Origin of the sequence: Streptococcus pseudopneumoniae ATCC BAA-960 = CCUG 49455, from assembly GCF_002087075.1 — a bacterium.
Taxonomy (GTDB): domain Bacteria; phylum Bacillota; class Bacilli; order Lactobacillales; family Streptococcaceae; genus Streptococcus; species Streptococcus pseudopneumoniae.
The window spans coordinates 1-46,706 of record NZ_MWSM01000002.1; the positions used below are offsets into that span (position 1 = coordinate 1).

The following is a 46,706-nucleotide window of genomic DNA, read 5'->3' on the forward strand; positions in this document are numbered from 1 at the left end:
GGCTTGATTACGACTAAATAATTTAAAAAAATAAAAGGAAAGGAAAACTTTTCTAAAATGTTTATCTACCCCACAGGACTCGTCCTTGTGGGGATTTTTTTGTTAAAAAGAGTAAGAAACATTGACTTTTTTAAAGAAAGATGTCATAATCAAGTTAATTCAAAAAAATATTATGGAGCGAGTAGGAGGAATTTGGGATGTTAAAAAATACAAAACAACCTCAATACTTTAAGTCTTTTTTACTTGGTATGACAGCAATTGTATTGCCTGTTTTTAGCTTTAACCAGAACATTTCGAAAGTAAAAGCTGATACAGTCCCAGACTGGAAGAAAGTCAAAAGTGATTACAAGAAATCAACGATGGGCATTCAGAAAGAGGTAATGAAATTTGGATACCGAGAATAAAGATTTGATTGAAGTCAATAATATTGTTGATGAAGTCGAGCGCTTACCACATGAACAGCGTCAAGTAGTTTTACAGAAGTTGGAAATCTATCAAGGTGACCTACCTCATCCAGATATTCTCAAAGGATATAAAGAGCTATATCCGGATGCTGCTCAAAAGATTATTGATAATGGTATTGCAGAAAGCCAACATCGTAGAGAGATGGAAGATAAATACTTATCAGGGAATATTGCTTCTCATAAATTGGGACAGTTATTTGGCTTTTTAATCGCCCTCGTTGTTATTATTGGTGGAATTTACTTAATAGCAACAGATAAACAAATTGCAGGTAGTGTCTTAACTGGAACTACTGCATTAGGGCTAATTGGTTTGTTTACAGGGAATAATCAAAATAAAAACAAAGACAAAGAATAATTTTTCACCGCAGGCTCAGGCTTGCGGTTTTTTTATTTTTCAAAAACACACATTTTGAACGATTAGAAAGCAAAATCACAATCCTATTGTTCAAAAAAGCGTTTACATGAAGAATATGGAGAGGAAATCGTGGTGTATTATTGTCAAAAACGGTGTTTTGTTAAAAATAAAAAACAGTGACCGAAATCACTGCTTTTTAAGTTCCTGGGCGTATGTTATCATGCTGATAGCGTGTTTTAGACGCATATTCATAATATCCGATACACCATTTTTATACTTGTCCACGGCCTGAATAGACATGCCACAGTTTTTGCTAATAGCATAGGCTGTGGCGTTGTCTAAAAGCCAGCGGATAGCTTCAATATCTACTGACATATATTACCTCGTAAAATACCAAACTGCAAATAGGAGTAGAAGAAGTCCAATAATAAATTCAACTTTTTCACGCTTGGTGGTTTTTCTAACTTTAAGATTTACTTTCATTGTTTTTCCTGTTATAATTTAAGTACACCCCCGAAGGGGTGGATAGTGATTTTTCACTATCCAAATTCGATGTGCCATTCAAAGCTGATTATAAATAAGTTTATTTTGACTACTAGCTTATTTGTTTTTGCTTTGAGTGGTTTCTTTTTGAACTTAAACATTTCATGTTCCTTTCTACTAGTTTCCTTGTCTAAGGTTTCCTCCTTAACCTTATGTATCCATTATACAACTTTGGTTGCATAATGTCAATAGTTTTGATGGAGTTTTTTTATTTTATTTTTAAAAGACTGTGAGTAATCACGGTTTTCTATTTATAAACTATTAGAATTAAATTGCAACCTTCTCAACTATACGGGCAAAGATGATTGTAAAAATGAATACGAAGATGAATACGATTTAAAAAAACGATGGAAATTAGTGTAAATGATTTTAACGAAAAATAAGTAAAAACTCAACTATTTACAAGTGATGATAACTATTTGTAAACGTTTTTCACTTATGGTATAATAAGCATTGTATTTATTGTATATGAATCTGGAGAAAAAATCAAAGATATTTTTGAAGGATAATATGAGAATAAGGGAGAATATATGACCTTAGAATGGGAAGAATTTCTAGATCCTTACATTCAAGCTGTTGGTGAGTTAAAGATTAAACTTCGTGGCATTCGTAAGCAATATCGTAAGCAAAATAAGCATTCTCCGATTGAATTTGTGACCGGTCGAGTCAAGCCAATTGAGAGTATAAAAGAAAAAATGGTCCGTCGTGGTATTACTTATGCGACCTTGGAGCACGATTTGCAGGATATTGCTGGTTTGCGTGTGATGGTCCAGTTTGTAGATGACGTTAAGGAAGTAGTGGAGATTTTGCACAAGCGTCAGGACATGCGAATCATACAGGAGCGAGATTACATTACTCATCGAAAAGCATCAGGCTATCGTTCCTATCATTTGGTAGTAGAATATATGGTTGATACCATCAATGGAGCCAAGACTATTTTGGCAGAAATTCAAATACGTACCTTGGCCATGAATTTCTGGGCAACGATAGAACATTCTCTCAACTACAAGTACCAAGGGGATTTCCCAGAGGAGATTAAGAAGCGACTGGAAATTACAGCTAGAATCGCCCATCAGTTGGATGAAGAAATGGGTGAAATTCGTGATGATATCCAAGAAGCCCAGGCACTTTTTGATCCTTTGAGTAGAAAATTAAATGACGGTGTAGGAAACAGTGACGATACAGATGAAGAATACAGGTAAACGAATTGACCTGATAGCCAATAGAAAACCGCAGAGTCAAAGGGTTTTGTATGAATTGCGAGATCGTTTGAAAAGAAATCAGTTTATACTCAATGATAGCAGTCCGGACATTGTCATTTCCATTGGTGGAGATGGCATGCTCTTATCGGCCTTTCATAAGTATGAAGACCAACTTGATAAGGTACGCTTTATCGGTCTTCATACAGGACATCTGGGCTTTTATACCGATTATCGTGATTTTGAGTTGGATAAGTTAATGACCAATTTGCAGCTAGATACCGGAGCAAGGGTTTCTTATCCTGTTCTAAATGTGAAGGTTTTTCTTGGAAATGGAGAGGTCAAGATTTTTCGTGCCCTCAATGAAGCCAGCATCCGCAGGTCTGATCGAACCATGGTGGCAGATATTGTCATCAATGGTGTTCCCTTTGAACGTTTTCGTGGAGACGGGCTAACAGTTTCAACACCGACTGGTAGTACGGCTTATAATAAGTCTCTTGGCGGTGCTGTTTTACACCCTACCATTGAAGCTTTGCAATTAACGGAAATTGCCAGCCTCAATAATCGTGTCTATCGAACGCTGGGCTCTTCCATTATCGTTCCTAAGAAGGATAAGATTGAACTCATTCCAACGAGAAATGATTACCATACCATTTCGGTTGACAATAGCGTTTATTCTTTCCGTAATATTGAGCGTATTGAGTATCAAATCGATCATCATAAGATTCACTTTGTCGCGACTCCTAGCCATACTAGTTTCTGGAACCGTGTTAAGGATGCCTTTATCGGCGAGGTGGACGAATGAGGTTTGAATTTATCGCAGATGAGCATGTCAAGGTTAAGACCTTCTTAAAAAAGCACGAGGTTTCTAAGGGGCTTCTGGCCAAGATTAAGTTTCGAGGTGGGGCTATTCTGGTCAATGACCAACCACAAAATGCAACCTATCTATTGGATCTTGGGGACCGCGTTACTATCGATATTCCCGCTGAGGAAGGCTTTGAAACCTTGGAAGCTATCGAGCGCCCACTGGATATTCTCTATGAGGATGACCATTTTCTAGTCTTGAATAAACCCTATGGAGTTGCCTCTATTCCTAGTGTTAACCACTCCAATACTATTGCCAATTTTATCAAGGGTTACTACGTCAAGCAAAATTACGAAAATCAGCAAGTTCACATTGTGACCAGGCTTGATAGGGATACTTCTGGCTCGATGCTCTTTGCCAAGCACGGCTATGCCCATGCACGATTGGACAAGCAGTTGCAGAAGAAGTCCATTGAAAAACGCTACTTTGCTTTGGTTAAAGGTGATGGACACTTGGAGTCAGAGGGGGAAATTATTGCCCCGATTGCGCGTGATGAAGACTCCATTATTACCAGACGGGTGGCTAAAGGTGGAAAATATGCCCATACTTCCTACAAGATTGTAGCTTCTTATGGAAATATCCACTTGGTCGACATTCGGCTGCACACTGGTCGAACCCACCAAATTCGAGTCCACTTTTCTCATATTGGTTTTCCTTTGTTGGGCGATGATTTGTACGGTGGTAGTCTGGACGACGGCATCCAACGTCAGGCCCTGCATTGCCATTACCTATCCTTTTATCATCCATTTTTAGAGCAAGATTTGCAGTTAGAAAGTCCCTTGCCGGATGATTTCAGCAACCTTATTACCCAGTTATCAACTAATACTCTATAAAAACTGTTTCAGAGTATAATTATTATCTTAAAGGAGAAAACTCATGGAAGTTTTTGAAAGTCTCAAAGCCAACCTTGTTGGTAAAAATGCTCGTATCGTTCTCCCTGAAGGGGAAGAGCCACGTATTCTTCAAGCGACTAAACGTTTGGTAAAAGAAACAGAAGTGATTCCTGTTTTGTTAGGAAATCCTGAAAAAATTAAAATTTATCTTGAAATTGAAGGGATCATGGATGGTTATGAAGTCATTGACCCTCAACATTATCCTCAATTTGAAGAAATGGTTGCTGCCTTGGTGGAGCGTCGCAAGGGCAAAATGTCTGAAGAAGATGCACGCAAGGTTTTGGTTGAAGATGTAAACTACTTTGGTGTTATGTTGGTTTACTTGGGCTTGGTTGATGGAATGGTGTCAGGTGCGATTCATTCAACTGCTTCAACAGTTCGTCCAGCCCTACAAATCATTAAAACTCGTCCAAATGTAACTCGTACTTCAGGTGCCTTCCTCATGGTTCGTGGCTCTGAACGTTACCTATTTGGAGACTGTGCTATCAACATCAATCCAGATGCAGAAGCTTTGGCTGAAATTGCCATCAACTCAGCAATCACAGCTAAGATGTTTGGAATCGAGCCTAAAATTGCTATGCTAAGCTATTCTACTAAAGGTTCAGGTTTTGGTGAAAGCGTTGATAAGGTCGTTGAAGCAACTAAAATTGCTCACGACTTGCGCCCTGACCTTGAAATCGATGGTGAGTTGCAATTTGATGCAGCCTTTGTTCCTGAAACTGCAGCTTTGAAAGCTCCTGGAAGTACGGTAGCTGGTCAAGCAAATGTCTTCATCTTCCCAGGTATCGAGGCAGGAAATATCGGATACAAGATGGCTGAACGTCTTGGTGGCTTTGCGGCAGTAGGTCCTGTTTTGCAAGGTTTGAACAAGCCTGTTAACGACCTCTCTCGTGGATGTAATGCAGATGATGTTTACAAGTTAACCCTTATCACAGCAGCTCAAGCAGTTCATCAATAGTGAAAACTATAAAGCGATATACTATGCTATACTGTAGTTATGAAACTATGTACGAAAAGCACTGCCATTAACTCCTGAGAACTAAATTACTGATTGGTGTCAAAAAGGACAACTTCCAAGCGATGATATCCTGTCTATATACGACCTATAGAAATCTGTAATATACATGTCCGTAAAACGATAAATTCCCTTTTAAATGAGTATGAAAAGAGAATTTTTCATGAGAAAACGCATAATATTGAGTGCATTTTATACTGACCCCCAAAAGTTAGACAATTAATTTATCCAAAGGATTTAGTTCTGTACTGCACAGGGCTAAGTCCTTTTAGTTTTACCTTAATTCGTTTATTATTGTAGTAATCAGTATAGTCTACAATGGCTTGTTCCAATTGCTTAAGCGACTGAAATGACTTCTCATAACCGTAAAACATTTCCGATTTCAGAATCCCAAAGAATGACTCCATCATACCATTGTCTGGACTGTTACCCTTACGTGACATGGATGCTTGAATTCCCTTACCCTCAAGAAACTGATGATAAGAATCGTGTTGATATTGCCAGCCTTGGTCACTATGGAGAATCGTATTCTCGTAGCGTTTCTCTGTGAATGCCTGTTCCAACATTGTTTTTACTTGTTCTAAGTTGGGTGAAGTTGAAAGATTATAGGCGATAATTTCTCTATTAAAGCCATCTAAAACTGGTGATAAGTAAAGCTTTTGAGTACTTGCTGGAATGGCAAATTCTGTCACATCTGTGTAGCACTTTTCCATTGTTTTAGAGCCTTCAAATTGACGTTGAATGAGATTCTCTGCTTTCTTACCAACGTCTCCTTTATGAGAAGAATATTTTCGTTTCTGTCGCATTTTAGCTTGTAAATTGAGTACTTTCATCAAGCGTTGAACTCTTTTATGATTTACCAGATAACCACGATTTCTTAGTTCTAAATGAATCCGACGATAACCATAATTTCCCTTATGTTCGATAAAAATGGATTGAATTTCAGCTTTAAGCTCTTGATTCTTATCTAGTTTGTCTAGCTGTTTCAAGTGATAGTAGTAGGTCGAACGAGCTAATTTAATGGCTTTTAGAAGAATATCTAACGAAAACTCAGTCATTAATTCTTGAACAATTTCTGTCTTTCTTCTTTCTCTTTTTCCTCCTTCAATCGGAGTTCTCTTAACTTTTTTAGGATGGCATTCTCCGCTCTCAGGTACTCTCTCTCTTGTTTTCTCAACAATAGTATACCCGTTTTTCTTGTATTGTGCCAGCCAAAATGAAAGCATTCCTTGGTTTGGGAGGGCATAATCAAGACTAACACTTCTTTGTGAACAACCTTCCAGTAAGACTTTATCCATCATTTCTTGTTTCAATTTAGAAGAATAGTGACGATTCTTCCCCTTTTTAACGATTTCTATGCCATAACGGTCAATTAATTTCACCATGTACTTTAGACCAGAAACATCCACACCAAATCTTTTTGAAAGCTGTTTGAAGCTTTGTCCTTGCTTTCTTAGTTCATAGATCTGAACTTTATCTTCATAACTCAATTTCATAATAAAACACCCCAAAAGTTAGATTTATTCTGTCTAACTTTTGGGGTGCAGTTCATTTGCTATTATGCGTTTTTTATAATTTTTGCACCTTTCTTAGCCTTTGTTATCGACAAGTATTGCTCTAGGTCCTTGTTTTTAGAATGGCAATTTCCCAGCGAAAGCACCCAGTTTTTTCTTGGTAGTTTCATCGATTTGTTCAAGAGCAGAGTTGATGGCTTGAACGGTCATATCAGAAAGAGTTTCAAGGTCCTCTGGGTCAACGATAGCTGGATTGAAATCAATGCTGACAACTTTCTTATCTCCAGTTAAGGTCGCTTGGACAAGGTCTTGAGCAGATTTGCCAACAAATTGCATGGCAGCAAGTTCGGCCTGGCTTTGTTCCATTTGTTTTTGAAGTTTTTGTGCTTGACGCATCATGTTTTGCATGTTCATCATAAGATTTCTAAAGTTCCTTTCATCTCAAGGGGATAATCCTTGTTGTTAACAAGTGCCTGATTTTCTCTCCTAATTGTTATTAGTAGCATAGCCATCAAGCCCAAGTATTGATTTTATTATACCATTTTTTTAAGACATAGTCTTTTATTGGTGAGAGTTATTTATGTCAAGGAGTGATTAGAAATAAATTAAAATAATTATTTTTGTTAAGAGGGGCTCTATTCTAGTTTCATGGAAATGATTTTACTAAAGGTTTGTATGCTTTGTCTACAAACATGGTACCTCTATCTATTTTCGGATAAATAGTTGTCTATTATTATTTTTATGCTAATAGTAAAATCTAAATGGTAGCCTACGATTTTTTAGAAAGAAAATGGTACAATATTTCTAAGAGAAAATACAATGGGAGGGAAAATGAGGTTATTACCTATAAGAAAAATATCACGTCAGTCTAAAAGGTTAGCACTTTTTTTGACGTTTTGTGCTGGATATGTGGATGCTTACACTTTTATTGTTCGCGGGAATACCCTTGTAGCTGGACAAACTGGAAATGTTGTCTTTCTTTCGGTAGAGCTAATACAGAATAATGTTTCGGATGTTAGGGATAAGCTTTTAACCTTAATAGCGTTTATGCTGGGAGTTTTTTTACTAACCATTTATAGGGAAAAATTGAGAATTGTGAAAAAGCCAATTCTGTCACTGATTCCTTTGGTAATCTTATCAATAATTATTGCTTTTGTGCCACAAACTGTAGATAATATCTATCTAGTGCCGCCCTTGGCCTTCTGTATGGGACTGGTGACAACTGCCTTTGGTGAGGTTTCGGGTATTGCTTATAATAATGCCTTTATGACAGGGAATATCAAACGAACAATGCTAGCTTTTGGAAATTATTTCCGAACTAAGCACACTCCTTTTTTGCGTGAAGGGTTCATATTTGTTAGCCTGCTTAGTAGTTTTATCCTTGGCGTTGTCTTTTCAGCCTATTTGACGATTTTCTATCATGAAAAGACCATTCTTGGTGTTCCTATTATGATGAGCATTTTTTATATCAGCATGCTTTTTGCCTCGTGGCGGAAAAAAGTAAAAGAAAAAGCTTGATTTTAGGTGTTATTACTTGTAAGAAAATAGGAGATATGCTATACTTAGAGAGTTGACTATGCACAATCCTGTGCAACCGCACGAACATCGTTGCTCGTCGTAGAACAAATTTAAACTTTGTTCTACATAGAGCTCTTCTTTTAAGTGGTTCGTCCCACGATGCTAGGCGAGTCTTCACAAAAAGTCGGGGAAACCCATAAAAATCATAGGAGGTGCATAATGAGCACATACGCAATTATCAAAACTGGCGGAAAACAAGTTAAAGTTGAAGTTGGTCAAGCAGTTTACGTTGAAAAATTGAACGTTGAAGCTGGTCAAGAAGTTACTTTTAACGAAGTTGTTCTTGTTGGTGGTGAAAACACTGTTGTCGGAACTCCACTTGTTGCTGGAGCTACTGTGGTTGGAACTGTTGAAAAACAAGGAAAACAAAAGAAAGTGGTTACTTACAAGTACAAACCTAAAAAAGGTAGCCACCGTAAACAAGGTCACCGTCAACCATATACTAAAGTTGTCATCAACGCAATCAACGCTTAATTTTAAGGAGAACACATGATACAAGCAGTCTTTGAGAGAGCCGAAGATGGCGAGCTGAGGAATGCGGAAATTACTGGACACGCCGAGAGTGGCGAATGCGGCTTAGATGTCGTGTGTGCATCGGTTTCTACGCTTGCCATTAACTTTATCAATTCTATTGAGAAATTTGCAGGCTATGAACCAATCCTAGAATTAAACGAAGATGAAGGTGGTTATCTGATGGTTGAAATTCCAAAAGATCTTCCTTCACACCAGAGAGAAATGACCCAGTTATTCTTTGAATCATTTTTCTTAGGTATGGCAAACTTATCGGAGAACTCGTCTGAGTTCGTCCAAACCAGAGTTATCACAGAAAACTAACACGGAGGAAAACATTATGTTAAAAATGACTCTTAACAACTTGCAACTTTTCGCCCACAAAAAAGGTGGAGGTTCTACATCAAACGGACGTGATTCACAAGCAAAACGTCTTGGAGCTAAAGCAGCTGACGGACAAACTGTAACAGGTGGATCAATCCTTTACCGTCAACGTGGTACACACATCTATCCAGGTGTAAACGTTGGTCGTGGCGGAGACGATACTTTGTTCGCTAAAGTTGAAGGCGTAGTACGCTTTGAACGTAAAGGACGCGATAAAAAACAAGTTTCTGTTTACCCAATCGCTAAATAAAAAGGTTCAGTGAACCTTTTTATCCCGAGCCTTGAACTGTAAAGGCGAGGAAGCTAGAAGTAGCATTAAATAAGGCTTTCCGAGTTTTCGGAGAGCCTGTTTTTTGTTTGGTACCCATACTTTTTAATATAGTAAAATGAAATAAGAACTGGTATCTGGTTTCAAATATTGGCTTGTCATCCCTTCACTTGTCTGAATGGCTTGAGCCGTTCCTTCTGATAAGGAAAAAGATATTCTTTAGCGAGAATCCAAGATAACAGATGGAGAGAAAAATAACCCAGTCTGAAGCACATTAGATGGGAGTTGTTGGAAAGCAGTCATCTAGTTTTTCTTTGCTGCTTTGGCTTTTTCTTTGTCATCAGGGAAAGTGACTTGCTTCAAATCAGGGAGTTTAGGAAATTCTTCAAACATCTTGCCCAAGTTGTCTCATTTTGTAAATTTTACAGCCATAGGTGTACCTCGATTCTAAATTCTACCTTTTCGGCACCAATTAGTAATTTAAAGTTCTCAGGAGTTAGTTGCATTGCTTTTTCATACATAAGCATAGTATGACACTTTATGGTTACCGAACAAGTCTAATCACTCCTTTCAAACTTTTGAAGATGTCCTACAAGTTTTTGAGAAGAATATTGCAAAGTTCATAGTTAAGCAACGATAGAGTGAAGTGCTTTTTGAAAACAGCTACACTTCAGGTGAAAAAAACGACATTTCAGATTTTCTGTTCCAGAAATAGCTATCGCTATGATATAATTATTTTATGATTATTACTATTCCTATAAAAAACCAAAAAGATATTGGCACACCATCTGATTCAGTCGTTGTTCTCGGCTATTTTGATGGCATACATAAGGGGCATCAAGAATTATTTCGTGTTGCCAACAAGGCTGCGAGAAAGGATTTATTGCCTATCGTCGTTATGACCTTTAATGAATCTCCAAAGATCGCTTTAGAGCCTTATCATCCAGATTTGTTTTTGCATATTTTGAACCCTGCTGAACGTGAAAGAAAATTAAAGCGCGAAGGTGTAGAAGAATTATATCTCCTTGATTTTAGTAGTCAATTCGCTAGTCTCACGGCAGAAGAATTTTTTGCAACTTATATCAAGGCTATGAATGCCAAAATTATTGTTGCAGGTTTTGATTATACATTTGGTTCTGACAAAAAAACAGCAGAAGATTTAAAGGATTACTTTGATGGAGAAGTTATCATTGTTCCACCTGTAGAAGATGAGAAAGGAAAGATTAGTTCAACTCGTATCCGTCAAGCTATTTTAGATGGAGATGTGAAAGAAGCAGGAAAACTTTTGGGGGCACCGCTTCCATCAAGAGGTATGGTGGTTCATGGTAATGCTCGTGGTCGTACAATTGGTTATCCGACAGCGAATTTAGTGCTTTTAGACCGTACTTATATGCCAGCAGATGGCGTTTATGTCGTTGATGTTGAGATTCAAAGACAGAAGTATCGTGCTATGGCTAGTGTCGGGAAAAATGTGACCTTTGATGGAGAAGAAGCACGTTTTGAAGTCAATATTTTTGATTTTAATCAAGATATTTATGGGGAAACCGTCATGGTTTATTGGCTTGATCGCATTCGAGATATGACCAAATTTGACTCAGTTGACCAATTAGTGGATCAGTTAAAGACTGATGAAGAAGTAACTCGGAATTGGTCTTAAGAGCTTGAGTAAATAAAACAAAAAAGAGGTTGTCTGTAACCCAAAAGATAGATGATGTAGTCTAACTTTTGAGATCACTACACTACCTCTTTTTATTCTTTTTCAAAGGTGAATCCTTCTCCTAGGATTTCATGGGCTTCTGTAATGGTTATAAAGGCTTGAGGATCGATTCGATGAATCATTTCTTTCATTTTCACAATCTCATTTCTACCGACAATACAGTAGATGATTTTCAAATTTTCTTTACTATAGTAGCCGTGACCAGAAATAAAAGTAACACCTCTTCCGAGGTCATCATTAATTGCCTTAGCAAGTTGGTCAGGACGTTTTGTGATAATCATAAAGCCTTTGCCGGCATATCCTCCTTCACCAATCAAATCAATAACACGAGAAACAATAAAATCAAACAAAAGCGTGTAGGAAACCAATCTCAAATCCTTGAAGATTAGGAGAATCAACATGAGAATACAAAAATCTAAGATAAAGAGCAGTTTTCCTATGGATATATGAGTGTATTTGTTGAGAATACGAGCTAGAATATCAGTTCCGCCAGTTGTACCTCCAGCATTAAAAATAATTCCAAGGCCAATTCCTAATAGGATTCCCGCTATAAGGGCTGTGATTAGTAAATCACCTTGAAGATCAATATGAAGGGGAATATGCTCAAAAAAAGCTAACCAGGCGGACAAAGCTAAGGTTCCTAGTAAACTAGAATAGAGGGATTTGGCTCCAAAAATCTTCCAAGCTAGGATGAAAAGGGGAATATTAATCAGCAGGTTCATGAGGGAAACAGGGATTTTAAAAAGATAAAAGGTGATGAGGGTAATGCCTGTCGCCCCTCCTTCAAAGAGATGATGGGGAACTACAAAATAAGTCAGTCCAAAAGCATAAATAGCAGCACCTAGTAAAATGGTAAAAATGGGGTAAATTTTTTTAATCATAGGACACCTCTTTTCTTATAAGTTGATTATATCAAATTTTACAGAAAATTTGATTGACTCCATTAGGATTTTTAATCTTTTTTTTGATATAATTAGAAGCAAGGAAACCAATCTGAATCCTAAAATAGAAAGATTGATACTATGACAAAAATTAAGATTGTAACCGATTCATCTGTTACTATTGAACCTGAACTAGTAAAGCAATTAGATATTACAATTGTTCCATTATCTGTAATGATTGATAATGTTGTTTATTCTGATGCTGATTTGAAAGAAGAAGGTAAATTTCTTCACTTGATGCAAGAAGCTAAGAATCTTCCGAAAACAAGCCAGCCGCCTGTAGGTGTCTTTGCTGAAGTGTTTGAAAACCTATGCAAGGATGGTAGCCAGATTCTTGCTATTCATATGTCCCATGCTCTTTCGGGGACTGTAGAAGCAGCGCGCCAAGGTGCTAGTTTATCTACTGCCGATGTGACAGTTATCGATAGTTCCTTCACTGACCAAGCCTTGAAATTCCAAGTTGTCGAAGCTGCTAAATTAGCACAAGAAGGCAAAGACATGGAGACAATTTTATCTCATGTAGAAGAGGTTAAAAACAACACAGAACTTTATATTGGCGTTTCAACTTTGGAAAATCTTGTCAAAGGTGGACGAATTGGCCGTGTAACTGGATTGTTGAGCTCCCTTCTCAATATCCGTGTTGTCATGCAAATGAAAGACCATGAATTGCAGCCAATGGTTAAAGGTCGTGGAACTAAAACCTTTAAAAAATGGTTAGATGAGTTGACAACATCTCTCTCTGAACGTTCTGTAGCAGAGATTGGAATTTCATATTCTGGTAGTGCTGATTGGGCAAAAGAGATGAAAGAAAGCTTACAAGCTTATGTTGAAAAGCCAATTTCTGTTTTAGAAACAGGTTCCATTATTCAAACTCACACGGGTGAGAATGCGTGGGCTATTTTGGTACGTTACCATTCCTAAAAAATAAATAAAATGGGAAGAAATAGCGTTTTTAACTTGACCTAAGAGGGATTTTAGGATATGATTATATTTGTTAATTAGAAATTATTTGGAGGAATCGTTAACATGGCAAACAAACAAGATTTGATCGCTAAAGTAGCAGAAGCTACAGAATTGACTAAGAAAGACTCAGCAGCAGCAGTTGAAGCTGTATTTGCAGCAGTAGCTGACTATCTTGCAGCTGGTGAAAAAGTTCAATTGATCGGTTTTGGTAACTTTGAAGTTCGTGAGCGTGCAGAACGTAAAGGTCGCAACCCACAAACTGGTAAAGAAATGACAATTGCAGCTTCTAAAGTTCCAGCATTCAAAGCTGGTAAAGCTCTTAAAGACGCTGTTAAATAATTGGCATTCAAAAAGCCTGTCATATCAAGTATTTGAGCTTGTGTGACAGGCTTTTTAATTATGAAATCTAGTAATAAATAGAGTTAAAAAGTTGAATGCTCCGAAAATATTGTATATATAGTAGGTAAATCTAAAATAGTACGAAACAATTTCTAAAACATTTATAGAAATTAATTTTACTTCCTCAATCGATTTGTTCTCATCTTATTTCAATCTGCTATACGTACGTATATAATGGAAAAGAATTAAATAATAGAATTGTGCGATAACTATTTGAAGCAAGATTATCTTGTTAGAAAATCCAACAAGATAGTGAAGGAATCCAATACAAATTTTACATAATTTATTTTATGTTACAAATTCTTCGCTAAAATACTTACGATTATCTTGAATGCCTTAGGGAAACATGCTATACTGTTTGTATGATTATTTTACAAGCTAATAAAATTGAACGTTCTTTTGCAGGAGAGGTTCTTTTCGATAATATTAACCTGCAGGTTGATGAACGAGACCGGATTGCCCTTGTTGGGAAAAATGGTGCAGGTAAGTCTACTCTTTTGAAGATTTTAGTTGGAGAAGAGGAGCTAACTAGCGGAGAAATCAATAAGAAAAAAGATATTTCTCTGTCTTACCTAGCCCAAGATAGCCGTTTTGAGTCTGAAAATACCATCTACGATGAGATGCTTCATGTCTTTGATGACTTGCGTCGGACTGAGAAACAACTTCGTCAGATGGAGCTGGAGATGGGTGAAAAGTCTGGTGAGGACTTAAATAAGCTGATGTCAGATTACGACCGCTTATCTGAAAATTTTCACCAAGCAGGCGGCTTTACCTATGAAGCTGATATTCGAGCGATTTTAAATGGATTCAAGTTTGACGAATCTATGTGGCAGATGAAAATTGCCGAGCTTTCGGGTGGTCAAAATACTCGTTTGGCTCTAGCTAAAATGCTCCTTGAAAAGCCTAATCTCTTGGTCTTGGACGAGCCAACCAACCACTTAGATATTGAAACCATTGCCTGGCTAGAGAATTACTTGGTAAACTATAGCGGTGCCCTCATTATTGTCAGCCACGACCGTTATTTCTTGGACAAGGTTGCGACGATTACGCTGGATTTGACCAAGCATTCCTTGGATCGCTATGTGGGCAACTACTCTCGTTTTGTTGAGCTGAAGGAACAAAAACTAGCTACTGAGGCAAAAAACTATGAAAAGCAGCAGAAGGAGATCGCTGCTCTGGAAGACTTTGTCAATCGCAATCTAGTCCGAGCTTCAACGACCAAACGTGCCCAATCTCGCCGAAAACAACTGGAAAAAATGGACCGTTTGGACAAGCCTGAAGCTGGCAAGAAATCTGCCAACATGACCTTCCAGTCTGAGAAAACGTCGGGGAATGTTGTATTGACTGTTGAAAATGCGGCTATTGGTTATGATGGGGAAGTATTGTCAGAGCCTATCAACCTAGACCTTCGTAAGATGAATGCTGTCGCCATCGTTGGTCCCAATGGTATTGGAAAGTCAACCTTTATCAAATCTATCGTGGAGCAGATTCCTTTTATCAAGGGTGAGAAGCGCTTTGGAGCTAATGTTGAGGTTGGTTACTATGACCAAACCCAAAGCAAGCTGACACCAAGTAATACTGTATTGGATGAACTCTGGAATGATTTTAAACTGACACCAGAAGTTGAAATCCGTAATCGTCTAGGTGCCTTCCTTTTCTCGGGAGATGATGTTAAAAAATCAGTCGGCATGCTGTCTGGTGGGGAGAAAGCACGTTTACTTCTTGCTAAATTGTCTATGGAAAACAACAACTTTTTGATTCTGGATGAGCCGACCAACCACTTGGATATTGATAGCAAGGAAGTGCTGGAAAATGCTTTGATTGACTTTGATGGTACCTTGCTCTTTGTCAGCCATGACCGTTACTTTATCAATCGTGTGGCAACTCATGTTTTGGAATTGTCTGAGAATGGTTCAACTCTCTACCTTGGAGATTACGACTACTATGTTGAAAAGAAAGCAACAGCAGAAATGAGTCAGACTGAGGAAGCTTCAACTAGCAATCAAGCAAAGGAAGCAAGTCCAGTCAATGACTATCAGGCCCAGAAAGAAAGTCAAAAAGAAGTCCGCAAACTCATGCGACAAATCGAAAGTCTAGAAGCTGAAATTGAAGAGCTAGAAAGTCAAAGTCAAACCATTTCTGAACAAATGTTGGAAATAAACGATGCCAACAAACTCATGGAATTGCAGGCAGAGCTGGATGAAATCAGCCACCGTCAGGAAGAAGATATGCTTGAGTGGGAAGAATTATCAGAGCAGGTGTAAAGATGGAACATCTTGGAAAAGTATTTCGTGAATTTCGAACAAGTGGAAATTATTCTTTAAAGGAAGCAGCAGGCGAATCCTGCTCTACCTCTCAGTTATCTCGCTTTGAGCTTGGGGAATCTGACCTAGCAGTCTCACGTTTTTTTGAAATTTTGGATAATATTCATGTGACCATTGAAAATTTCATGGACAAGGCTAGGGATTTTCAAAATCATGAACATGTTGCTATGATGGCACAGATTATCCCACTTTACTACTCAAATGATATTGCAGGTTTTCAAAAGCTTCAAGAAGAACAACTTGAAAAGGCTAAGAGTTCGACGACTCCCCTTTATTTTGAGCTGAACTGGATTTTGTTACAGGGTCTGATTTGTCAAAGAGATTCGAGTTATGATATGAAGCAGGATGATTTGGATAAGGTAGCAGATTATCTCTTCAAAACAGAAGAATGGACTATGTATGAGTTGATTCTTTTCGGTAACCTCTATAGTTTCTACGATGTGGACTATGTCACTCAGATTGGTAGAGAAGTTATGGAGAGGGAGGAATTTTACCAAGAGATTGGTCGCCATAAGAGATTAGTGTTGATTTTGGCCCTCAATTGTTACCAGCATTGTTTAGAGCATCTTTCTTTTGACAATGCAAGTTATTTTGATGCTTATACAGAGAAGATTATTGGTAAAGGTATTAAGCTTTATGAGCGTAATGTTTTTCATTATTTAAAAGGCTTTGCCTTATATCAAAAGGGACAGTGTAAAGAAGGTTGTAGCAAAATGCAAGAGGCCATGCATATTTTTGATGTGCTAGGTCTCCCAGAGCAAGTAGCCTACTATCAGGAACACTACGAAAAATTTGTCAAAGATTAATTTTCCCAAATAAGGGAAAAAGAAAAAAGCTCCTTTCGGTTTTGATACAATAGTTTCAAAATTTGAGAGGAGTTTTTATATGAATCGCTATGCAGTACAGTTGATTAGTCGCGGAGCTGTTAATAAGATAGGGAATATGCTCTATGATTATGGAAATAGTGTTTGGTTGGCGTCCATGGGGACTATCGGGCAGACAGTTTTAGGAATGTATCAGATTTCTGAACTCGTCACATCTATTCTTGTAAATCCTTTTGGCGGAGTCGTTTCAGACCGTTTTTCTCGTCGTAAGATTTTAATGACGATAGACCTTGTTTGTGGGATTCTTTGTCTGGCTATTTCTTTTATAAGGAATGACAGCTGGATGATTGGGGCTTTGATTGTTGCTAATATTGTGCAGGCTATTGCTTTTGCCTTTTCTAGACCTGCAAATAAGGCCATTATCACAGAATTGGTAGAGAAGGATGAACTGGTCCTCTATAATTCTCGTTTGGAGTTGGTCTTGCAGGTTGTAGGTGTTAGCTCTCCTGTTCTTTCCTTCCTTGTTTTACAGTTTGCAAGTCTCCATATGACGCTACTGCTAGACTCGCTGACTTTTTTCATTGCTTTTGTTTTAGTGTCTTTCCTTCCAAAAGAGGAAGCAAAAGTTCAAGAGAAAAAGGCTTTTACTGGGAGAGATATTTTTGTAGATATCAAGGATGGGTTACACTATATCTGGCATCAGCAAGAAATATTCTTCCTTTTGCTGGTAGCTTCCAGCGTTAATTTCTTTTTTGCCGCTTTTGAATTTCTCCTCCCCTTTTCGAATCAGCTTTACGGGTCAGAAGGAGCCTATGCAAGTATTTTAACTATGGGGGCTATTGGTTCCATCATTGGGGCTCTTCTAGCTAGTAAAATTAAAGCTAATGTTTATAATCTTTTGATTTTACTGGCTTTGACAGGTATCGGAGTTTTTATGATGGGATTACCACTTCCAAATTTGCTTTCCTTTTCTGGAAATTTAGTTTGTGAATTGTTTATGACGATTTTTAATATTCACTTTTTTACTCAAGTACAAACCAAGGTTGAGGGCGAATTTCTTGGGAGAGTACTGAGTACAATTTTTACCTTAGCTATTCTATTTATGCCTATTGCAAAAGGATTTATGACAGTCTTGCCAAGTGTACATCTCTCTTCTTTCCTGATAATTGGAAGTGGTGTTATCATCTTGTCTTGTATATCGTTTATTTATGTTCGAACTCATTTTGAAAAAGAGACATGAGTCTGTTTGAGTTTTAAAAATAATTCCAATCTAAGTATTTTTTCAGCCCTTCTCGTTTGTGAGGAGGGCTTGTTTTATGGTAAAATGGTCTTATGAATAAAAGAATGAATGAGTTAGTCGCCTTGCTCAATCGCTATGCGACTGAGTACTATACCAGCGATAATCCGTCGGTTTCAGACAATGAGTATGATCGCCTTTACAGAGAGTTGGTTGAGTTAGAAACTGCCTATCCAGATCAAGTATTAGCAGACAGTCCGACCCATCGTGTTGGTGGCAAGATTTTAGATGGTTTTGAAAAATACAGTCATCAGTATCCTCTTTATAGTTTGCAGGATGCTTTTTCACGTGAGGAGCTTGAAGCTTTTGATGCGCGTGTTCGTAAGGAAGTGGCTTATCCGACCTATATTTGTGAGCTGAAAATCGATGGCTTATCTATCTCGCTGACTTATGAAAAGGGGATTTTAGTTGTTGGTGCAACACGTGGAGACGGTTCTATTGGAGAAAATATCACAGAAAATCTCAAACGTGTTAAGGACATTCCTTTGACCTTGCCAGAAGAACTAGATATCACAGTTCGTGGGGAATGTTACATGCCACGCGCTTCCTTTGACCAAGTTAACCAAGCGCGCCAAGAAAATGGAGAGCCTGAATTTGCTAATCCTCGTAATGCGGCAGCAGGAACTCTGCGTCAGTTGGATACAGCAGTAGTTGCCAAGCGCAATCTTGCTACCTTCCTCTATCAAGAAGCCAGCCCGTCAACTCGTGATAGTCAAGAAAAGGTTTTGAAGCACCTAGAACAACTAGGTTTTGTGGTTAATCCTAAGCGAATTCTGGCTGAAAGCATGGATGAAATCTGGAATTTTATCCAAGAAGTTGGACAAGAACGAGAAAATCTGCCTTACGATATTGATGGAGTGGTAATCAAGGTCAACGACCTAGCAGGCCAAGAAGAACTTGGCTTTACCGTTAAAGCTCCAAAGTGGGCAGTAGCCTACAAGTTCCCAGCTGAAGAAAAAGAAACTCAACTCTTATCAGTTGATTGGACAGTTGGCCGTACGGGTGTTGTAACCCCAACTGCGAATCTAACACCAGTACAACTAGCTGGTACAACTGTTAGCCGTGCGACTCTGCACAATGTGGATTATATTGCTGAAAAAGATATCCGAAAAGATGATACGGTTATCGTTTATAAGGCTGGAGATATTATCCCTGCCGTTTTACGTGTAGTAGAGTCCAAACGGGTTTCTGAAGAGAAACTGGATATCCCTACAAACTGTCCAAGTTGTAACTCTGACTTGCTGCACTTTGAAGATGAAGTGGCCCTGCGTTGTATCAATCCGCGTTGCCCTGCTCAAATCATGGAAGGCTTGATTCACTTTGCTTCTCGTGATGCTATGAATATTACAGGCCTTGGTCCATCTATTGTTGAGAAACTCTTTGCTGCTAATTTAGTCAAGGATGTGGCGGATATTTATCGTTTGCAAGAAGAAGATTTCCTCCTTTTAGAGGGGATCAAGGAAAAGTCCGCTGCTAAACTGTATCAGGCTATCCAAGCATCTAAGGAAAATTCTGCCGAGAAGCTCTTATTTGGTTTGGGAATTCGCCATGTCGGAAGCAAGGCCAGTCAGCTGTTACTTCAACATTTCCACTCAATTGAAAATCTGGTTCAGGCAGATCCAGAGGAAGTGGCTAGTATTGAGAGTCTGGGTGGTGTGATTGCCAAGAGTCTCCAGACTTATTTTGCGACAGAAGGCTCTGAAATTCTCCTCAGAGAATTGAAAGAAGCTGGGGTCAATCTGGATTATAAAGGTCAAACTGTAGTAGCGGATGCAGCCTTGTCAGGTTTGACAGTGGTATTGACTGGAAAATTGGAACGGCTCAAGCGCTCAGAAGCTAAAAGTAAACTCGAAAGTCTGGGGGCCAAAGTGACAGGCAGTGTGTCTAAAAAGACCGACCTCGTCGTGGCAGGAGCAGATGCTGGAAGTAAACTTCAAAAGGCGCAAGAACTTGCTATCGAAGTTCGAGATGAAGCTTGGCTAGAAAGTTTGTAACAATGACAGAAGAAAGAAAACGTGCGCGTTTAATTTATAACCCAACCTCAGGGCAGGAAATTATCAAGAAAAATATAGCAGAAGTGCTGGATGTTTTGGAAAATATTGGCTATGAAACCAGTGCCTTTCAAACGACTACAGAACCTCTTTCGGCACAAAAAGAAGCTGAGAGAGCAGCCAAAGCTGGTTTTGATTTGATTATTGCTGCAGGTGGTGATGGAACAATTAATGAGGTAGTCAATGGGGTTGCCTCGCTCGATAAGAGACCTCGGCTTGCTATCATCCCAACAGGTACGACTAATGATTATGCGCGTGCCCTAAAAATTCCAATGGGTGATCCTGTTGCGGCTGCTCAGATTATTGCTAAAAATGAGACCATTCATATGGATATTGGACGAGCTTTTGGCGACAAATATTTTATTAATATTGCCGCTGCTGGAACCTTAACCGAATTGACTTACAGTGTTCCAAGTGAAGTCAAGACGCGTCTTGGTTATTTTGCCTATGTTGCTAAAGGCATTGAAATGTTTCCTAAGACCAAGGTTCGTCCAGTGAGAATCACACACGATCAGGGGGTCTTTGAAGGAGAGGTGTCCTTGATTTTTGTTGCCTTGACCAATTCCATTGGAGGTTTTGAGCAGTTAGCGCCTGATACCAAGTTAGACGATGGTAATTTTACTCTGATTTTGGTCAAGACAGACAAGCTATTTGATATGTTGGGCTTATTGATACAGGCCATTAATGGTGGTCAGCATGTCTCAGACGTCAATATCGAATACCTTAAAACTAGCAAACTACGTTTAGAAGTTTTAGATGACCAAGAACCATTTATGCTGAACCTAGATGGGGAATATGGAGGAGATACCCCAGTTGAACTTCAAGTCTGCCATCATCACATCGAATTTTTTGTCAATCGAGACGAGATTAGTCAAGAATTTATTAGTGAAATAGAAACGAATTAAAAAGTAAAAAGGAAAAATAAAAATGTATAACTACCCTATGCGCATTCATTACCATCGCAAGAATGGTGAATACGACACTTGCTCTTTTGTAAAGAGTAAGGATCAACGAATTGATTTACTAACTTACCAAGAAGATTATTTTGGAGCCTTATTTAGCTTTGAACACCCAAGTGCTCATCCCTTAGAAAGCTTGAATTTTGTGGTTCACACAGGCCAAACTAGTAAAGAATATGCTATCCGTTTTAATCACTATCCCCTCTTAACAGAGGTCTGGATTTTGGAAGGCGATGATAGAATTTATTATTCTGAAAATCCTGCAATTGCAAGTCCTTTCTATAAAAATCAAAATCCTTTTGCTTTTGACAAGGCTATCAATAGCGCTAGTTTCGACCACCACTGGGGCTACCAAGGGGAATTGGGTTGCCGTGTAGAGGACAATCAGGCTCGTTTTGCTATCTGGGCTCCAACAGCGACAGAAGTGCAGGTTGTCGTTTATGAATCAGCTGCTAATGATGCTCCTGTTTGGAAGACCTTTGAGATGGAGAGAGGCAATAGCTACTCTTATAATCACAAGGACAATACAATCGGTGTCTGGAGTTTGGATGTTGAGGAAGATTTGACTGGTAAGGCTTATCAGTATCAAGTCCAATTCCCTCACCACCAAACAGTGACACGCGATCCCTATACCATCGCGACCAGTCCTGATGGCAAACGTTCAGCTATCCTGAGCCATGAAGAAAAGCAAGTTGCAAACTTCGAGGTCAAGCACGGTTCAGAGGCTACTTGGCGCTTGGCAAATCCATGTAAGGCAGTTATTTGTGAAATGCACATTCGTGATTTGACCAAATCACCGACCTCAGGTGTGGATGAACATCTTCGAGGAACTTTCTTAGGTGCTGCACAGACTGGAACAGTTAACCAGTACGGCCAAGCAACTGCTTTTGATTACATCAAGAAGCTGGGCTACAATTATGTTCAGTTGCAACCAATTGCAGACCGTCACAAAGAATACGATGAGGATGGGAATGTAACCTACAACTGGGGTTATGACCCACAAAACTATAACGCGCCAGAAACTAGTTTTTCAACTAATCCAGACGACCCAGCTCAGGTTATTCGTGATTTGAAGACCATGGTTCAAGCTTACCACGATGCGGGTATTGGTGTTATTATGGATGTGGTCTATAACCATACCTTCTCAGTTGTTGATGCACCTTTCCAAACAACTGTCCCTGATTACTATTATCGTATGAATCCAGACGGTACCTTCCAGAATGGAACAGGCGTTGGAAATGAAACAGCCAGTGAACACGAAATGTTCCGCAAGTATATGATTGATTCTCTTCTATACTGGGTTCAGGAATACAATATTGACGGCTTCCGTTTTGACTTAATGGGGATTCATGATGTCAAGACTATGCAGATGATTCGTCAAAGCTTAGATGAAATCGACCCTAACATTATCCTCTATGGAGAAGGTTGGGACATGGGAACAGGTCTTGCACCTTATGATAAGGCTAAGAAAGACAACGCCTACGAAATGCCAAGTATTGGTTTCTTTAATGACAATCAGCGTGATGCTGTCAAAGGTGGAGAAGTTTATGGTGCTATCAAGTCAGGTTTTGTCAGCGGTGCTGCGACAGAGCCAATTCTAGCCAAAGCAATCCTAGGAAGTCGTGAATTAGGAACCTATACACATCCAAATCAGGTGCTTAACTATGTGGAAGCCCATGACAATTACAATCTTCACGATTTATTGGCAACCCTTCATCCAAACCAAAGTTCAGAACAAATCATGCGCAAGGTCGAGACAGCCACAGCTATGAACCTACTCATGCAAGGGATGGCCTTTATGGAAATCGGTCAAGAATTTGGTCGGACCAAACTGGTTGCGACTGGTGAGAATGGTGAGTTGACCCATGATGATAGAGAGCGTGCGATGAATAGCTATAATGCTCCTGACAGTGTGAACCAAGTCAACTGGGATTTGATCAATGAGCGTCAAGACAGTATTGAGTTTATCCGTCAAGTCATCCGATTGAAGACAAAAACTGGTGCCTTTTCTTACTCTAGCTATGATGAAATTTACCATCATGTCTTTGTGCATTCTGCGATTGAACATAGCGGCTGCCTTATCTATGAAGTTCATGGGAAAGAACACCTCTTGGTGGTTGTGAATGCTAAATCAGAACCCTATCAATTTGAAAATGCAGGAAATTTAGCTATGTTGGTAACTAATAGTCGTTCAAAAGAAGATAATGTGTTAGATGATATTAGTCTAGCCGTCTTGAGTGTTTTATAAAGACCATCTATCTCGCTATTCTAACACATCATTGGAAGTGAACGAATAGAAAGAACTTAGCTGATAACTCACTTGTATAGAAAATTTGATAAATATTTTCATCAAACGTGTAAAATCAGGAAATTGTTTTCCTGGTTTTATTTTTTGCTATAAAAAAATAATATTGGTAGCAAAAATACGAACTTTTTGGTATTATAGTAGAGAAAAGAAAGGCGTTTTCACATTTTTTTGAAAAAATATTGCTTTACAATTGAACGAGAAAGTGAACTTTTTGTAGATTTTCAAAATAATTTTAAAGAAGTATAGTAATTTACTTGAATCTTCCCTAAAAAGGTAGTATAATAAATCTATAGAAAACGCTTACAGAGAAAGAGGAGGTATTATGGATAAAAGAGAAGCTTTGCGCACCTTTATGACAGGAGAAAATTTTCACCTTCAGCATTATCTAGGAGCACATAAAGAGCAAGTGAATGGAGAGTATGGCTATACTTTCCGTGTTTGGGCTCCCAATGCTCAGGCTGTCCACTTGGTGGGGGATTTCACCAACTGGATTGAGGGTCAGATTCCAATGGTAAGAAATGACTTTGGGGTCTGGGAAGTCTTTACCAACATGGCTCAAGAAGGGCATATTTACAAATATCATGTCACACGTCAAAATGGTCATCAACTGATGAAAATTGACCCTTTTGCTGTCAGATATGAGGCTCGTCCAGGAACAGGGGCAATCGTAACAGAGCTTCCTGAGAAGAAATGGAGGGATGGACTTTGGCTGGCACGAAGAAAACGTTGGGGCTTTGCTGAACGTCCTGTCAATATCTATGAAGTTCACGCTGGCTCATGGAAAAGAAATCCTGATGGTAGTCCTTATAGTTTTTCCCAGCTCAAGGATGAACTCATTCCTTATCTCGTTGAAATGAACTATACTCATATTGAGTTTATGCCCTTGATGTCCCACCCTTTGGGGTTGAGTTGGGGGTACCAGCTTATGGGTTACTTCGCTTTAGAGCATGCCTATGGTCGTCCTGAAGAGTTTCAAGATTTTGTCGAGGAGTGTCATATCCATAATATTGGGGTTATCGTAGACTGGGTACCTGGTCATTTCACCATTAATGATGATGCCTTAGCCTATTATGATGGGACACCGACTTTTGAATACCAAGACCATAATAAGGCTCATAACTATGGTTGGGGCGCTCTCAATTTTGACCTTGGAAAAAATGAAGTCCAGTCCTTCTTAATTTCTTGTATTAAGCATTGGATCGATGTCTATCATTTGGATGGTATTCGTGTGGATGCTGTTAGCAACATGCTTTATTTGGACTATGATGATGCTCCATGGACACCTAATAAAGATGGGGGAAATCTCAACTATGAAGGTTATTATTTCCTTCAACGCTTGAATGAGATTATTAAGTTAGAATATCCAGATGTGATGATGATTGCAGAAGAAAGTTCGTCTGCAACCAAGATTACAGGAATGAAAGAGCTTGGTGGTCTAGGATTTGACTACAAATGGAACATGGGCTGGATGAATGATATCCTCCGTTTCTACGAAGAAGACCCAATTTACCGTAAGTATGACTTTAATTTGGTGACTTTTAGCTTTATGTATGTTTTCAATGAAAACTATCTCTTACCATTTTCACACGATGAAGTGGTTCATGGCAAGAAGAGTATGATGCATAAGATGTGGGGAGATCGTTACAATCAATTCGCAGGCTTGCGCAATCTCTATACGTACCAAATTTGTCACCCTGGTAAGAAATTGCTCTTCATGGGTAGCGAATATGGTCAATTCCTAGAATGGAAATCTGAAGAACAGTTGGAATGGTCTAACCTAGAAGACCCAATGAATGCTAAGATGAAGTATTTCACTTCTCAGCTAAACCAGTTTTACAAAGACAACCGCTGTCTGTGGGAAATTGATACCAGCTATGATGGTATTGAAATCATTGATGCGGATAATCGAGACCAGAGTGTTCTTTCCTTTATTCGTAAGGGTAAAAAGGGAGAAATGCTAGTCTGCGTCTTTAATATGGCACCTGTTGAACGGAAAGATTTTACAATCGGACTACCCGTTGCAGGAATTTACGAAGAAGTCTGGAATACTGAGCTAGAAGAGTGGGGAGGCGTTTGGAAAGAACATAATCAAACTGTTCAAACGCAAGAAGGACTATGGAAAGATTATGAGCAGACCTTAACCTTTACCCTACCGGCTATGGGAGCTAGTGTATGGAAAATCAAACGCCGCTTGAAATCTACTAAAACCGTCACAAATAAAAACCAAAAAGGAGTAGAAAATGAAGAATGAAATGTTAGCTTTGATTCTTGCTGGTGGGCAAGGAACTCGTCTCGGTAAACTCACTCAAAGCATCGCAAAACCAGCTGTGCAATTTGGTGGGCGCTACCGTATCATTGACTTTGCCCTATCAAACTGTGCCAACTCAGGGATTCATAATGTTGGGGTCATTACACAGTATCAACCTCTTGCTCTCAACAATCATATTGGGAACGGTTCAAGCTGGGGACTAGATGGTATCAATTCTGGTGTTTCTATTCTTCAACCTTATTCTGCCAGTGAAGGAAATCGTTGGTTTGAAGGGACTAGTCACGCTATTTACCAAAATATCGACTATATCGACAGTGTCAACCCTGAGTATGTCTTGATTTTGTCTGGGGACCACATCTACAAAATGGACTATGATGATATGCTCCAGTCTCATAAGGATAATAATGCCAGCTTGACAGTAGCCGTTTTAGACGTCCCTCTTAAAGAAGCAAGCCGTTTTGGTATCATGAACACAGATGCTAACAATCGTATTGTTGAATTTGAAGAAAAACCAGCTCAACCTAAATCTACAAAAGCTTCTATGGGAATCTACATTTTTGATTGGCAACGCCTTCGTAATATGTTAGTCGCTGCTGAAAAGAGCAATGTAGATATGTCAGATTTTGGTAAAAATGTCATTCCAAATTACCTTGAGTCAGGTGAAAGTGTTTATGCTTACGAATTTAGCGGTTACTGGAAAGATGTTGGTACGATTGAGTCTCTTTGGGAAGCGAACATGGAGTACATTTCTCCAGAGAATGCCTTGGATAGTCGTAACCGTCAATGGAAGATTTACTCAAGAAACTTGATTTCACCACCAAACTTCCTCGGAGCAAATGCTGATGTGGAAGACTCATTAGTTGTAGACGGATGTTTCGTTGATGGAACTGTTAAACATTCTATCCTTTCAACAGGCGCGCAAGTTCGCGAAGGAGCGGAAGTTGTTGATTCAGTTATCATGAGTGGAGCTATCATTGGTCAAGGAGCTAAGATTAAACGTGCCATTATTGGTGAAGGTGCGATTATTTCTGACGGTGTCGAAATTGATGGAACAGATGAAGTACAAGTTGTAGGATATAATGAAGTAGTGGGGGTAGCAACAGATGAAGATTGATAAATATTCTGCCATTTTAGGAAACACAGTTGGTTTTCACGATATGTCGACATTGACAGACCACCGTCCAGTAGCAAGTTTGCCATTTGGTGGGAAATATCGTTTGATTGACTTCCCACTTTCAAGCCTTGCTAATGCAGGTGTTCGTAGTGTCTTTGGTATTTTCCAGCAGGATAATATCAGCTCAGTCTTTGACCATATTCGTTCAGGACGCGAGTGGGGCTTATCAACCCTTCTTAGCCATTACTATCTAGGAATTTACAATACCCGTGTAGAAAGTAGCACAGTTGGAAAAGAATACTACCAACAGCTTCTCACTTATTTGAAACGTTCTGGGTCAAACCAAACAGTTTCACTCAACTGTGATGTTTTGATTAACATTGATTTGAACCAAGTTTTCCATCTACATAGTACAACAAAAGGGCCTATCACTGTAGTTTATAAAAAACTAGCTAAGAAAGATATTTCAGAAGTAAATGCAATCTTAGAAGTGGATGAAACAGACCATGTTCGTTCTCATAAACTCTTTGATAGCAAGTCAACAGCTGAAACGTTCAATATGTCTACAGATATCTTTGTCGTTGATACACCTTGGTTGATTGAACGCTTGGAAGAAGAAGCTAAAAAAGAACATCCAGAGAAGTTGCGTTATGTTTTACGGGATTTGGCTGCAAAAGAGGGAGCTTTCGCCTACGAATACACAGGCTATCTAGCCAATATTCACTCTGTAGAGTCTTATTACCAAGCTAATAAAGATATGCTTGAATCGCAAAAATTCTATTCTCTTTTCTCACCAAACCAAAAGATTTATACAAAGGTTAAGAACGAAGAACCAACTTACTATGCTAATACATCTAAAGTAAGCACTTCTCAGTTTGCGTCTGGTAGTATCATTGAAGGTCAAGTTGCTAATTCTGTTCTATCACGTAATATTCATGTTCATAAGGATAGCTTGGTTAAAGATAGCCTGCTCTTCCCTCGTGTTGTTATTGGAGAAGGAGCTCAGGTTGAATATGCTATCTTGGACAAGGGTGTTGAAGTTGAGCCTGGTGTTGTGATTCGAGGAACTGCAGAACATCCAGTTGTCGTTAAGAAAGGTAGCAAAGTAACAGAGGATATTCATTCATGAAAATTTTATTTGTAGCAGCAGAGGGTGCACCCTTTTCAAAAACAGGTGGTCTGGGAGACGTCATTGGCGCTCTTCCTAAATCACTGGTAAAAGCGGGACATGAAGTTGCAGTAATTTTACCCTACTATGACATGGTAGAGGCTAAATTTGGAAATCAGATTGAAGATGTTCTTCATTTTGAGGTGAGTGTTGGTTGGCGCAGACAGTACTGTGGGATTAAGAAAACAGTTTTGAACGGAGTGACTTTCTACTTTATCGACAGCCAATATTATTTCTTCCGTGGTCATGTTTACGGTGATTTTGATGATGGGGAACGTTTCGCTTTCTTCCAACTGGCTGCCATTGAGGCTATGGAAAGGATTGACTTCATTCCTGACCTTCTCCATGTTCATGACTACCATACAGCCATGATACCGTTCTTGTTAAAGGAAAAATACCGTTGGATTCAAGCCTATCAAGGAATTAAAACTGTTTTAACCATTCATAATTTGGAATTTCAAGGACAATTTTCAGAAGGAATGTTATGGGATTTGTTTGGAGTTGGCTTTGAACGTTATGCTGATGGTACCCTTCGCTGGAACAACTGTCTGAACTGGATGAAGGCTGGTATTCTTTATGCTGACCGTGTTTCAACCGTTTCACCTAGCTATGCTCATGAAATTATGACCAGTCAGTTCGGATGTAACTTGGATCAAATTCTTCGAATGGAGTCTGGCAAGGTGTCTGGTATCGTGAACGGGATTGATGCTGACCTGTATAATCCTCAGACGGATGCTCTTTTAGACTATCATTTTAATCAGGAAGATTTGTCTGGAAAAGCTCAGAACAAGGCAAAATTACAAGAAAGAGTTGCCTTGCCAGTTAGAGCTGACGTTCCACTGGTGGGAATTGTTTCTCGTTTGACACGTCAAAAAGGTTTTGATGTGGTGGTCGAAAGTCTGCACCATATCTTGCAGGAAGATGTCCAGATTGTTCTTTTGGGAACTGGAGATCCAGCCTTTGAAGGAGCTTTCTCATGGTTTGCTCAAATCTACCCAGACAAGCTATCAGCAAATATCACTTTTGATGTCAAACTAGCTCAAGAAATCTACGCTGCCTGTGACCTCTTCCTCATGCCGAGTCGTTTTGAACCGTGTGGCTTGTCTCAAATGATGGCTATGCGTTATGGAACCTTGCCATTGGTTCATGAAGTTGGTGGCTTGCGAGATACTGTTCGCGCTTTTAATCCAATCGAAGGAAGCGGTACTGGCTTTAGCTTTGACAATCTATCACCTTATTGGTTAAATTGGACTTTCCAAACAGCTTTGGACTTGTATAGAAACCATCCTGATGTTTGGAGAAATCTACAAAAACAAGCTATGGAGTGTGATTTCTCATGGGATACAGCCTGCAAGTCATATCTTGACTTGTACCATAGTTTAGTTAATTAATAGATAAAATCGTATGATGACTTCATACGATTTTTAGGCTGTTTAGAGAGGAGAAGGTATGTCTCAAGTAAAAGGATTGTGTGTTATGGATGTGGATGGAACCTTAATCCTAGAAGAAGTGATTGATTTGTTGGGAAGAGAGGTAGGTCGTGAGGAGGAAATTTCGCAGATTACAAGTCGAGCAATGCGAGGAGAGTTGGACTTTGAAAGCAGTTTACGAGACAGAGTTTCCTTGTTGGAAGGCCTTCCTATTTCGGTCTTTGATACAGTCTTCAACTCTATTCATCTAACGCCAAATGCCCAAGAATTCATCTCTATTCTCCAACAGAATGGCATTCTAGTTGGTCTGGTGTCTGGTGGCTTTACACCAATAGTTGAGAGATTAGCAAAATCACTTGGCATTGCCTATTTCTCTGCCAATCAACTTGAAGTCAAAGATGGTCTTCTAACAGGAAAATTAGTTGGACAAATTATCAGTCCCCAGGTCAAAAAAGAGACTCTGGAAAAATGGAGAGAGAAACTCAAACTTCCTAAAGAAAGAACGGTTGCAATCGGTGATGGGGCCAATGATTTATTGATGTTGAAGTCGGCGGGACTAGGAATCGCTTTTTGTGCCAAAGAAGTACTCAAAAAAGAAATACCGAATCATGTTGACAAGAGGGATTTTTTAGAAGTTCTTCCTTTGATTGACTGTTTAGAATGAGGGAAAATATGAAGATTGTAATTGCACCGGATTCGTTTAATACTATCCTAAAATCAAAAAACATCTTATAATAGTAGTTATGAAACTTACAAACGAAGAAACACAAAAAATTGAACAACTCCTAAGAGATTCATCGTACGCCAAATATCACAAACGTCTACAGATTATTTATTTTCGCTCAAAAGAAAAGAGTTATAAGGAAATCATGGATCTGCTAGATTGCAATAAAACAACTGTTTGGAGGAATTTGAAAAAATATAAGGAGTTTGGTTTAGAAGCGCTTCTTCAAGAGACCCGTGGTGGACGTCATAGAGAATATATGACTTACGAAGAAGAACAAGCATTTTTAAAACGTCATATAGAAGCTGCTCAGGCTGGGGAATTTGTAACTGTCAATTAGTTATTTGAAGCCTATCAAAAAGAGATTGGTCGCACTTCCACACGTGATGGTTTCTATTATCTCCTGAAACGACATGGTTGGCGAACGGTCACTCCTCGACCTGAGCATCCCAAGAAGGCAGACGCTCAGACAATTGAGACGTCTAAAAATAAAATCTAGATTCGAAACCTTAAGTAAGCGCTTTAAAGAAGAGGGGACTTATAACAAAGTACGTTTGATGTACCAAGATGAAGCTGGTTTCGGAAGAATCAGTAAGATGAGTTCTTGTTGGGCTCCTCAAGGAATCCGACCTAGCATTCCTAGTCATTATATGCGAGAATATCGCTATTGTTATGGGGCAGTAGATGCTCAGACAGGAGATTCCTTTTTCCTCATTGCTGGAGGATGCAATACTGAGTGGATCAATGAATTTCTAAGGCAAGTCTCACAAGCTTATCCAGATGACTATATTTTACTTGTCATGGATAATGCTATATGGCATAAATCAAATACCTTAGAGATTCCAAGTAATATTGAGTTGGCTTTTATCCCACCTTATACTCCAGAAATGAACCCTATTGAACAAGTATGGAAAGAAATTCGAAAACGAGGTTTCAAAAATAAGGCTTTCCAAACATTGGAAGCCGTCATTGATAAGCTTCAAGAAGTTATTCAAGGACTGGAAAAAAGCGTTTTAAAGTCCACTGTCAGCAGACAATGGACAAGGTTGCTTTTTGAAAATGATTGAGTATAAGGAAAGCTTGACAGCTCAACAGGTAGCTGAAGCAATAAAAAGAGGCTTCCAACAATCGATAGCAGATGTAGAATGTCTCCTCTGCCCTGTTGGTGATGGGGGAGAAGGTACTGTAGATGCTATCCGACATTCTCTTGACCTAAAAGAAAAATGGATCCAAGTGACAGACCCTTCTGGACAAAAAGAAGCCATGCGCTATTTTCAAAAAGGGGAACTGGCACTATTTGAAGTAGCTGACTTGGTTGGTCTTGGAAAAATTCCGCTAGAGAAACGAAATCCACTTCAAATCCAAACTTGTGGTATTGGAGAGTTGATTCTCCATCTCATTTCTAAAGGGATTAAAGATATTTATATCGGTGTTGGTGGCACGGCCAGTAATGATGGAGGACTGGGGATTGCTGCTGGTTTAGGTTATCAATTTTATGATAGGGATGGAAATGTCTTGCCTGCTTCCGGTCAATCCTTATTAAACTTAGGTTCTGTTTCAATAGAAAATCGTTATGAAATTCCTGAAGATGTGCAAATTCGTATTTTAGCAGATGTCGTCAGTCCCTTATGTGGTCCTCAAGGTGCGACCTACACGTTTGGCAAGCAAAAAGGCCTAGATCCTACTATGTTTGCAGTCGTAGATCAGGCAATCCAAGATTTTTATGAAAAAGCCTCACCTGTAACATTGGAAATTAAAGGAGCAGGAGCTGGTGGAGGCATTGCTGGCGGTTTGTGTGCCTTTGCTCAGGAAAATATCGTGTCGGGAATTGATACCTGCTTGAACTTAATCAACTTTGATAAGAAAGTTTCAGATGCTGACTTGGTGATTGTTGGAGAAGGTAGACTGGACAGTCAAAGCTTTGCTGGGAAAGCGCCTATAGGTGTTGCAAAAAGAACCCCTGTCGGAGTTCCTGTTATTGCTATTTGCGGTAGTCTTGCTGAAGATTTACCTCCCTTACCATTTGAAAATATCCAAGCCACCTTTTCTATTTTGGAGAAAAATGAACCTTTGGAAGATAGTTTGAAAAATGCCAGTCTCTATCTGGAGCACACGGCTGCCAATATTGGGCACTTATTAACTATGCGCAATATTTAGCCAAACCATTTTTTCCATAAGGATGTTTTGGATGGTTCTTCCTTTTTAACTTCCCAAAGTTTTGGAAAAGCAAGTCGAAGATCCTTTTCTTCTACTTGAACGGGTGCATTGCTATGGATAACCAGACCGAAGGGAGAAGTAATATGCTCTTCAGATACTATGGTAGCTTGACTATCAGTTTCTTTTGCTTCTTTTAAGTAGAAAACTTGCTTGTCAAATTCGATAGTTGGTGAAATCTTCACAAATAGTGGCTCTGCTTTTTCCTGAAGGTTTTCTAAAATAGATAAAAATCCTTTTTCTAACTGAGGGCTATTTGCTGTATCAATATCTGCATATCCAAGAACTCTTTCCTCAAAAGTACCAAGATAGCGTCTTTGCTCATCCGGATTTAATTTTGCTCCACCATGAGCTTGTTCAAGTAATTGTTTTGATAAATCTGTCATGAAAACAGTATATCATAAAAGTTAGAATAAAACAGACAAAAGAAAGCGATTACTTTATAAAGTTAAGGAAAAGTTGCACAAAGATAACGTTTTTTCTTGAAAAAGGAGGGGTTTTAAGGTATTATAGAGGTGTAAAAAATTTAACTCATAAGGAGAGTAAAAAATGTCAATTATTACTGATGTTTACGCTCGCGAAGTTCTAGACTCACGCGGTAACCCAACACTTGAAGTAGAAGTTTACACTGAATCAGGTGCTTTCGGACGTGGTATGGTTCCATCAGGAGCTTCTACTGGTGAACACGAAGCAGTTGAACTTCGCGACGGTGACAAATCTCGTTACGGTGGTCTTGGTACACAAAAAGCTGTTGACAACGTAAACAACATCATTGCTGAAGCTATCATTGGCTACGATGTACGTGATCAACAAGCTATCGACCGTGCTATGATCGCTCTTGACGGTACTCCTAACAAAGGTAAATTGGGTGCAAACGCAATCCTTGGTGTGTCTATCGCTGTAGCTCGTGCTGCTGCTGACTACCTTGAAATCCCACTTTACAGCTACCTTGGTGGATTCAACACTAAAGTTCTTCCAACTCCAATGATGAACATCATCAACGGTGGTTCTCACTCTGACGCTCCAATCGCTTTCCAAGAGTTCATGATCTTGCCAGTTGGTGCGCCAACATTTAAAGAAGCCCTTCGTTACGGTGCTGAAATCTTCCACGCTCTTAAGAAAATCCTTAAATCACGTGGTTTGGAAACTGCCGTAGGTGACGAAGGTGGGTTCGCTCCTCGTTTCGAAGGAACTGAAGATGGTGTTGAAACTATCCTTGCTGCGATTGAAGCTGCTGGATATGTACCAGGTAAAGACGTATTTATCGGATTTGACTGTGCTTCATCAGAATTCTACGATAAAGAACGTAAAGTTTACGACTACACTAAATTTGAAGGTGAAGGTGCTGCTGTTCGTACATCTGCAGAACAAATCGACTACCTTGAAGAATTGGTTAACAAATACCCAATCATCACTATTGAAGATGGTATGGATGAAAACGACTGGGATGGTTGGAAAGCTCTTACTGAACGTCTTGGTAAGAAAGTACAACTTGTTGGTGACGACTTCTTCGTAACAAACACTGACTACCTTGCACGTGGTATCCAAGAAGGTGCTGCTAACTCAATCCTTATCAAAGTTAACCAAATCGGTACTCTTACTGAAACTTTTGAAGCTATCGAAATGGCTAAAGAAGCTGGTTACACTGCCGTTGTATCACACCGTTCAGGTGAAACTGAAGATTCAACAATCGCTGACATCGCAGTTGCAACTAACGCAGGACAAATCAAGACTGGTTCACTTTCACGTACAGACCGTATCGCTAAATACAACCAATTGCTTCGCATCGAAGACCAACTTGGTGAAGTAGCAGAATACCGTGGATTGAAATCATTCTACAACTTGAAAAAATAAAGTAGTTCAGTAAACTATTTTATCCCGAACCTTGAAATTCAAAAGTTCGGCCGTTGATTTAACAACGTTTCTAGCCCCTCGGATTTTATCCGAAGGGCTATTTTTGGTACGACGGGCATGTCGTGCATCTGAGGTGTAAGTCCTCCGTGGGCACCCGCTACCGGTGAACCCAATAGCGATTCCCAAGCCTGACTATCGTGAGGTAGCGGGGAGAGGAAGGGATAGCGAAATCGTGGCTCTACGAACAGGAACGTGATAGTAAGGCGTATATAGCGGATAAGGAGGCTTCAAACTCTAAAGTCCAAAAAGGTAGTCGTAACCTATATGCGTAAATCACGAGAGTAAACGAGGAAAGATGTACGACTTATCCCGTGAGGTCTCATGAGCGCTGAATGCGTAGTAACAAGGAATCATGAGAAGTCAGCCGAACCCATAGTAGTGAGGAAACTTCTGTAATGGAAGTGGAGCGAAGGGGTGAATACTCAAACAGTCTGGGGAGAGACTGTTTGAGGTCTGTCGCTAGAAAGAGAAAACGACAGATCGAAGTAATCCTACTTCACTTGTGTCTGTAAAACGAACGGTCTGATAGAACTGGAGTCTGTCACGTATTGACTAGATGAAGGTTCACCAATATAAGATATCCCTCAGACACCAAAACAAGAAAGGAATAGGCACATGTCAAAATTGCTAGATAAGATAGTATCACGCGAAAATATGCTGGAAGCCTACAATCAAGTAAAATCCAATAAAGGCTCAGCTGGGATTGATGGAATGACTATAGAAGAGATGGATAATTATCTCAGACAAAACTGGCGCTTGACTAAGGAACTGATAAAACAGAGAAAATATAAGCCTCAACCAGTTCTTAGAGTTGAGATTCCTAAACCAAACGGAGGCATCCGTCAACTAGGAATTCCGACAGTGATGGATAGGATAATCCAACAAGCCATTGTCCAAGTCATGAGCCCCATTTGTGAATCTCATTTCTCAGATACGAGTTATGGCTTCAGACCAAATAGGTCATGTGAAAAAGCCATCAGGAAGTTCTTAGAGTACTTAAATGACGGCTATGAGTGGATAGTGGATATAGACCTAGAGAAATTTTTCGATACGGTTCCTCAAGATAGATTGATGTCCTTAGTACATAATATTATCGAAGACGGAGATACGGAATCCTTGATTCGTAAGTATCTTCATTCAGGTGTTATCATTAATGGTCAGCGTCATAAAACGCTAGTTGGCACACCACAGGGAGGAAATGTATCTCCTCTCTTATCCAATATCATGCTTAATGAATTGGACAAGGAATTAGAAAAGAGGGGACTTCGATTTGTGCGCTACGCAGATGATTGTGTGATGACGGTCGGAAGCGAGGCAGCCGCTAAGCGTGTGATGTATTCAGTTAGTCGTTTTATTGAGAAACGGCTAGGTTTGAAAGTAAATATGACCAAGACTAAGATTACCAGACCAAGAGAGCTGAAATACTTAGGTTTTGGGTTCTGGAAATCATCAGATGGTTGGAAAAGTCGTCCCCATCAAGATAGTGTTCGGAGATTTAAGTTTAAATTGAAGAAACTAACACAGAGGAAATGGAGTATAGACCTAACAAGACGTATTGAGCAACTGAATTTGTCCATTCGAGGATGGATAAACTATTTCTCATTGGGAAATATGAAAAGTATTGTCACCAGCATAGATGAGCGCTTGCGTACTCGCCTACGAGTGATTATCTGGAAGCAATGGAAGAAGAAATCGAGACGACTATGGGGATTGCTTAAGTTAGGAGTTCCTAAATGGATAGCAGATAAGGTATCTGGCTGGGGTGACCATTATCAATTAGTAGCTCAGAAGTCGGTACTTAAACGTGCTATATCAAAACCAGTCCTTGAAAAACGAGGACTGGTTTCGTGTTTGGATTATTACCTTGAACGACATGCGTTAAAAGTTAGTTGAACCGCCGTATGCCGAACGGCACGTACGGTGGTGTGAGAGGGGCTAGAGATTATCCCCTACTCGATTTTGAGAGGCAAAACTTTTTAAAAAATCTTTTTCATAACTTTATCCAGTACATTGATTGCTTCATCTTTCATGTTCTTTGTGACGTGGGTGTAGATGTAAGTAGTGACTTCAGAGTCGGAATGACCAACCCCGTCCGTGATTGTTTTTAAAGGAATTTTATTTTCTGCTAAGATGCTAATAGTGGTGTGTCTGAAGATGTGAGGGGACAGATGTTTGGGAATTGGTTTTTTAAGGCGTTCGTTTGCTCGCTGGAGAGACTTGCTCAAGACGGAACTATGAACTGGTTTTCCTGTATTGGTAACAAAAATACGGTCGCTTTTGTGCCAATTCTTATCGGTTGTTTCTCTTAGACGATTTATAGTAGGTTGAAATAATATACGAACAGCTTGATTAGGGAAATCAAATTAATTTCTAGAAATATTTTAGCATCCACGGTGTACTATTCTAGTTTCAATTTACTATAGTTCAATCATTCTATCAAGAATATTGAATATATAAAAGCGCGTACTATTAAAATTTCTTCTGATATCGAATTAGAGTCGGATGTCGATGGCGATAAATCAGATAATCTACCAGTCGACATCAAGGTACTAGGACAACACATTGAAGTGTATTCCGTACCTAAGAAACAATCATAAAACTCAAAGCCTTGTTACCGAGGCTTTTTTTATTATGTGATTTTCAGTAGGCAGATTTATTCTATATACAAGTAAAGCTAAGTATTTAATATTTAGCAGATGATGAAGAAAAGAATGGATGGCCTAAATATTTTAACAGATTTACGAGACTAATCATGGTATAATATAGGGTAATGAAAAATTCCAACGAGGCAGAGATGAAATTACTTTATACTGATATTCGGACTTCTTTGACTGAAATTCTAACCAGAGAGGCGGAGGAGCTAGTTGTTGCTGGCAAGCGAGTCTTCTACATCGCTCCCAACTCTCTTTCTTTTGAAAAGGAACGCGCCGTGCTGGAATGCTTGTCCCAGCAGGCTTCTTTTGCGATTACCGTCACGCGCTTTGCTCAAATGGCTCGTTACCTAGTCTTGAATGACTTGCCTGCCAAGACTAGTCTAGATGACATCGGTCTTGGGATGGTCTTTTACAGATGCCTTGCGGAACTCGATCCCAAGGAATTACGTGTTTATGGCGCTATCAAGCAGGATCCTCAATTTATCCAGCAGTTGATTGAATTGTACCACGAGATGACGACTGCTCAAATGAGTTTTTTGGACTTGGAGAGTTTGACGGATGAGGACAAGAGGGCCGATTTACTCTTGATTTTTGAGAAGGTAACGGCTTATCTCAATCAAAGCCAGTTGGCTCAGGGAAGTCAGTTGTCCCATTTGATTGAGGCTATCGAGAATCACAAGGTAAGTAGTGATTTCACTCAAATTTCCTTGGTTATTGACGACTTTACCCGTTTTTCTGCCGAAGAAGAGCGAATTGTGGACCTACTTCATGGCAAGGGAGTTGAGATTGTTATTGGGGCTTATGCTAGTAAGAAAGCTTATGCCAGTCCTTTTAGAGAGGGCAATCTCTACCAAGCTAGTGTGGAGTTTCTCCATCATCTGGCCTCTAAATACCAAACGCCTGCTCAGGACTATTCTCAAACTCATGAGAAGATGGATAGCTTTGACAAGGCCTCTCGTTTGTTGGAGTCTTCTTGTGACTTTTCAGAACTCGCTTTGGATGTCGATGAGAAGGACCGTGAAAACTTACAAATCTGGTCTTGTTTGACGCAAAAGGAAGAGTTGGAGTTGGTAGCCCGTAGCATCCGTCAGAAATTACATGAGAACTCAGACCTGAGTTACAAGCATTTTCGTATTCTCTTGGGGGATGTAGCGTCTTATCAATTATCTCTTAAAACTATTTTTGACCAGTATCAGATTCCTTTCTATCTAGGCAAAAGCGAATCCATGGCCCACCACCCTTTAACTCAGTTTGTCGAATCTATTTTGGCTTTAAAACGCTATCGTTTCCGTCAGGAGGATTTGATTAATCTCCTCAGAACAGGTTTGTATACCGACCTTAGTCAAGCTGATATTGACTCATTTGAGCAATATATCCGCTATCTTGGTATCAATGGCTTGCCAGCCTTTCAGCAAACCTTTACCAAATCCCACCATGGAAAATTTAATCTGGAACGTTTAAATGTTCTTCGTCTGCGTATTTTAACACCTCTTGAAACCCTCTTTGCCAGTCGAAAACAAAAGGCTGAAAATCTCTTGCAAAAGTGGAATTCTTTTCTAAAAGAAGGAGAGGTGACCAAGCAGTTGCAAGATTTGACAGCCACTATGGAAGTTCTTGAACAGGAAAGACAGGCCGAAGTTTGGAAGGCCTTCTGTCATGTTTTAGAACAATTTGCGACTGTTTTTGCTGGTTCACAGGTTAGTCTGGAGGATTTCTTGGCCTTGCTTCATTCTGGGATGAGTCTATCTCAGTATCGTACCATTCCAGCAACAGTGGACACCGTTCTGGTGCAGAGTTACGATTTGATTGCGCCCTTAACGGCTGACTTTGTCTATGCCATTGGGCTGACTCAGGATCATTTACCAAAAATTGCGCAAAACACCAGTCTTTTGACAGACGAAGAAAGACAGAGCCTAAATCAAGCGACAGAAGAAGGCGTTCAATTACTGATTGCCAGCAGTGAAAACCTCAAGAAAAATCGCTATACTATGCTTTCCTTGGTCAATTCTGCTCGTAAGCAGTTGGTCTTGTCGGCTCCAAGCCTTTTTAACGAAAGTGAAAGTAAGGAGTCAGCCTATCTTCAAGAACTAGTCCATTTTGGATTTAGGCGGAGAGAGAAGAGGTTGAATCACAAAGGGCTGTCTAAGGAAGATATGGGGTCCTATCACAGTCTTTTGTCTAGTCTGGTTGCCTATCACCAGCAGGGCGAGACGAGTGATAGGGAGCAAGATTTGACCTTTGTCAAGGTTCTGGCACGTGTCATGGGTAAAAAACTAGACCAAAGAGGCCTTGCAAATCCTGCCCTTCCAACAAGTCCAAGCAGCAAGCCCTTGACCAAGGATACCTTGCAGGCTCTCTATCCTGCTGATCAGGAGTTTTACCTGTCTACCTCTGGTTTGACGGAGTTTTATCGCAATGAATACAGTTATTTTCTTCGCTACGTTTTAGGCTTGCAAGAAGAATTACGCCTGCGTCCTGATGCCCGCAGTCACGGAAATTTCTTGCACCGCATTTTTGAACGTGCCTTGCAGTTGCCTGACGAAGATTCCTTTGACCAACGTTTGGAACAGGCTATCCAAGAAACCAGTCAGGAACGGGAATTTGAGGCTATTTATCAGGAAAGTTTGGAAGCCCAGTTTACAAAGGAAGTTTTGCTTGATGTGGCACGGACGACTGGCCACATTCTCCGTCACAATCCAGCTATTGAAACCATCAAAGAAGAGGCGAATTTCGGTGGGAAAGAGCAGGCCTTTATTCAATTGGACAATGGACGCAGTGTCTTTGTACGAGGCAAGGTTGACCGCATTGACCGATTGAAAGCTGATGGGGCGATAGGAGTAGTAGACTACAAGTCTAGTCTGACCCAGTTCCAATTTCCTCATTTCTTTAATGGTCTTAATTCCCAACTGCCAACCTACCTAGCTGCCCTAAAAAGAGAGGGGGAGCAGAACTTTTTCGGTGCCATGTACTTGGAAATGGCTGAACCTGTTCAATCTCTGTTGACCGTTAAGAATTTGGCAGGTGCAGTAGTAGAATCCAGCAAGTCTATGAAATACCAAGGACTCTTTTTAGAAAAAGAAAGCAGTCATTTGGGCGAATTTTACAATAAAAACAAGTCTAATCAGCTGACAGATGAGGAATTCCAGCTCCTACTGGACTACAATGCCCATCTTTACAAGAAAGCAGCTGAGAAGATTTTAACAGGCCAGTTCGCCATTAATCCTTATACCGAAAATGGCAGAAGCATTGCCCCCTACGTCCAGCAACATCAATCCATCACAGGTTTTGAAGCCAATTACCACTTGGGTCAAGCCCGTTTCCTAGAAAAGTTGGACCTAGCTGATGGCAAGCGTCTGGTCGGAGAAAAACTCAAGCAAGCTTGGTTTGAAAAAATAAGAGAGGAGTTGAATCGATGAAGCCTATTCCCTTTTTAACTGAGGAGGAAATTCAAAAACTGCAAGAAGCAGAAGCAAATTCGAGCAAGGAACAGAAGAAAACTGCCGAGCAAATCGAAGCTATCTACACTTCTGGCCAGAATATCCTGGTCTCAGCATCGGCTGGTTCTGGAAAGACCTTTGTCATGGCAGAGCGCATTCTGGACCAATTGGCGCGTGGTGTCGAAATTTCTCAACTCTTTATCTCAACCTTTACCGTCAAGGCTGCGACTGAACTCAAAGAACGCTTGGAGAAAAAAATCAGCCAACAAATCCAAGAAAGCGATGACGTTGACCTCAAACAACACTTGGGTCGCCAGTTGGCAGACCTACCCAACGCAGCCATCGGAACCATGGACTCTTTTACACAAAAATTCCTTGGTAAACATGGCTATCTGCTTGATATTGCGCCTAATTTCCGTATTTTACAAAACCAAAGCGAGCAACTCCTTCTAAAAAACGAAGTCTTCCACGAGGTCTTTGAAGCCCATTACCAAGGTAAGCAGAAAGAGACCTTTAGTCATTTGCTGAAAAACTTTGTTGGACGTGGAAAAGATGAACGGGGGCTGCGCCAGCAAGTCTATAAAATTTATGACTTCCTCCAATCCACCAGTAATCCTCAAAAGTGGCTGAGTGAATCTTTCCTCAAAGGTTTTGAAGAGGTTGATTTTACCAATGAAAAAGAAAAACTGACTGAGCAAATCAAACAAGCCCTTTGGGATTTGGAAAGCTTTTTCCGTTATCATCTGGATAACGATGCCAAGGAGTTTCCTAAGGCTGCCTATTTAGAAAATGTTCAGTTGATTCTGGATGAAATTGGCTCCTTAAATCAAGAGTCCGATAGTAAGGCTTTTCAATCAGTGCTTGCGCGTGTTGTCGCAATTTCGAAAGAGAAAAACGGCCGAGCTCTGACCAATGCGAGTCGTAAGGCTGATTTGAAGCCACTGGCCGATGCCTACAACGAAGAGAGAAAGTCCCAGTTTGCTAAACTAGGACAACTGTCAGACCAGATAACGATTCTCGACTATCAAGAACGTTATCATGGAGACACTTGGAAACTAGCTAAAACCTTCCAAACCTTTATGAGCGATTTTGTGGAGGCTTATCGTCAGCGTAAACGTCAGGAAAATGCCTTTGAATTCGCTGATATCAGCCATTACACCATTGAGATTTTAGAGAAATTCCCGCAAGTCCGTGAAGCTTATCAGGAGCGTTTCCACGAAGTCATGGTCGATGAGTATCAGGATACCAACCATATTCAAGAACGAATGCTGGAATTGCTGTCTAATGGCCACAATCGCTTTATGGTGGGGGATATCAAGCAATCTATCTACCGTTTCCGTCAGGCAGACCCGCAGATTTTCAATGAAAAGTTCCAACGCTATGCGCAAAATCCAAAAGATGGCAAGCTCATTCTCCTCAAGGAAAATTTCCGTAGCAGTTCAGAAGTGCTGTCAGCAACCAATGATGTTTTTGAACGTCTCATGGATCAAGAGGTCGGCGAAATCAACTATGATAACATACACCAGCTTGTTTTTGCCAATAGCAAACTAACTCCTAATACTGAGAACAAGGCTGAATTTCTCCTCTACGACAAGAACGACACAGGTGAGGAAGAAGAGAGTCAAACAGAAACGAAACTAACAGGCGAAATGCGCTTAGTCATCAAGGAGATTCTGAAACTCCACAAGGAACAAGGTGTTGCCTTTAAGGAAATTGCCCTTCTGACCTCCAGTCGCAGTCGTAATGACCAGATTCTCCTCGCCCTGTCTGAGTATGGGATCCCTGTCAAAACCGACGGAGAGCAAAACAATTATCTCCAATCCCTAGAAGTGCAAGTCATGCTAGACACCCTTCGTGTCATTCACAATCCCCTGCAAGACTATGCCTTGGTTGCCCTTATGAAGTCTCCAATGTTTAGCTTTGATGAGGATGAGTTAGCACGTTTGTCCCTTCAGAAAGCAGAGGATAAAGTCCAAGAAAATCTATATGAGAAACTGATCAATGCTCAAAAACTGACAAGCAGCCAAAAAGGATTGATTCACACAGCTCTAGCTGAGAAACTAAAGCAATTCATGGATGTCCTAGCTTCTTGGCGCCTGTATGCCAAAACCCACTCCCTCTATGACTTGATTTGGAAGATTTACAACGACCGTTTTTATTATGATTATGTTGGAGCTTTGCCAAATGGTCCTGCTAGACAGGCCAATCTCTATGCCCTATCACTGCGTGCTGATCAATTTGAAAAGAGCAATTTCAAGGGCTTGTCTCGTTTTATTGGTATGATTAACCAAGTTTTAGAAGCCCAGCACGATCTGGCAAGCGTTACAGTTGCACCACCTAAGGACGCAGTAGAGCTCATGACCATCCACAAGAGTAAAGGGCTGGAGTTTCCTTACGTCTTTATCCTCAATATGGATCAAGATTTCAACAAGCAAGACTCTATGTCAGAAGTCATTCTCAGTCGTAAAAATGGACTAGGTGTCAAATACATTGCCAAAATGGAGACAGGAGCAGTGGAAGCCCACTATCCTAAAACCATCAAACTCTCCATTCCTAGTCTGACCTATAGGCAGAACGAAGAGGAATTACAGCTGGCAAGCTATTCTGAGCAGATGCGTTTGCTGTATGTTGCTATGACGCGAGCTGAGAAAAAACTCTATCTTGTCGGCAAGGGTTCTCGTGAAAAGCTGGAAGCCAAGGAATACCCAGCAGCTAAAAATGGAAAACTAAATAGTAACACTAGACTTCAAGGCAAGAATTTCCAAGATTGGATTTGGACTATCAGTAAAGTGTTTGCCAAGGATTATCTCAACTTTAGCTATCGTTTTGTTGGAGAAGATCAGTTGACTAAAGAAGCTATCGGTCAGTTGGAAACCAAGAGTCTTCTCCAAGATAGCTCCCAAGCAGACAATCGTCAGTCAGAAACCATTAAAGAAGCTCTTGAAATGCTAAAAGAGGTGGAAGTTTATAATACTCTTCACCGGGCAGCCATTGAACTGCCTAGTGTTCAAACCCCAAGTCAAATCAAGAAATTCTACGAACCCGTTATGGATATGGAGGGTGTCGAGATTGCTGGTCAAGACCAGTCAGTAGACAAGAAAATTAGCTTTGATTTACCAGATTTTTCAACTAAAGAAAAGGTAACAGGAGCTGAAATTGGTAGTGCTACCCACGAACTCATGCAGAGAATGGATCTCAGTCAGAGACCAACGCTTGCTAGCCTAACAGAAACTCTCCAACAAGTTCAAACTAGCCAAGCTGTCAGAGACAAGATCAATCTTGATAAAATTCTTGCTTTCTTTGACACAGCACTCGGTCAGGAAATTATCGCTAATACCAACCATCTTTATCGCGAGCAACCTTTCTCCATGCTCAAACGAGACCAAAAGAGTCAGGAAGACTTTGTTGTCCGTGGAATCTTGGACGGCTATCTGCTTTATGAGGATAGAATCGTTCTGTTCGACTACAAGACAGACCGCTATGATGAGCCCAGTCAACTCGTAGACCGTTATCGTGGTCAGTTAGCCCTTTATGGAGAAGCTTTATCTCGAGCCTATTCGATTGAAAATATTGAAAAATACTTGATTTTACTCGGTAAAGACGAGGTTCAAGTTGTAAAAGTATAATTTATACTCTTCGAAAATCTCTTCAAACCACGTCAGCTTCATCTGCAACCTCAAAACTGTGTTTTGAGCTGACTTCGTCAGTCTTATCTACAACCTCAAAGCTGTGTTTTAAGCAGCCTGCGGCTAGCTTCCTAGTTTGCTCTTTGATTTTCATTGAATATTAGAAAGGAGACCTCATGACACTTTTAGTTAGAAAATCCCTGTATGATGCAGTTTTACAGGCTTCAAAAGCGGATACTTGGGAACAAGCTACCAAGGAATGGAATGAAGTTTCCTTGATTTTTAACGGTATTGGCCGTAGCAATTGTGTCTGTGGAAATGCCATCAAATACGCTTATGAACTCTTTAACGGTGTCACAGGCCAACGCCTCTTTCCAATTGGTAGCGACTGTGTTAGGCATTTTCATCGATTGACCCTTAACCAGCAATTGGAAGAGGAAGAAAAACTGCTTAGAAAGGTTGAAAATCTAACCAGAAAAGCTCAGAAAAAGGAAAAAATCAAGGTCAATAAAAGTGACTTTGACGAGCGACTTCTAAAATGGCTCTGGGAAAAAGGTGTTTTTAAACCCAATCGTGGCAATCAATTTGCACCTGAGAGAGATTACCATCTCTTCCTAGAAGTCTTTCAGGGAGGAAGTTGGACCAAGGCGAAGCCAAATAAAAAGGCCCGGATGGAAGAAGTCCTTGAAAAGTGTATCAAACCCTTTTTACTTGGGAAATCGGATGACCAACTATACCTTGTCAAGCTAGGCAAGGAGAAAATTGACTACGAACAAGAACTCCGTATCCAAGCAGAGAAAGAGCGCAAAAAGAGGGATAAAATCGCCAAGCAATATGCAGACAATCTAGTCCTAGCCATGGGCCCAGCGGAGCGTGCCTATCAGGATTACTTTGGCTTTACAGAGACCCTAACTCAAGAAGAACGCAAGTGGGAGAAAATTCTTTTTGGTAAAAATAGAGCAGAACGGGCTATCAAGGCCAAGCAATACCAAAAAGAGCTGGAAAAAGACCAACGAATTGCAGCTCAGGATCCAATTGAAAGAAAGCAGAAGCAGACCTGGCTCCTCAATTCCTATTTCCGTGAGCTTCCTGAAGAAAAATCCCGCTTTGCTCGGCTCTTATTAGAATATCGAAAAAGTGGAGAAGTGCCTTTTTCAACTGAATATCTGTCAGATCATCTGCTCGACTTTTTCTATAAAATGAAAGCCTTTGAGTTTGAAATCTCACCAGAACAAGTCCGAGACTTTTTAAAAGAAAGCCTTCAGACAGAACATCTATCCTCAGCACAAGAAAGTTGGATAGAAGGAATTCTCCTCAACTGCATCAAACCATTTTTAGAACGATTAGTGATATGAGTAACACCTGCCGTGGAAATTTCATGGTAGGTTACATTTTATCCAAAAAATAATAGGGAATTGCAAAACTACTACTTGGTATTTTATATATAAAAAAAGTATGAAAACGCAACTCAATTTTAAGACTTTTTGCTAAATAAAGAGTATAATTAAAGTATGTTCCCTTTTTTATAGATAGTACACTAATATAAAAAAGTTAGGCTTACATATTTTTAAAATTTTATTTCAAGGAGGAATAATGGAAAAGTATTTTGGTGAAAAACAAGAACGTTTTTCATTTAGAAAATTATCAGTAGGACTTGTATCTGCAACGATTTCGAGTTTATTTTTTATGTCTGTATTAACTAGTTCATCTGTGGCTGCTCAAGAGACTAAAGGTGTTCACTACAAATATGTGACAGAGTCAGAGCTATCATCAGAAGAAAAGAAGCAGCTTGTATATGATATTCCGACATACGTGGAGAATGATGATGAGACTTATTATCTTGTTTATAAGTTAAATTCTCAAAATCAACTGGGAGAATTGCCAAATACTGGAAGCAAGAATGAGATGCAAGCCTTAGTTGCTGGTGCTAGTTTAGCAGCTCTGGGGATTTTAGTTTTTGCTGTTTCCAAGAAAAAAATTAAGAATAAAACGGTATTACATTTAGTATTGGTTGCAGGGATAGGAAACGGTATCCTAGTATCAGCCCATGCTTTAGAAAATAATCTTTTACTGAATTACAATACTGACTATGAGTTGACCTCTGGAGAAAAATTACCTCTTCCTAAAGAGATTTCAGGTTACACATATATTGGATATATCAAAGAGGGAAAAACGACTTCTGATTCTAAGGTAAGTAATCAAGAGAAATCAGTAGCCACTCCAATAGATCAACAAAAGGTAGATTATACGATTGCACCGAATTTTATAGAGAGTCCATCAAAAATACAAGTGATTAACGGACAGTATGAGGCTGTTCCAGAATTTAGGGATGGACAAGTTGGAACTGTAGCTGATGCAACTCCTAAGCCAGGAGAAAACTCAGGGGAAATGTCCAGTATTCCTAGTGATTCGACAACCTCAGTTGAAGAAACAAACAAACCTGAAAAAGATGAGTCAAAAGACGAAACTTCAACAAAACCTGAAAATTCTGGTAATGCAATAACAGAAGAGAATGGGCAAACAGTACCAACTGAATCTAATCAAGGTGATACAAATAAAGTTGGAGAGTCAAATAAACCAGAAAATAATGACTCCAAAAATGAAACTTCAGAAAAAACTGTAGAAGAAGTTCCAGTAAATCCAACAGAAGGAACCTCAAATCAAGGAGCAGAAAATCCAGTTCAACCTGCAGAAGAATCAACAACGAATTCAGAGAATGTATCACCAGATACATCTAAAGAAAATACTGGGGAAGTGTCCAGTAATCCTAGTGATTCGACAACCT

At 39.7% G+C, this 46,706-nt stretch carries 38 protein-coding genes, 3 pseudogenes and 1 other annotated feature; of the genes and pseudogenes, 33 read left to right on the forward strand and 8 right to left on the reverse strand.

From position 1 onward, the window contains the following. Positions 1-197: 197 nt before the first annotated feature. Both B4W83_RS00560 and B4W83_RS00565 read left to right on the forward strand, forming a co-directional pair. On the forward strand, positions 198-404 hold the full coding sequence (locus B4W83_RS00560; RefSeq protein ID WP_000917045.1) for a hypothetical protein: 207 nt from the start codon (positions 198-200) through the stop codon (positions 402-404). Then, entirely contained in the window at positions 388-819 is a 432-nt protein-coding gene (locus B4W83_RS00565) for a DUF2335 domain-containing protein (protein ID WP_000379281.1), read from the forward strand. Before B4W83_RS00560 ends, B4W83_RS00565 begins: the two co-directional genes overlap by 17 nt. A gap of 186 nt (positions 820-1,005) precedes the next feature. On the opposite strand, the gene B4W83_RS00570 is transcribed toward B4W83_RS00565, so the two are convergent. Then, positions 1,006-1,194: a hypothetical protein gene (locus B4W83_RS00570; protein WP_000109850.1), complete on the reverse strand. Its 189-nt coding sequence runs from the start codon at positions 1,192-1,194 to the stop codon at positions 1,006-1,008. Between the two features lie 698 nt (positions 1,195-1,892). Between B4W83_RS00570 and yjbM the strand changes: the two genes are divergently transcribed. From yjbM to pta, 4 genes are read left to right on the forward strand one after another with little or no spacing between them, the layout of a single operon-like run. Further along, positions 1,893-2,564, forward strand: a complete 672-nt coding sequence (yjbM, locus tag B4W83_RS00575) for a GTP diphosphokinase (protein ID WP_000171689.1) — start codon at positions 1,893-1,895, stop codon at positions 2,562-2,564. After that, positions 2,548-3,366, forward strand: coding sequence for an NAD kinase (locus tag B4W83_RS00580; protein WP_000799048.1), 819 nt, complete (start codon positions 2,548-2,550; stop codon positions 3,364-3,366). The genes yjbM and B4W83_RS00580 overlap by 17 nt, the downstream gene beginning before the upstream one ends. Then, a complete protein-coding gene (locus B4W83_RS00585) occupies positions 3,363-4,259 on the forward strand; it encodes an RluA family pseudouridine synthase (RefSeq protein WP_001209995.1) in 897 nt (298 codons plus the stop codon). The genes B4W83_RS00580 and B4W83_RS00585 overlap by 4 nt, the downstream gene beginning before the upstream one ends. 43 nt (positions 4,260-4,302) lie before the next feature. Continuing rightward, a complete protein-coding gene (gene pta / locus B4W83_RS00590) occupies positions 4,303-5,277 on the forward strand; it encodes a phosphate acetyltransferase (RefSeq protein WP_000451579.1) in 975 nt (324 codons plus the stop codon). A gap of 281 nt (positions 5,278-5,558) precedes the next feature. Here the strand turns inward: pta and B4W83_RS00595 are convergent, their stop codons facing one another. Together B4W83_RS00595 and B4W83_RS00600 are read right to left on the reverse strand one after the other, a co-directional pair. After that, positions 5,559-6,830: an IS3 family transposase gene (locus B4W83_RS00595; protein WP_079247603.1), complete on the reverse strand. Its 1,272-nt coding sequence runs from the start codon at positions 6,828-6,830 to the stop codon at positions 5,559-5,561. Positions 6,831-6,965: 135 nt separating this feature from the next. Continuing rightward, positions 6,966-7,265, reverse strand: coding sequence for a YbaB/EbfC family nucleoid-associated protein (locus tag B4W83_RS00600; RefSeq protein ID WP_000981524.1), 300 nt, complete (start codon positions 7,263-7,265; stop codon positions 6,966-6,968). Positions 7,266-7,667: 402 nt separating this feature from the next. Here B4W83_RS00600 and B4W83_RS00605 point away from each other — a divergent pair, with 402 nt between their 5' ends. The 4 genes from B4W83_RS00605 to rpmA all read left to right on the forward strand — a co-directional run bounded on the left by B4W83_RS00605 (position 7,668) and on the right by rpmA (position 9,570). After that, positions 7,668-8,366, forward strand: a complete 699-nt coding sequence (locus B4W83_RS00605; protein ID WP_000509046.1) for a YoaK family protein — start codon at positions 7,668-7,670, stop codon at positions 8,364-8,366. Positions 8,367-8,430: 64 nt separating this feature from the next. Next, positions 8,431-8,550 (forward strand) — a sequence feature (ribosomal protein L21 leader region). Positions 8,551-8,585: 35 nt separating this feature from the next. Continuing rightward, positions 8,586-8,900, forward strand: a complete 315-nt coding sequence (gene rplU, locus B4W83_RS00610) for a 50S ribosomal protein L21 (protein WP_000109141.1) — start codon at positions 8,586-8,588, stop codon at positions 8,898-8,900. Between the two features lie 15 nt (positions 8,901-8,915). Next, positions 8,916-9,260, forward strand: a complete 345-nt coding sequence (locus B4W83_RS00615) for a ribosomal-processing cysteine protease Prp (protein ID WP_000613692.1) — start codon at positions 8,916-8,918, stop codon at positions 9,258-9,260. A 16-nt stretch (positions 9,261-9,276) separates the two neighbouring features. Beyond that, positions 9,277-9,570 (forward strand): 50S ribosomal protein L27, encoded by a 294-nt coding sequence (gene rpmA, locus B4W83_RS00620; protein ID WP_000916509.1) that lies wholly within the window; start codon positions 9,277-9,279, stop codon positions 9,568-9,570. Positions 9,571-9,708: 138 nt separating this feature from the next. Here rpmA and B4W83_RS13865 read toward each other — a convergent pair. After that, positions 9,709-9,798: pseudogene (locus tag B4W83_RS13865) on the reverse strand (TIGR03943 family putative permease subunit); the annotation flags it as partial. A gap of 529 nt (positions 9,799-10,327) precedes the next feature. Between B4W83_RS13865 and B4W83_RS00635 the strand changes: the two are divergent. Then, the gene (locus tag B4W83_RS00635; protein ID WP_000587435.1) at positions 10,328-11,245 is read left to right on the forward strand and encodes a bifunctional riboflavin kinase/FAD synthetase; all 918 of its coding nucleotides are present in this window, start codon (positions 10,328-10,330) and stop codon (positions 11,243-11,245) included. 92 nt (positions 11,246-11,337) lie between these two features. Here the strand turns inward: B4W83_RS00635 and B4W83_RS00640 are convergent, their stop codons facing one another. Then, positions 11,338-12,186, reverse strand: a complete 849-nt coding sequence (locus tag B4W83_RS00640) for a YitT family protein (protein ID WP_000592055.1) — start codon at positions 12,184-12,186, stop codon at positions 11,338-11,340. 141 nt (positions 12,187-12,327) lie between these two features. Here B4W83_RS00640 and B4W83_RS00645 point away from each other — a divergent pair, with 141 nt between their 5' ends. From B4W83_RS00645 to B4W83_RS00715, 15 genes and pseudogenes are all read left to right on the forward strand, one after another. Then, complete coding sequence (locus B4W83_RS00645) at positions 12,328-13,167, forward strand: DegV family protein (RefSeq protein WP_000161383.1); 840 nt, start codon at positions 12,328-12,330, stop codon at positions 13,165-13,167. Between the two features lie 105 nt (positions 13,168-13,272). Then, positions 13,273-13,548, forward strand: a complete 276-nt coding sequence (locus tag B4W83_RS00650) for an HU family DNA-binding protein (RefSeq protein WP_001284639.1) — start codon at positions 13,273-13,275, stop codon at positions 13,546-13,548. Positions 13,549-13,970: 422 nt separating this feature from the next. Next, the gene (gene abc-f, locus B4W83_RS00655) at positions 13,971-15,872 is read left to right on the forward strand and encodes a ribosomal protection-like ABC-F family protein (RefSeq protein WP_000584841.1); all 1,902 of its coding nucleotides are present in this window, start codon (positions 13,971-13,973) and stop codon (positions 15,870-15,872) included. Positions 15,873-15,874: 2 nt separating this feature from the next. After that, a complete protein-coding gene (locus B4W83_RS00660; RefSeq protein WP_000400538.1) occupies positions 15,875-16,738 on the forward strand; it encodes an Rgg family transcriptional regulator in 864 nt (287 codons plus the stop codon). Between the two features lie 79 nt (positions 16,739-16,817). After that, positions 16,818-17,996: an MFS transporter gene (locus B4W83_RS00665; protein WP_001083050.1), complete on the forward strand. Its 1,179-nt coding sequence runs from the start codon at positions 16,818-16,820 to the stop codon at positions 17,994-17,996. 92 nt (positions 17,997-18,088) lie between these two features. After that, positions 18,089-20,047 (forward strand): NAD-dependent DNA ligase LigA, encoded by a 1,959-nt coding sequence (gene ligA, locus B4W83_RS00670; RefSeq protein WP_001042570.1) that lies wholly within the window; start codon positions 18,089-18,091, stop codon positions 20,045-20,047. A gap of 2 nt (positions 20,048-20,049) precedes the next feature. Beyond that, entirely contained in the window at positions 20,050-21,009 is a 960-nt protein-coding gene (locus tag B4W83_RS00675) for a diacylglycerol kinase family lipid kinase (protein WP_000134183.1), read from the forward strand. A 22-nt stretch (positions 21,010-21,031) separates the two neighbouring features. After that, positions 21,032-23,311, forward strand: coding sequence for a type I pullulanase (pulA, locus tag B4W83_RS00680; protein ID WP_000283049.1), 2,280 nt, complete (start codon positions 21,032-21,034; stop codon positions 23,309-23,311). Positions 23,312-23,693: 382 nt separating this feature from the next. Further along, on the forward strand, positions 23,694-25,622 hold the full coding sequence (gene glgB, locus B4W83_RS00685; protein ID WP_000361115.1) for a 1,4-alpha-glucan branching protein GlgB: 1,929 nt from the start codon (positions 23,694-23,696) through the stop codon (positions 25,620-25,622). Next, entirely contained in the window at positions 25,612-26,754 is a 1,143-nt protein-coding gene (locus B4W83_RS00690; RefSeq protein ID WP_000787253.1) for a glucose-1-phosphate adenylyltransferase, read from the forward strand. The genes glgB and B4W83_RS00690 overlap by 11 nt, the downstream gene beginning before the upstream one ends. Then, a complete protein-coding gene (glgD, locus tag B4W83_RS00695) occupies positions 26,744-27,883 on the forward strand; it encodes a glucose-1-phosphate adenylyltransferase subunit GlgD (protein ID WP_000687041.1) in 1,140 nt (379 codons plus the stop codon). The genes B4W83_RS00690 and glgD overlap by 11 nt, the downstream gene beginning before the upstream one ends. After that, a complete protein-coding gene (gene glgA / locus B4W83_RS00700; RefSeq protein ID WP_000697307.1) occupies positions 27,880-29,313 on the forward strand; it encodes a glycogen synthase GlgA in 1,434 nt (477 codons plus the stop codon). Before glgD ends, glgA begins: the two co-directional genes overlap by 4 nt. A 58-nt stretch (positions 29,314-29,371) precedes the next feature. After that, on the forward strand, positions 29,372-30,016 hold the full coding sequence (gene serB, locus B4W83_RS00705; RefSeq protein ID WP_000084502.1) for a phosphoserine phosphatase SerB: 645 nt from the start codon (positions 29,372-29,374) through the stop codon (positions 30,014-30,016). A 79-nt stretch (positions 30,017-30,095) separates the two neighbouring features. Further along, a pseudogene (locus B4W83_RS00710) lies at positions 30,096-31,143 on the forward strand (IS630 family transposase). Beyond that, positions 31,136-32,233, forward strand: coding sequence for a glycerate kinase (locus B4W83_RS00715; protein ID WP_087148656.1), 1,098 nt, complete (start codon positions 31,136-31,138; stop codon positions 32,231-32,233). The pseudogene B4W83_RS00710 and the gene B4W83_RS00715 overlap by 8 nt, the downstream one beginning before the upstream one ends. Here the strand turns inward: B4W83_RS00715 and B4W83_RS00720 are convergent. Then, the gene (locus B4W83_RS00720) at positions 32,230-32,676 is read right to left on the reverse strand and encodes a YueI family protein (RefSeq protein ID WP_000131108.1); all 447 of its coding nucleotides are present in this window, start codon (positions 32,674-32,676) and stop codon (positions 32,230-32,232) included. The genes B4W83_RS00715 and B4W83_RS00720 overlap by 4 nt on opposite strands. A 163-nt stretch (positions 32,677-32,839) precedes the next feature. On the opposite strand from B4W83_RS00720, the gene eno reads away from it, so the two are divergent. Continuing rightward, complete coding sequence (gene eno / locus B4W83_RS00725) at positions 32,840-34,144, forward strand: surface-displayed alpha-enolase (RefSeq protein WP_000022813.1); 1,305 nt, start codon at positions 32,840-32,842, stop codon at positions 34,142-34,144. A 675-nt stretch (positions 34,145-34,819) separates the two neighbouring features. Beyond that, positions 34,820-36,097, forward strand: coding sequence for a group II intron reverse transcriptase/maturase (gene ltrA / locus B4W83_RS00730; RefSeq protein ID WP_083022211.1), 1,278 nt, complete (start codon positions 34,820-34,822; stop codon positions 36,095-36,097). A gap of 83 nt (positions 36,098-36,180) precedes the next feature. Here the strand turns inward: ltrA and B4W83_RS00735 are convergent, their stop codons facing one another. Further along, positions 36,181-36,540 (reverse strand): tyrosine-type recombinase/integrase, encoded by a 360-nt coding sequence (locus B4W83_RS00735; protein ID WP_078929799.1) that lies wholly within the window; start codon positions 36,538-36,540, stop codon positions 36,181-36,183. A 105-nt stretch (positions 36,541-36,645) separates the two neighbouring features. Between B4W83_RS00735 and B4W83_RS12165 the strand changes: the two are divergent. The 3 genes and pseudogenes from B4W83_RS12165 to addA all read left to right on the forward strand — a co-directional run. Further along, a pseudogene (locus B4W83_RS12165) lies at positions 36,646-36,801 on the forward strand (diacylglycerol/lipid kinase family protein); the annotation flags it as partial. Positions 36,802-36,998: 197 nt separating this feature from the next. Next, positions 36,999-40,274, forward strand: a complete 3,276-nt coding sequence (gene rexB, locus B4W83_RS00740) for an ATP-dependent nuclease subunit B (RefSeq protein ID WP_000772393.1) — start codon at positions 36,999-37,001, stop codon at positions 40,272-40,274. Next, a complete protein-coding gene (addA, locus tag B4W83_RS00745; protein ID WP_000802636.1) occupies positions 40,271-43,921 on the forward strand; it encodes a helicase-exonuclease AddAB subunit AddA in 3,651 nt (1,216 codons plus the stop codon). The genes rexB and addA overlap by 4 nt, the downstream gene beginning before the upstream one ends. Positions 43,922-43,943: 22 nt before the next feature. On the opposite strand, the gene B4W83_RS12665 is transcribed toward addA, so the two are convergent. After that, complete coding sequence (locus B4W83_RS12665; protein WP_000692919.1) at positions 43,944-44,075, reverse strand: hypothetical protein; 132 nt, start codon at positions 44,073-44,075, stop codon at positions 43,944-43,946. 22 nt (positions 44,076-44,097) lie between these two features. Between B4W83_RS12665 and B4W83_RS00755 the strand changes: the two genes are divergently transcribed. Then, positions 44,098-45,276 (forward strand): hypothetical protein, encoded by a 1,179-nt coding sequence (locus B4W83_RS00755; RefSeq protein WP_000174030.1) that lies wholly within the window; start codon positions 44,098-44,100, stop codon positions 45,274-45,276. Between the two features lie 238 nt (positions 45,277-45,514). Further along, on the forward strand, positions 45,515-46,706 hold a 1,192-nt coding region (locus B4W83_RS13090; protein WP_210433152.1), incomplete at its 3' end, for a YSIRK-type signal peptide-containing protein.

Bases quoted from the DNA above. Each gene is read 5' to 3' on its own strand.
- rplU (WP_000109141.1), top strand. From the start codon at position 8,586: ATGAGCACATACGCAATTATCAAAACTGGCGGAAAACAAGTTAAAGTT.
- B4W83_RS00720 (WP_000131108.1), bottom strand. From the start codon at position 32,676: ATGACAGATTTATCAAAACAATTACTTGAACAAGCTCATGGTGGAGCA.
- B4W83_RS00715 (WP_087148656.1), top strand. From the start codon at position 31,136: ATGATTGAGTATAAGGAAAGCTTGACAGCTCAACAGGTAGCTGAAGCA.
- B4W83_RS00660 (WP_000400538.1), top strand. From the start codon at position 15,875: ATGGAACATCTTGGAAAAGTATTTCGTGAATTTCGAACAAGTGGAAAT.
- eno (WP_000022813.1), top strand. From the start codon at position 32,840: ATGTCAATTATTACTGATGTTTACGCTCGCGAAGTTCTAGACTCACGC.
- ligA (WP_001042570.1), top strand. From the start codon at position 18,089: ATGAATAAAAGAATGAATGAGTTAGTCGCCTTGCTCAATCGCTATGCG.
- B4W83_RS00755 (WP_000174030.1), top strand. From the start codon at position 44,098: ATGACACTTTTAGTTAGAAAATCCCTGTATGATGCAGTTTTACAGGCT.
- rpmA (WP_000916509.1), top strand. From the start codon at position 9,277: ATGTTAAAAATGACTCTTAACAACTTGCAACTTTTCGCCCACAAAAAA.
- B4W83_RS00580 (WP_000799048.1), top strand. From the start codon at position 2,548: ATGAAGAATACAGGTAAACGAATTGACCTGATAGCCAATAGAAAACCG.
- serB (WP_000084502.1), top strand. From the start codon at position 29,372: ATGTCTCAAGTAAAAGGATTGTGTGTTATGGATGTGGATGGAACCTTA.
- B4W83_RS12665 (WP_000692919.1), bottom strand. From the start codon at position 44,075: ATGAAAATCAAAGAGCAAACTAGGAAGCTAGCCGCAGGCTGCTTAAAA.
- B4W83_RS00560 (WP_000917045.1), top strand. From the start codon at position 198: ATGTTAAAAAATACAAAACAACCTCAATACTTTAAGTCTTTTTTACTT.
- B4W83_RS00605 (WP_000509046.1), top strand. From the start codon at position 7,668: ATGGGAGGGAAAATGAGGTTATTACCTATAAGAAAAATATCACGTCAG.
- B4W83_RS00645 (WP_000161383.1), top strand. From the start codon at position 12,328: ATGACAAAAATTAAGATTGTAACCGATTCATCTGTTACTATTGAACCT.
- B4W83_RS00650 (WP_001284639.1), top strand. From the start codon at position 13,273: ATGGCAAACAAACAAGATTTGATCGCTAAAGTAGCAGAAGCTACAGAA.
- B4W83_RS00595 (WP_079247603.1), bottom strand. From the start codon at position 6,830: ATGAAATTGAGTTATGAAGATAAAGTTCAGATCTATGAACTAAGAAAG.
- glgD (WP_000687041.1), top strand. From the start codon at position 26,744: ATGAAGATTGATAAATATTCTGCCATTTTAGGAAACACAGTTGGTTTT.
- addA (WP_000802636.1), top strand. From the start codon at position 40,271: ATGAAGCCTATTCCCTTTTTAACTGAGGAGGAAATTCAAAAACTGCAA.
- glgB (WP_000361115.1), top strand. From the start codon at position 23,694: ATGGATAAAAGAGAAGCTTTGCGCACCTTTATGACAGGAGAAAATTTT.
- pta (WP_000451579.1), top strand. From the start codon at position 4,303: ATGGAAGTTTTTGAAAGTCTCAAAGCCAACCTTGTTGGTAAAAATGCT.
- B4W83_RS00690 (WP_000787253.1), top strand. From the start codon at position 25,612: ATGAAGAATGAAATGTTAGCTTTGATTCTTGCTGGTGGGCAAGGAACT.
- B4W83_RS00640 (WP_000592055.1), bottom strand. From the start codon at position 12,186: ATGATTAAAAAAATTTACCCCATTTTTACCATTTTACTAGGTGCTGCT.
- ltrA (WP_083022211.1), top strand. From the start codon at position 34,820: ATGTCAAAATTGCTAGATAAGATAGTATCACGCGAAAATATGCTGGAA.
- B4W83_RS00615 (WP_000613692.1), top strand. From the start codon at position 8,916: ATGATACAAGCAGTCTTTGAGAGAGCCGAAGATGGCGAGCTGAGGAAT.
- B4W83_RS00675 (WP_000134183.1), top strand. From the start codon at position 20,050: ATGACAGAAGAAAGAAAACGTGCGCGTTTAATTTATAACCCAACCTCA.
- glgA (WP_000697307.1), top strand. From the start codon at position 27,880: ATGAAAATTTTATTTGTAGCAGCAGAGGGTGCACCCTTTTCAAAAACA.
- pulA (WP_000283049.1), top strand. From the start codon at position 21,032: ATGTATAACTACCCTATGCGCATTCATTACCATCGCAAGAATGGTGAA.
- abc-f (WP_000584841.1), top strand. From the start codon at position 13,971: ATGATTATTTTACAAGCTAATAAAATTGAACGTTCTTTTGCAGGAGAG.
- B4W83_RS00585 (WP_001209995.1), top strand. From the start codon at position 3,363: ATGAGGTTTGAATTTATCGCAGATGAGCATGTCAAGGTTAAGACCTTC.
- B4W83_RS00665 (WP_001083050.1), top strand. From the start codon at position 16,818: ATGAATCGCTATGCAGTACAGTTGATTAGTCGCGGAGCTGTTAATAAG.
- B4W83_RS00635 (WP_000587435.1), top strand. From the start codon at position 10,328: ATGATTATTACTATTCCTATAAAAAACCAAAAAGATATTGGCACACCA.
- rexB (WP_000772393.1), top strand. From the start codon at position 36,999: ATGAAATTACTTTATACTGATATTCGGACTTCTTTGACTGAAATTCTA.
- B4W83_RS00600 (WP_000981524.1), bottom strand. From the start codon at position 7,265: ATGATGAACATGCAAAACATGATGCGTCAAGCACAAAAACTTCAAAAA.
- yjbM (WP_000171689.1), top strand. From the start codon at position 1,893: ATGACCTTAGAATGGGAAGAATTTCTAGATCCTTACATTCAAGCTGTT.
- B4W83_RS00570 (WP_000109850.1), bottom strand. From the start codon at position 1,194: ATGTCAGTAGATATTGAAGCTATCCGCTGGCTTTTAGACAACGCCACA.